This is a genomic window from Mesorhizobium sp. B2-7-1 (assembly GCF_006440735.1).
In the GTDB taxonomy this organism is placed as follows: Bacteria; Pseudomonadota; Alphaproteobacteria; order Rhizobiales; family Rhizobiaceae; genus Mesorhizobium.
In genome coordinates, this window is record NZ_VFUA01000055.1 from 1 (window position 1) to 43582 (window position 43582).

Annotated in this window: 52 protein-coding genes; 26 read left to right on the forward strand and 26 right to left on the reverse strand. The window is 64.0% G+C overall.

Annotated features, from left to right (window positions below):
* From FJ471_RS20060 to murI, 3 genes are all read left to right on the forward strand, one after another.
* Positions 1-730 (forward strand): RNA methyltransferase (locus FJ471_RS20060; RefSeq protein ID WP_140806124.1); only part of this gene is annotated, 730 nt, incomplete at its 5' end.
* A 153-nt stretch (positions 731-883) separates the two neighbouring features.
* A complete protein-coding gene (locus FJ471_RS20065) occupies positions 884-1408 on the forward strand; it encodes a hypothetical protein (RefSeq protein WP_181179598.1) in 525 nt (174 codons plus the stop codon).
* A 233-nt stretch (positions 1409-1641) separates the two neighbouring features.
* Entirely contained in the window at positions 1642-2442 is an 801-nt protein-coding gene (gene murI, locus FJ471_RS20070; protein WP_140806128.1) for a glutamate racemase, read from the forward strand.
* On the opposite strand, the gene FJ471_RS20075 is transcribed toward murI, so the two are convergent.
* Positions 2439-3824, reverse strand: a complete 1386-nt coding sequence (locus tag FJ471_RS20075) for an RNB domain-containing ribonuclease (RefSeq protein ID WP_140806130.1) — start codon at positions 3822-3824, stop codon at positions 2439-2441. The two genes, murI and FJ471_RS20075, sit on opposite strands and share 4 nt — an antisense overlap.
* 216 nt (positions 3825-4040) lie before the next feature.
* On the opposite strand from FJ471_RS20075, the gene FJ471_RS20080 reads away from it, so the two are divergent.
* The gene (locus FJ471_RS20080) at positions 4041-4223 is read left to right on the forward strand and encodes a DUF3008 family protein (RefSeq protein ID WP_140806132.1); all 183 of its coding nucleotides are present in this window, start codon (positions 4041-4043) and stop codon (positions 4221-4223) included.
* 66 nt (positions 4224-4289) lie between these two features.
* Here the strand turns inward: FJ471_RS20080 and FJ471_RS20085 are convergent, their stop codons facing one another.
* The gene (locus FJ471_RS20085; RefSeq protein ID WP_140806134.1) at positions 4290-4493 is read right to left on the reverse strand and encodes a hypothetical protein; all 204 of its coding nucleotides are present in this window, start codon (positions 4491-4493) and stop codon (positions 4290-4292) included.
* A gap of 346 nt (positions 4494-4839) precedes the next feature.
* Here FJ471_RS20085 and rpsD point away from each other — a divergent pair, with 346 nt between their 5' ends.
* The 4 genes from rpsD to FJ471_RS20105 all read left to right on the forward strand — a co-directional run bounded on the left by rpsD (position 4840) and on the right by FJ471_RS20105 (position 7739).
* Entirely contained in the window at positions 4840-5457 is a 618-nt protein-coding gene (gene rpsD / locus FJ471_RS20090; protein WP_140806136.1) for a 30S ribosomal protein S4, read from the forward strand.
* Between the two features lie 159 nt (positions 5458-5616).
* Positions 5617-6471: a tRNA 2-thiocytidine(32) synthetase TtcA gene (ttcA, locus tag FJ471_RS20095; RefSeq protein WP_181179601.1), complete on the forward strand. Its 855-nt coding sequence runs from the start codon at positions 5617-5619 to the stop codon at positions 6469-6471.
* Positions 6461-7288, forward strand: coding sequence for an inositol monophosphatase family protein (locus FJ471_RS20100; RefSeq protein WP_140806140.1), 828 nt, complete (start codon positions 6461-6463; stop codon positions 7286-7288). The genes ttcA and FJ471_RS20100 overlap by 11 nt, the downstream gene beginning before the upstream one ends.
* Positions 7289-7343: 55 nt before the next feature.
* Entirely contained in the window at positions 7344-7739 is a 396-nt protein-coding gene (locus tag FJ471_RS20105; RefSeq protein WP_140806142.1) for a hypothetical protein, read from the forward strand.
* Between the two features lie 7 nt (positions 7740-7746).
* On the opposite strand, the gene FJ471_RS20110 is transcribed toward FJ471_RS20105, so the two are convergent.
* From FJ471_RS20110 to FJ471_RS20135, 6 genes are all read right to left on the reverse strand, one after another.
* Positions 7747-8991 (reverse strand): multidrug effflux MFS transporter, encoded by a 1245-nt coding sequence (locus FJ471_RS20110; protein ID WP_140806144.1) that lies wholly within the window; start codon positions 8989-8991, stop codon positions 7747-7749.
* A 162-nt stretch (positions 8992-9153) separates the two neighbouring features.
* The gene (grxD, locus tag FJ471_RS20115) at positions 9154-9489 is read right to left on the reverse strand and encodes a Grx4 family monothiol glutaredoxin (protein WP_040981263.1); all 336 of its coding nucleotides are present in this window, start codon (positions 9487-9489) and stop codon (positions 9154-9156) included.
* A gap of 252 nt (positions 9490-9741) precedes the next feature.
* Positions 9742-9975: a BolA family transcriptional regulator gene (locus FJ471_RS20120; protein ID WP_140806145.1), complete on the reverse strand. Its 234-nt coding sequence runs from the start codon at positions 9973-9975 to the stop codon at positions 9742-9744.
* A gap of 96 nt (positions 9976-10071) precedes the next feature.
* Complete coding sequence (locus tag FJ471_RS20125; protein WP_140806146.1) at positions 10072-10620, reverse strand: hypothetical protein; 549 nt, start codon at positions 10618-10620, stop codon at positions 10072-10074.
* Between the two features lie 77 nt (positions 10621-10697).
* Positions 10698-12929, reverse strand: a complete 2232-nt coding sequence (purL, locus tag FJ471_RS20130; RefSeq protein WP_140806148.1) for a phosphoribosylformylglycinamidine synthase subunit PurL — start codon at positions 12927-12929, stop codon at positions 10698-10700.
* 149 nt (positions 12930-13078) lie between these two features.
* The gene (locus FJ471_RS20135) at positions 13079-14488 is read right to left on the reverse strand and encodes a PLP-dependent aminotransferase family protein (protein ID WP_140806150.1); all 1410 of its coding nucleotides are present in this window, start codon (positions 14486-14488) and stop codon (positions 13079-13081) included.
* Between the two features lie 91 nt (positions 14489-14579).
* Between FJ471_RS20135 and FJ471_RS20140 the strand changes: the two genes are divergently transcribed.
* On the forward strand, positions 14580-14828 hold the full coding sequence (locus tag FJ471_RS20140) for a DUF1127 domain-containing protein (protein ID WP_140806309.1): 249 nt from the start codon (positions 14580-14582) through the stop codon (positions 14826-14828).
* Positions 14829-14832: 4 nt separating this feature from the next.
* Here the strand turns inward: FJ471_RS20140 and FJ471_RS20145 are convergent, their stop codons facing one another.
* From FJ471_RS20145 to purC, 6 genes are all read right to left on the reverse strand, one after another.
* Positions 14833-15480 carry a Pr6Pr family membrane protein gene (locus FJ471_RS20145; protein WP_140806152.1) on the reverse strand — a complete coding sequence of 216 codons (648 nt, stop codon included), beginning with the start codon at positions 15478-15480 and terminating at the stop codon, positions 14833-14835.
* A gap of 5 nt (positions 15481-15485) precedes the next feature.
* Positions 15486-15896, reverse strand: a complete 411-nt coding sequence (locus FJ471_RS20150) for a hypothetical protein (RefSeq protein ID WP_140806154.1) — start codon at positions 15894-15896, stop codon at positions 15486-15488.
* 39 nt (positions 15897-15935) lie between these two features.
* Positions 15936-16604, reverse strand: coding sequence for a phosphoribosylformylglycinamidine synthase subunit PurQ (gene purQ / locus FJ471_RS20155; RefSeq protein ID WP_140806155.1), 669 nt, complete (start codon positions 16602-16604; stop codon positions 15936-15938).
* A complete protein-coding gene (locus tag FJ471_RS20160; RefSeq protein ID WP_140806157.1) occupies positions 16601-16855 on the reverse strand; it encodes a hypothetical protein in 255 nt (84 codons plus the stop codon). The genes purQ and FJ471_RS20160 overlap by 4 nt, the downstream gene beginning before the upstream one ends.
* Before the next feature lie 18 nt (positions 16856-16873).
* Positions 16874-17113: a phosphoribosylformylglycinamidine synthase subunit PurS gene (purS, locus tag FJ471_RS20165; RefSeq protein ID WP_140806158.1), complete on the reverse strand. Its 240-nt coding sequence runs from the start codon at positions 17111-17113 to the stop codon at positions 16874-16876.
* A gap of 66 nt (positions 17114-17179) precedes the next feature.
* Positions 17180-17974 carry a phosphoribosylaminoimidazolesuccinocarboxamide synthase gene (purC, locus tag FJ471_RS20170; protein ID WP_140806160.1) on the reverse strand — a complete coding sequence of 265 codons (795 nt, stop codon included), beginning with the start codon at positions 17972-17974 and terminating at the stop codon, positions 17180-17182.
* A gap of 274 nt (positions 17975-18248) precedes the next feature.
* Here purC and FJ471_RS20175 point away from each other — a divergent pair, with 274 nt between their 5' ends.
* The gene (locus FJ471_RS20175) at positions 18249-18569 is read left to right on the forward strand and encodes a DUF1476 domain-containing protein (RefSeq protein ID WP_140806161.1); all 321 of its coding nucleotides are present in this window, start codon (positions 18249-18251) and stop codon (positions 18567-18569) included.
* Positions 18570-18811: 242 nt separating this feature from the next.
* Positions 18812-19585, forward strand: a complete 774-nt coding sequence (locus FJ471_RS20180; RefSeq protein ID WP_140806163.1) for an HpcH/HpaI aldolase/citrate lyase family protein — start codon at positions 18812-18814, stop codon at positions 19583-19585.
* 149 nt (positions 19586-19734) lie between these two features.
* On the opposite strand, the gene FJ471_RS20185 is transcribed toward FJ471_RS20180, so the two are convergent.
* Positions 19735-20292 (reverse strand): alpha/beta hydrolase, encoded by a 558-nt coding sequence (locus tag FJ471_RS20185; protein ID WP_140806164.1) that lies wholly within the window; start codon positions 20290-20292, stop codon positions 19735-19737.
* 186 nt (positions 20293-20478) lie between these two features.
* Here FJ471_RS20185 and FJ471_RS20190 point away from each other — a divergent pair, with 186 nt between their 5' ends.
* Positions 20479-21291 (forward strand): VOC family protein, encoded by an 813-nt coding sequence (locus FJ471_RS20190; RefSeq protein WP_140806166.1) that lies wholly within the window; start codon positions 20479-20481, stop codon positions 21289-21291.
* A gap of 253 nt (positions 21292-21544) precedes the next feature.
* Here the strand turns inward: FJ471_RS20190 and purB are convergent, their stop codons facing one another.
* Positions 21545-22852 (reverse strand): adenylosuccinate lyase, encoded by a 1308-nt coding sequence (gene purB, locus FJ471_RS20195; RefSeq protein ID WP_140806170.1) that lies wholly within the window; start codon positions 22850-22852, stop codon positions 21545-21547.
* A gap of 62 nt (positions 22853-22914) precedes the next feature.
* Positions 22915-23328 carry a hypothetical protein gene (locus FJ471_RS20200; RefSeq protein WP_140806174.1) on the reverse strand — a complete coding sequence of 138 codons (414 nt, stop codon included), beginning with the start codon at positions 23326-23328 and terminating at the stop codon, positions 22915-22917.
* A 308-nt stretch (positions 23329-23636) separates the two neighbouring features.
* Here FJ471_RS20200 and FJ471_RS20205 point away from each other — a divergent pair, with 308 nt between their 5' ends.
* Positions 23637-23894 carry a DUF2171 domain-containing protein gene (locus FJ471_RS20205; RefSeq protein WP_140647493.1) on the forward strand — a complete coding sequence of 86 codons (258 nt, stop codon included), beginning with the start codon at positions 23637-23639 and terminating at the stop codon, positions 23892-23894.
* Between the two features lie 15 nt (positions 23895-23909).
* Here the strand turns inward: FJ471_RS20205 and FJ471_RS20210 are convergent, their stop codons facing one another.
* Positions 23910-24926, reverse strand: coding sequence for a P1 family peptidase (locus tag FJ471_RS20210; protein ID WP_140806178.1), 1017 nt, complete (start codon positions 24924-24926; stop codon positions 23910-23912).
* Entirely contained in the window at positions 24926-25996 is a 1071-nt protein-coding gene (locus FJ471_RS20215; RefSeq protein WP_140806182.1) for a branched-chain amino acid ABC transporter substrate-binding protein, read from the reverse strand. Before FJ471_RS20215 ends, FJ471_RS20210 begins: the two co-directional genes overlap by 1 nt.
* A 192-nt stretch (positions 25997-26188) precedes the next feature.
* Here FJ471_RS20215 and FJ471_RS20220 point away from each other — a divergent pair, with 192 nt between their 5' ends.
* From FJ471_RS20220 to FJ471_RS20250, 7 genes are read left to right on the forward strand one after another with little or no spacing between them, the layout of a single operon-like run.
* Positions 26189-26683, forward strand: coding sequence for a flavin reductase (locus FJ471_RS20220; RefSeq protein WP_140806185.1), 495 nt, complete (start codon positions 26189-26191; stop codon positions 26681-26683).
* A 47-nt stretch (positions 26684-26730) separates the two neighbouring features.
* A complete protein-coding gene (locus FJ471_RS20225) occupies positions 26731-27651 on the forward strand; it encodes a MoxR family ATPase (protein WP_140806189.1) in 921 nt (306 codons plus the stop codon).
* A gap of 5 nt (positions 27652-27656) precedes the next feature.
* On the forward strand, positions 27657-28907 hold the full coding sequence (locus tag FJ471_RS20230) for a VWA domain-containing protein (protein ID WP_140806193.1): 1251 nt from the start codon (positions 27657-27659) through the stop codon (positions 28905-28907).
* Positions 28908-28963: 56 nt separating this feature from the next.
* Positions 28964-29302 (forward strand): XdhC family protein, encoded by a 339-nt coding sequence (locus FJ471_RS20235; RefSeq protein WP_140806197.1) that lies wholly within the window; start codon positions 28964-28966, stop codon positions 29300-29302.
* A gap of 5 nt (positions 29303-29307) precedes the next feature.
* A complete protein-coding gene (locus tag FJ471_RS20240; protein WP_140806202.1) occupies positions 29308-30012 on the forward strand; it encodes an XdhC family protein in 705 nt (234 codons plus the stop codon).
* Complete coding sequence (locus FJ471_RS20245) at positions 30009-31625, forward strand: molybdopterin-binding/glycosyltransferase family 2 protein (RefSeq protein ID WP_140806207.1); 1617 nt, start codon at positions 30009-30011, stop codon at positions 31623-31625. Before FJ471_RS20240 ends, FJ471_RS20245 begins: the two co-directional genes overlap by 4 nt.
* Positions 31626-31658: 33 nt before the next feature.
* The gene (locus FJ471_RS20250; RefSeq protein WP_140806212.1) at positions 31659-32546 is read left to right on the forward strand and encodes an alpha/beta hydrolase; all 888 of its coding nucleotides are present in this window, start codon (positions 31659-31661) and stop codon (positions 32544-32546) included.
* A 15-nt stretch (positions 32547-32561) separates the two neighbouring features.
* Here FJ471_RS20250 and FJ471_RS20255 read toward each other — a convergent pair whose 3' ends face one another.
* Positions 32562-33611, reverse strand: a complete 1050-nt coding sequence (locus FJ471_RS20255; RefSeq protein ID WP_140806218.1) for a DUF1176 domain-containing protein — start codon at positions 33609-33611, stop codon at positions 32562-32564.
* Positions 33612-33753: 142 nt separating this feature from the next.
* Here FJ471_RS20255 and FJ471_RS20260 point away from each other — a divergent pair, with 142 nt between their 5' ends.
* The gene (locus FJ471_RS20260; RefSeq protein ID WP_140806225.1) at positions 33754-34260 is read left to right on the forward strand and encodes a DUF1993 family protein; all 507 of its coding nucleotides are present in this window, start codon (positions 33754-33756) and stop codon (positions 34258-34260) included.
* 60 nt (positions 34261-34320) lie between these two features.
* Here the strand turns inward: FJ471_RS20260 and FJ471_RS20265 are convergent, their stop codons facing one another.
* Complete coding sequence (locus FJ471_RS20265; RefSeq protein WP_140806231.1) at positions 34321-34485, reverse strand: DUF1127 domain-containing protein; 165 nt, start codon at positions 34483-34485, stop codon at positions 34321-34323.
* Entirely contained in the window at positions 34469-34783 is a 315-nt protein-coding gene (locus tag FJ471_RS20270) for a hypothetical protein (RefSeq protein ID WP_140806237.1), read from the reverse strand. Before FJ471_RS20270 ends, FJ471_RS20265 begins: the two co-directional genes overlap by 17 nt.
* Positions 34784-34880: 97 nt before the next feature.
* Between FJ471_RS20270 and FJ471_RS20275 the strand changes: the two genes are divergently transcribed.
* From FJ471_RS20275 to FJ471_RS20285, 3 genes are all read left to right on the forward strand, one after another.
* Positions 34881-35339 (forward strand): hypothetical protein, encoded by a 459-nt coding sequence (locus FJ471_RS20275; protein WP_140806245.1) that lies wholly within the window; start codon positions 34881-34883, stop codon positions 35337-35339.
* Positions 35340-35663: 324 nt separating this feature from the next.
* Positions 35664-36731: an aldo/keto reductase gene (locus FJ471_RS20280; RefSeq protein WP_140806252.1), complete on the forward strand. Its 1068-nt coding sequence runs from the start codon at positions 35664-35666 to the stop codon at positions 36729-36731.
* Positions 36732-36766: 35 nt separating this feature from the next.
* On the forward strand, positions 36767-38035 hold the full coding sequence (locus FJ471_RS20285; protein WP_140806259.1) for a cysteine desulfurase-like protein: 1269 nt from the start codon (positions 36767-36769) through the stop codon (positions 38033-38035).
* Position 38036: 1 nt separating this feature from the next.
* Here FJ471_RS20285 and FJ471_RS20290 read toward each other — a convergent pair whose 3' ends face one another.
* From FJ471_RS20290 to FJ471_RS20305, 4 genes are read right to left on the reverse strand one after another with little or no spacing between them, the layout of a single operon-like run.
* A complete protein-coding gene (locus FJ471_RS20290; protein ID WP_140806266.1) occupies positions 38037-39065 on the reverse strand; it encodes a histone deacetylase family protein in 1029 nt (342 codons plus the stop codon).
* A gap of 2 nt (positions 39066-39067) precedes the next feature.
* Positions 39068-39562: a GNAT family N-acetyltransferase gene (locus FJ471_RS20295; RefSeq protein WP_140806273.1), complete on the reverse strand. Its 495-nt coding sequence runs from the start codon at positions 39560-39562 to the stop codon at positions 39068-39070.
* A gap of 13 nt (positions 39563-39575) precedes the next feature.
* A complete protein-coding gene (locus tag FJ471_RS20300) occupies positions 39576-40958 on the reverse strand; it encodes an aspartate aminotransferase family protein (protein WP_140806280.1) in 1383 nt (460 codons plus the stop codon).
* A 1-nt stretch (position 40959) separates the two neighbouring features.
* Positions 40960-42600 (reverse strand): N,N-dimethylformamidase beta subunit family domain-containing protein, encoded by a 1641-nt coding sequence (locus FJ471_RS20305; protein WP_140806287.1) that lies wholly within the window; start codon positions 42598-42600, stop codon positions 40960-40962.
* Positions 42601-42749: 149 nt separating this feature from the next.
* On the opposite strand from FJ471_RS20305, the gene FJ471_RS20310 reads away from it, so the two are divergent.
* Both FJ471_RS20310 and FJ471_RS20315 read left to right on the forward strand, forming a co-directional pair.
* Entirely contained in the window at positions 42750-42998 is a 249-nt protein-coding gene (locus tag FJ471_RS20310; protein WP_140806295.1) for a ParB N-terminal domain-containing protein, read from the forward strand.
* Between the two features lie 117 nt (positions 42999-43115).
* Positions 43116-43511, forward strand: coding sequence for a GFA family protein (locus tag FJ471_RS20315; RefSeq protein ID WP_140806301.1), 396 nt, complete (start codon positions 43116-43118; stop codon positions 43509-43511).
* The last annotated feature ends 71 nt before the right edge of the window (positions 43512-43582 follow it).

Sequence of the window (43582 nt, forward strand, 5' to 3'; positions counted from 1 at the left end):
ATCCGAGCTCAGGCTCGTCAATCCGCGCGACGGCTGGCCGAGCGAGAAGGCGCGTGCGGCCGCCAGCCGTGCCGACCACGTCATCGACGTCACCAGGGTTTTCGACGATCTGGCCTCCGCGGTTGCCGACCTGAACTTCGTCTTTGCCACGACGGCGCGCGAGCGCGACGGCTTCAAGCCGGTGCGCGGTCCCGTGGAAGCGGGCAGGGCGCTCAGGGCGCATGTCGAGGCGGGCGAGCGCACCGGCATCCTGTTCGGCCGTGAGCGCTTCGGCCTCTATAATGACGAGGTCGGGCTCGCCGACGAGATCGTCACCTTTCCGGTCGATCCCGGCTTTTCCTCGCTCAATATCGCCCAGGCGGTGCTTTTGATGTCCTATGAATGGATGAAGTCCGGCCTCGCCGACGAGACCCAAACCAATTTCTCCGGGCCGGAGCTGGTGCCGGCGACCAAGGAGCAGTTGCACAGCCTGTTCGCCTATCTGGAGAATGCGCTGGAAGCGCGCGGTTATTTCCGCCCTGAGGAAAAGAAGCCGAAGATGGTCGACAATCTGCGCGCCGTGCTGACGCGCGCGGGCTTCGCCGAGCCCGAGCTCAAGGTCCTGCGCGGCATCATCTCCTCGCTCGACCGGTTCTCGCCGGCCATGCCGCGCGGCGACGGCTCGCCCGGGGATGATCCAAGACGATTGCCGGCCGGTGCGCGCAGTCGTGTCAAAGACGAAGAAAGTTAAGATCGATAAGCTGTGAGCATTTGAAGTAACCGATTTTTATTCGGTTGTGCCTCATCCTTGCTGCAATAGTGGGGGTGGCACATGTTTACGTCCAATATTGGTCGACTGCGCTTTTTCCTTTACTCTCTCGGTCTTGCCGTTGCCGAAACCGTGGTGATCGTTACCTCCATTGTCAGCACGATTGGTTTCGAAGGGCTGATCAATTCGGGGCCTGGTCCGGCGCGGCAGGGCATGGCGGGCGCCGTCCTCATCGCCTCGCTCATCTTTGTCGCGCTGCGCGGTAATATCGCCTCGCGCCGCACCCGCGATGCCAATGGGCGCCGCTGGATTCTGTGGGCCTACATCGCCCTTTCCGCCGTTTACGCCCTTCTGCAGGCAGGCGTGCTCCTGGTCGTCAAATTCGGCGATCCCGATAGCATTCCCGGCGGGCTGAACCTGCTTGCGCTTTCGATATTCGGCCTCTGGTGCACGATCCTGTGGGCGAAACCCGTCGCGGGCAGCAATATCGATGAATTGACCGATGTTTTCGAGTTCGACGGTCCGCTTCCGTCACCGACACGCACCGCCGCGCCGGCCGCTCCGCGCGCCGCGGCTGCCGCTTCGGCCGCCCGCGTTCCGCCCGCGCCGCAGCCCTTCGGCAGGCCGCGCCCCGCCGGCTTCGGCAAGCGCGGGATATAATTGTGTCTTAGATGGAGCATGATGCCGTCCGAAAACCGCTTCACACTTTTCGGCATCATGCTCGGACGGCTGCGCAAAAGCTGCTCGCATTCGCCTCTTCAAGACCACGATCATTCGCGATAGAAGCGCGGTCGATCCAATCTCGGATCGGATGCTATCTCTTTGTTTGACGCAATTCCGGACGGAAAACCGTTTCACACTTTTCCTGGAATTGCTCTGGCCGCCGGATGACAATGAGCGATCGATCAAGCCAACGCCCGATCCTGATGTTCGATTCCGGTGTCGGTGGGCTGACCGTGCTGCGCGAGGCGCGCGTGCTGATGCCCGACCGCCGCTTCGTCTATGTCGCCGACGACGCGGCTTTTCCTTACGGCGCCTGGGAAGAACCGGCGCTCAAGGATCACATCCTTACGCTGTTCACCAAGCTGCTCGACCGGCTGCGGCCGGCGATCTCCGTCATTGCCTGCAACACCGCATCGACCCTGGTGATCGACGCGCTGCGCGAGAAATTCCCCGGCCATCCGTTCGTGGGCACCGTGCCGGCGATCAAGCCGGCCGCCGAACGCACCCGCTCCGGTCTGGTATCGGTGCTGGCGACGCCCGGCACGGTGAAGCGCCAGTACACGCGCGACCTTATCAGCAAATGGGCGCAAAAATGCCATGTGCGCCTGGTCGGCAGCGACCGGCTGGCCGGACTTGCCGAGATCTATATGCGCCAGGGTTTCGTCGACGAGGAAGCCGTGCGCGCCGAAATCGCGCCCTGCTTCATCGAACGAGACGGCAACCGCACCGACATCGTCGTCCTCGCCTGCACGCATTATCCGTTTCTCGCCAACCGCATGCGCAAGACCGCCCCCTGGCCGGTCGACTGGATCGATCCGGCCGAGGCGATCGCGCGGCGCGCCATGTCGCTGCTCGAACCTGTCGGTGAGACATCGGGCGAGAGCGAGCCCGATCTTGCCGTCTTCACCTCGGGCAAGGTGGATTTCGCTACGCGACGGCTGATCCAGGGCTTTGGATTGACCGCACGCTAGACGGCCGGTTCGAAGACTATGCTGCGCTGATCCGGATCGGCCGAGACCAGCTTCAGCTCGAGATCGTCGCCCTGCCTGAGCCCGGAAGCCTTGACGTTGGCGACGACAGGCATGTCGGCAAGCTGCACGCGCACGCCATGGTCGACGATATCGGTGACGGCGGCCTTGAATGTCTCTCCTTCATGTCCCTTTAGCATGACGGCCTCGGCAAGGTCGATGGCGGCGTGGTTGATCTGCGAAGCGCGGGCGTCCGCGCGCCCCATCACCTTCGGCAATCTGGCGAAGGCATCGGTGACGGCCTGCGGCACGGGTTGGCCATTGGCGATTGCCAGCGCGCAGCGCACGACATAGCGGTCGGCCAGCCGCCGGAGTGGCGCGGTGGCATGCGCGTAGGTCGCGGCCATCGCCTCATGCCAGGGCACGACGCCCTCCTGATAGGGCTGGTAGGACGCGCCATTGCCTGCGCGGCGGATTTCCAGCATCAGCGCCGCCTGTTTCGGATCGGCGGGATCGAGCGTGCGCTGATAGTCGCGCAAGCTGGTGGAGGCAGGCCAGGCAACGCCGAGCGCCTGCGCGGCGCTGCGCAGTCTTTGCACCTTGGAAGCGTCGGGTCCCGACATCACCCGGAACAGCCCGGTCTTGTGCGCCAGCATGGCATCGGCGATCGCTATATTGGCCGCCAGCGAAAGTGCTGCATTGTCCTGCTCGGATTGCAGCAGCGGCCGGAACGAAAGGTGGAACGTGCCGTCGGCGAGCTTTTCCACCTCCTGCTCGGGCGGATCGACACGCGAAGCGCCGCGCCGCTCTTCGTTTGCCGCCATGCGCCGCGACAGTTCCGCGAAGCCGGCCGGAACATCGGCGGCCGTGACGCTGTCATAGGCGAGCTTCGCGCGGCTCTGGATGATTGCCCGCTCCGCGCCATCCAGCTTCACCGCGCCGTCCCCGGCGACCCGGACCGTGAAGACGACTGCAGGGCGCGGTCCGTCGGGCAACAGGCTCGCCGCAGCCTCGGCAAGCACCGGCGGGTAAAGCCCGGCCTTGCCGTCCGGCAGATAAAGCGTCTCACCCCGCGACCAGGCTTCGATATCAATCGCGTCGCCGTCCTCGACGAACCAGGCAACGTCGGCAATGGCATAATGCAGGAGGAGATCGCCGCCGCTGGCCTCGATCGAGAAGGCCTGGTCGAGATCTGTGGAGCTCGCCGGATCGAGCGTGACGAAGGGCATCGCCGTGCGGTCGGCATGCTGCGCGGGCACACGCTTTGCCGCCGCCTGCGCCGCGGCCGTCACCTCCGGCGGAAATCCACCCGGCACGTGGAACTCGGTGCGGATTTTCGCGAGGCCGGTGGAGAGCGCCTGTGCGGGATCGGTCAGCGATTTCATGTCGACGTCCTACACTGGCGTTCCGGAAGCGGGAAGATCGTCAACGAAAATCGCCTGGGAGGGCTGACCGGCTTGCCGATGCCAGCGGTTGGAGCTGCAAGCGTTGGAACTGCCGCGAAGGCGCGGCGTTCTCCTTCTATCTAATTGACGCAATTCCGAACGGAAAGCCGTTTCACACTTTTCCTGGAATTGCTCTCCAGCAAAGGAGAAACCGCCATGCCCGCTACATCGCAAGCCCAGCAAAAGGCCGCCGGCGCAGCCCTTTCCGCCAAGCGCGGCGAGACCAAGAAGAGCGAGCTCAAGGGTGCTTCGCGCGAAATGTATGACTCGATGAGCGAGAAGCAGCTCGAGGAGTTCGCAGAGACCAAGCGCAAGACCTTGCCGGCAAAGAAGTCATAAATCACGATCGGATGAAAAAGCCCGCGGTATTGGCCGCGGGCTTTCTGGATTGGCTCAGGCGCCGGTTTAGCGGCGCCACCAGCAGTGCTTGGTCTTGTAGCGGACGACGTGGCGGTGGCCGTGGCGCCATACGACCTTCTTCTTCCACACGACGCGGCAAACCTGCTTGTGGCCGCTCCAATGCCTGGCCATGGCCGGTTCCGGCGTGATGACCGCCATCGAGCCGGCCAGCAACGCCGCGCCCGTCAGGGTAAGGAAGAACTTCTTCATGGGATTTCGGACTCCTCTGCTCCAGTCATCATGTGAGGGCGTTTGCATCCAAAGACGCTGCACTCCGCCCCCGATGCCGTCGGCGTGCCGCCAGCAACGCATAAAACGCTATAGGGTTGCGGACCGCGCGGCCAGCCACAAGCTTGACAGCGGTTAAATCTGTGTTTAACAGGCCCAGCAACACCGGGTGGCGACGCCCGGTGGTTTCTTTTGACGTGTCCCGTGGGTCTTCCGTCGCTTTGCGTGGAAAACCCTGTCAGGTCTCGAAAACGGAGGCCAGAGGAGGGCGCGTTTCCTTCGCCCGGAGCCATGGGGTTCCGGGTATATTGTTTTGAAAGGGAATGCGATGAGCAAGCGCGAATCCGCGAAATACAAGATCGACCGCCGTCTCGGCGAAAACATCTGGGGCCGCCCGAAGTCCCCGGTCAACAAGCGTGAATACGGCCCCGGCCAGCACGGCCAGCGTCGCAAGGGCAAGCTTTCCGACTTCGGCCTGCAGCTGCGCGCCAAGCAGAAGCTGAAGGGTCACTATGGTGACGTTTCGGAAAAGCAGTTCCGCAAGGTCTATGAAGAGGCCGACCGCCGCAAGGGCGACACCTCCGAGAACCTGATCGGCCTGCTCGAGTCGCGCCTCGACGCGATCGTCTATCGCGCCAAGTTCGTGCCGACCATCTTCGCCGCCCGTCAGTTCGTCAACCACGGCCACGTCAACGTCAACGGCAAGCGCACCAACATCGGTTCGTATCGCTGCAAGCCGGGCGACCTCATTGAGGTGCGCGAGAAGTCGAAGCAGCTCGTGATCGTGCTGGAATCGGTCGCTCTCGCCGAGCGCGACGTGCCGGACTACATCGAAGCCGACCACAACAAGATGACTGCGACCTTCGCTCGCGTTCCGGGCCTGTCGGACGTGCCGTTCGCCGTCCAGATGGAACCGAACCTGGTCGTCGAATTCTACTCGCGCTGATCGAACTCAATCAGCCGCAATATCAAAGGCCGCCCATCGAGGCGGCCTTTTCTTTATCGGCCGCGTCCGTTAAGCCGGGCGGCAACCGGACCGATGGGCATCAGCGCCATGAATATGCTGCCAGATACCAAATCGCTTGACGTGAAATCCCTGGAACCGATGAGCGACGATACCGAAGGCGGCTTCCATCCGCTGTTTGCCGACGTGCCGTCCTCGGTCGAGTTCAACAAGCTGCGCAAGCGGCTGCTCAGGCTGACGCGCCAGGCGATCGAGGATTTCGCCATGGTGAAGCCCGGCGAACGCTGGCTGGTGGCGCTTTCTGGTGGCAAGGATTCCTACGGCCTGCTGGCGCTTTTGCTCGACCTCAAATGGCGTGGGCTTCTGCCGGTCGAACTGCTCGCCTGCAATCTCGACCAGGGCCAGCCGAATTTTCCAAAACACGTCCTGCCAGACTATCTCAACGCCAACGGCATCGCTCACCGCATCGAATACCAGGACACCTATTCGGTGGTGACGGACAAGCTGCCCGAGGGCAGCACCTATTGCTCGCTCTGCTCGCGGCTCAGGCGCGGCCATCTCTACCGGATCGCGCGCGAGGAGGGGTGTTCGGCGCTGGTGCTCGGCCACCACCGCGAGGACATCCTCGAGACCTTCTTCATGAACCTGTTCCACGGCGGGCGTCTCGCCGCCATGCCGCCGAAGCTTCTCAATGACGAGGGCGACGTCATGGTGCTGCGGCCGCTCGCCTACAGCGCGGAGGCGGATCTCGAAAAATTCGCCAACGCGATGAAATTCCCGATCATCCCGTGCGACCTCTGCGGCAGCCAGGAAGGGCTTCAGCGCAACGCCATGAAGGCGATGCTCGATGATATCGAGAAGCGCATGCCGGGCCGCAAGGACACGATGATCCGCGCCATGACCAATGTTCGGCCCTCGCATCTGTTGGACAGGAAGCTGTTCGACTTCGCGGGGCTCGGCACGAACCCAGGACAAGACATTTCCGATGCGATTTGACGATAAAGCGATCGACTGGCTGGCCGAGCTTCTCGCCGACGCGGCAAAGGCCGAAATCATGCCGCGCTTCCGCCGGCTGGGCGAGGGCGACGTCCGCCAGAAGACGTCCGCCGCCGACCTCGTCACCGAGGCGGACGTCAACGCCGAGAGGCTGATCACCGCCCGGCTGCGCGAGCGCTATCCCGACGCCATGGTGGTCGGCGAGGAAGCCTGCTCCGATAATCCGGCGCTGCTATCTGGCCTTGGCGATGCCGCGCTTGCCTTTGTCATCGATCCGGTCGATGGTACTTTCAATTTCGCTTCCGGCGTGCCGCTGTTCGGTGTCATGGCCGGCGTCGTCGTCAATGGCGAGACCGTCGCCGGCATCATCCACGACCCGGTCGGCAAGGACTGGCTGATCGGCACCAAGGGCGCCGGCAGCCATATCCGCCACGCGCATGGCGCGCTGGAGAAGGTACGCGTCGCGGCGCCGGTGCCGATGTCGCAGATGACCGGCGCCGTTTCCTGGCAGTTTCTCACGGAGCCTGAACGCTCGCGGCTTGCCCGCAACCAGACCAAGACGCTGTCGCAGTTCGCCTATCGCTGCGCGGCGCATGAATACCGGCTTTTAGCCAGCGGCCACGCCCATTTCGTGCTCTACAACAAGCTGATGCCCTGGGATCATCTGGCGGGCGCGCTGATCCACCAGGAAGCCGGCGGCCATGTCGCGCGCGTCGACGGCAGCGCCTACCTGCCGTCGCATGTCGATGGTGGTCTGCTGGTCGCGCCGGACAAGCAAAGCTGGGACGAGTTGCGTCGCGAGCTCTGGGCGGAATAGGATCGGTTGCGCCGGCCCCGCTTGGCCGCCCTTCCTTGAGTAGCCGAAGATGACAATGAGCTTCCGGTTCGCTGTGGCTGCTTTTGCCTTGGCTGCCACCGTGAACGCAAGTTGCGCGCAGGATCGCGCCTGCGGCAGTCGCGATCCTGTCAACTCCATAGTGGAAATGTCGGCCGCCATTTATGCCTGCTGGCAACCGCCGCGCGGTACAACCGGCATGTCGCTGACCTTACGGTTCTCGCTTCGCCGGGACGGGACGCTTTTCGGCAAGCCGCACGCCACCTTCTCCGATTTGGGGCCGGACGACAGGCTGAACAGGGCTTTCGTCGCTTCGGTGCTCGAGGCCCTTGGCAAGGCCCTGCCATTGCCATTTACCGAAAGCATGGGCGGCGCGATCGCAGGTCGCATCCTTTCGCCGCGCTTCACGGCGACGCAGGAACGCAAGTCCTGAGCGCTTCTCAGACCGGGGGGTTGTGCGGCTGGAACAGCCGCCCGCCTTCGGCGACAAGGATCATCAGCAAGGCCGCGACCGAGACGCTGCAGAAGCCCGCGGCCAGCGGTGTCACCGTGCCGTTATAGGCCTGGCCGATCAGCGTGCCGAGGATGCCGCCGAGAAAGGTCTGCATGAAGCCGAGGATGGACGACGCGGTGCCGGCGAGCTCGCCGAGCGGCTCCATGGCAAGCGCGTTGAAATTCGCGCCAAGACAGCCGAACGGCAACATAGCGCCGGCAAAGAAGGTGATGAACAGCCAGAGCGGCATTTGCATCTCCAGCGAGACGACGAGCCATATCAGGCTGATCGCGAGGAACAGCAGCAGCGCGCTTTGCGACAGGCGACGCATGCCGACCCGCCCGACAAGCCGTGCGTTGAGGAAATTCGAGAAGGCGAGCACGCCGGCGACGCCGGCGAAGATCAGCGGGAACAGCTCGCCGACATGGAAGACATCGAGATAGATCTGCTGGGCCGAATTGATGAAGCCAAACATGGCGCCGAAGATGAAGGTGCTGGCAAAGGCATAGGAGACCGCGACACGGTTGGTGAGCACGATGCGGAAGCCCCCGACGACCGCATTGACGGTCAGCGGCCGGCGGTATTCCGGATGCAGCGTCTCCGGCAGGCGCAGCAGCGACCATGCCGAAACGATCAGCGCGCCGATGGCCATGGTGACGAAGATCCAGTGCCAGGTGGCGAACAGCATGATGAACTGGCCGATGCCGGGCGCGACGACCGGGATCGCCATGAACACCATGAAGATCAGCGACATCACCTCGGCCATGCGGCGACCTTCGAAGGTATCGCGCACGATGGAGACGGCGATGACGCGGGTCGCGGCGGCCCCGATACCTTGCACGACACGGCAGGTGAGCAGGATGGCGAAGGTGGGCGCCACAGCGGCGGCGGCAACCGCGGCGACATAGATGATCAGGCCGGCGACCAGCGGCGCGCGGCGGCCGAACCGATCCGAGATCGGCCCGAAGAAGAGCTGCCCGGTCCCGAAGCCAAGAATATAAGCAGTGATGACATATTGCCGGTGGTTTTCGTTTTCGACGCCGAGCGAGGCGCCGATCTGCTGCAGCGCCGGCAGCATGATGTCGATGGCCAAGGAGTTGAGCGCCATCAGCGCCGCGCATAGCGCAATGAATTCCCAGCGCGGAATAGGCAAGCTGCTTGCCCGTTGCGACGCTTCTACCTGCTTGTCCACGGCAAAGTCCGATCTTTCAAACGAACAAGCGCCGGCTGACCGGCGCGCTGGTTCGTCTCATCCCCGAGATGCGGGTTTAAAAAATTGCCGAGGTGGGGGCGACCCCGGGCGATGCTTGCCGGCAGGAGGGTTAGCCTCCGCGCCGGCGAGCGAAAAATTGAATCAGGCCGCGCCTTTGACGCTGACGCCCTTTTCGACCAGGAAGTCCTGCAACTCGCCGGCCTGGAACATTTCGCGCACGATGTCGCAACCGCCGACGAATTCGCCCTTCACATAGAGCTGCGGGATGGTCGGCCAGTTGGAATAGTCCTTGATGCCCTGGCGCAATTCGGCCGAGTCGAGCACGTTCACGCCCTTGTAGTCGGCCCCGATATAATCGAGGATCTGCACCACCTGGCCGGAGAAGCCGCATTGCGGAAAGCCGGGCGTGCCCTTCATGAAGAGCACGACGTCGTTGCTCTTCACTTCATTGTCGATGTAGTCGCTGATGCCGGTCATGGACAATCCTTTCACGCCTGTGGGAGTCAGGCTCGAAGCATGTCCTTCAAATAAACCCATAGGGTGGCTGAAACAAGACGTTAGCCGCGACGCCACTCCAATGGCGCAAGGGATAACGCGATTTTGGGCCAAGGCTAGAACGGCTCACCGTACCAAGGAAACGCCGAACCGCTCTATCTCTTTGTTTTACGCAATTCCGGACGGAAAACCGTTACACACTTTTCCTGGAATTGCTCTGAGTGGCGATAGCGCTCAGTCGGGGACGGCGGTCTGCAGCGCCAGCGCATGCAGCACGCCGCCCATATTGCCCTTCAGCGCGTCATAGACCATCTGGTGCTGCTGGACACGGCTCTTGCCCCGAAAACTCTCGGCCACCACTTCGGCCGCATAATGGTCGCCGTCGCCGGCCAGGTCGCGGATCGTCACCCTGGCGTCCGGAATGCCTTCCTTGATCAGTTTTTCGATGTCGTGGGCATCCATTGCCATGGCAAAATCCTGTTTCAAGCGGGCAGGTGTGTGTGACTCGGGGGAGCCTAAAGCCTTTCCAGCCCGGATTGAAGCCGTTCCGTCGGGTGATGAGGCCTAGGGATTATCCTGGCTCGGATGAACCACGCCATCTTCGGTGATGTCATCGCGCGTCGAATAGGCGCGGCCGAGGCTGAAGACCCGCACGTAGAGCGGGATGTTGATCAACAGGATGACGATCGGAAGATAGCTCGTCATCTGCCATGCGGTTGAGAAGAAGGGCCGGCCGTAACCGTCGCAGGTCAAGGACGAGCCATATTCCCAAACCGCTCCGATAAGTGCGGCGACGGCGAAGAGCTTGATGCAGGTCGCGATATGCCTTGCTCGCGCCGGCTCAGGAGAAAGCCTGCTCCAGAGCACGAGGCAGGCGATCGGAACCGCGTAGATCAGGTTCTGTATGACGAGCATCGGCAGCGTGCCGTTTGCTGCGGCAAGGAATTGCGCGCGGGTTTCCAGCAGCGGACAGACCTCGCTCGAGGTCGTCGACAGCAGGAACAGGACGAACGGTCCGAGAAACCAGAAGAAGAACAGGGACGGCCAGAAGACGACTGCGATCAGCGCCTTCGAGGTTAAATCATGTCGCGTAAAAAAGGATTTATGCGACATGAATTAAGTCTTTTGTCGTAAGCATGTCTTTTTCCCGAAACCGCTGCACACTTTCGGGAGACATGCTTCAAGCCTGGTCAACTGGCCTGATCCATGAAGCGTGGGAACCAGCCCTCATGGGCGGCGGTCAAGTCGCTCACCGCAATCGCGCGCGCTTCGCCGAGCTTCAGTGTCTTGCCGCCCGTCGTGCCGATCCAGGGCGCGAAGATGCCGAGCATGCCCTGTTCCTCGCGGATCCTGTCCCATTCGCCGCTTTGTGGGTCGATCGACAGCGTCAGCAGATAACGACCCTGATCCTCGCCGAACCAGACCGGGATCTGGTCGGTTCCGCTGAGCCCGGGAATGGTGGCGCCGATGCCGGAGGCCATCGCCATTTCGGCGAGTGCCACGGCAAGGCCGCCGTCGGAGACGTCATGCGCGGCCGTCACGATGCCGGACGCGATGAGCGCGCGCACATGGTCGCCGACGCGCTTCTCATGGTCGAGGTCGACCGGCGGCGGCGGACCGTCGGCGCGGCCATGGATGTCGCGCATATAGACGGACTGGCCGAGATGGCTGCCCCAGCTCGGCGGCGCGCCGACCAGCACGATCATCTGGCCTTCGGCGGCAAAGCCGATGCGCGCCATCTTCGACCAGTCGGCGATGAGGCCGACGCCGCCGATGGTCGGCGTCGGCAGGATACCGCGCCCATTGGTCTCGTTGTAGAGCGACACATTGCCGGAGACGATCGGGAAGCCGAGCGCGCGGCAGGCATCGCCGATGCCCTTAACGGCGCCGACGAACTGGCCCATGATCTCGGGCCGCTCCGGATTGCCGAAATTGAGGTTGTCGGTAGCGGCGAGCGGCAAGGCGCCGGTGGCGGTGAGGTTGCGCCAGCATTCGGCCACGGCCTGCTTGCCGCCCTCGTAAGGGTCGGCCTCGCAGTAGCGCGGCGTGACGTCGGAGGAGAAGGCGAGCGCCTTGGTCGGATGGCCTTCGACGCGCACCACGCCGGCATCGCCGCCCGGAAGCTGCAGCGAATTGCCCTGGATCAGCGTGTCGTACTGCTCCCACACCCAGCGGCGCGAGGAGAGGTCCGGACCGCCGAGCATCTTGAGCAACGCGTCGGCGACATCGGCCTTCGGCGCATCGTTCGCGGCAAGCGGCGCCGGCTTCTTCGCCTCGACCCAGGGGCGGTCATATTCCGGCGCCTGGTCGCCCAACTCCTTGATCGGCAAGTTGGCGACCTCGTCACCCTGGTGGATGACGCGGAAACGAAGATCGTCGGTGGTCTTGCCGACGATGGCGAAGTCGAGCCCCCATTTGCGGAAGATCGCCTCGGCTTCCTCTTCCTTCTCGGGGCGCAGCACCATCAGCATGCGCTCCTGGCTTTCCGACAGCATCATCTCATAGGCGCTCATGCGCTCCTCGCGCACCGGCACCTTGTCGAGGTCGAGCTCGATGCCGAGGTCGCCCTTGGCGCCCATCTCGACGGCCGAGCAGGTGAGGCCGGCGGCGCCCATGTCCTGGATGGCGATGACCGCGCCCGACGCCATCAGCTCGAGGCAGGCTTCCAGCAGGCATTTTTCGGTGAAGGGGTCGCCGACCTGCACGGTCGGGCGCTTCTCCTCGATCTTGTCGTCGAATTCGGCCGAGGCCATGGTGGCGCCGCCGACGCCGTCTCGCCCGGTCTTGGCGCCGAGATAGACGACCGGCAGGCCGACGCCCTTGGCTTCCGACAGGAAGATGGCATCGGTCTTGGCAAGGCCCGCCGCAAAGGCGTTGACCAGGATGTTGCCGTTGTAGCGGGCGTCGAAATTGACTTCGCCGCCCACCGTCGGCACGCCGAAAGCGTTGCCATAGCCGCCGACGCCGGAAACCACGCCGGCCACGAGATGCCGGGTCTTGGGATGGTCCGGCGCGCCGAAGCGCAGCGCGTTCATCGCCGCAACCGGCCTGGCGCCCATGGTGAAGACGTCGCGCAGGATGCCGCCGACCCCGGTCGCCGCGCCCTGATAGGGCTCGATGTAGGAGGGGTGGTTGTGGCTCTCCATCTTGAAGACGACGCAGTCGCCGTCGCCGATGTCGACCACGCCGGCATTCTCGCCTGGACCCTGGATGACCTGCGGGCCGCTGGTCGGCAGCGTGCGCAGCCATTTCTTGGAGGACTTGTAGGAGCAGTGCTCATTCCACATCGCCGAGAAGATGCCGAGCTCGGTGAAGCTGGGCTCGCGGCCGACCAGACCGAGGATGCGCTGGTATTCGTCGGGCTTCAGCCCATGCGCGGCAACAAGCTCGGGGGTGATCGGCACGGAATTGGAAATGGTCATGAGCGGCGATTTTTGTCCGTGGGAGAGGGGAGTTTCTTTGAGTCTCCTCTTATCGCAAGCTTTGGCGCGATACACCCCCACCGGATGACGAAAACGCCGGAAAACGGCCTCTGTCAGTGATGCTTGAGGTCTGGGGCTTGCCGGCTTGATCAGGAAAAACTGTCGTAGCCGGCACGGCCTTCGTCGAGCAGGCGGCGGATGACGGCGACGCCGCCGGCGACATCCTTGCTTTGCCGCGGCTGCGACACGCCAAAGCGCACGCCGTGAAAGACCTGCTCGGAACGGCCGGCCTTGAACTCGTCCTCATCGTCGATGAGCACGCCTTGCGCCAGACAGGCGTTCTTGAAGGTGCCGGACAGCCACGGGTCCGGCAAGCTCAGCCAGAGGAAGGGCACGTTGTCCCTTGCCTTGATGTCGAATCCCGCCAGCACGTCGCGCACTATGGCGAGGCGCGCCTGGATTTCGGCAATGCAGCGTTTACGGATCTCGTCCGCCTGGCCCGACATCACCAGCCTCGTGCCGACTTCGGCGAGAAGGAAAGGCAGGCCACCGGTCATCATCTTATGCGCGACACGGATGCGATGGCGATAGGCCGGCGGGCAGGAGAGCCAGCCGCCACGCACGCCGGCGGCGACCGATTTGGACAGGCCGCCGGCGACGATCGTGCGCTCCGGCGCATATTCGGCCAGCAGCGGCGTCGGATCGTCGGTGAGTTCGCCATAGAGATCGTCCTCGATCAGCGCGACATTGTACTCGCGCGCGATCCGCGCGATCGCCTGCCGCCGCTCCGCCGACAACGTCACCAGCGTCGGGTTCTTCGCGGTCGGCATCAGGAACATCACCTTTGGATGTTTCTGCGCGCAGACGCGCTCGAAATCATCCGGGTCGATGCCATCGTCGTCGGTCGAGACCAGCGCCGTGCGGCGGCCGATCAGCCCGGCGCTGCGCGCGATCTGCGAATAGGTGAGATGCTCGAAGACCACGTAGTCGCCGGGCATGGTCAGCGCCGCGATCGCGGCCATGACAGCGGCGTGGGTGCCCAGCGTCGGAACGATCGAATCGGGTGAGGGGCGGAAGGAGTTGCGCGCCAGCCAGCGGCTGCCGGCCTCGTACCAGCGTTCGGGGAAATCACGCGTGTAGCTCGAAATGTCGTGCGGGTGTTCCTGCGCCGTGCGCGACAGCATGTCGGCAATCACCGCGCCCTGGCCGACATCGGGCGCGGCGGTGCTGTCGAAACGCAACTTGCCGCTCGGCGCGTCGATGAAGCGCGTGCCTTGCAAGCCTGGCTCGACTTCGGGTTTCGGGGTTTCGGCATGCTGGCCGAGCACATAGGTGCCGCGACCGACCTCGCCGTTCACCAGACCGCGTTCGCGCAGCAACTGATAGGCCCTGCCGATGGTGCCGACGGTCGTGCCGATGTCATAGGCGAGGTCGCGCTGCGGCGGCAGCTTTGCACCGGCATCGATGACGCCCTTGTCGATATCTGACTCAATGCTGTCAGCAAGACGCTGATAGAGCGGACCGGAGCCGGAAGAGAGGTCAGGGAGCCAATTTGTCATGGTGACAATTTTCTATATTGCACCGCGTAATGAGTCAATCCATACCGAGCCCGCGATTGATAAGGTACAATCGAGACAAGGCAGAACGACAATGGATACAATCGACACAATCCGCTGCGCCGGCCCGGCGTTCCGCACGCAAACCGATCTCCAGAGCCGCCCCGGCTTCGTCGGTCGCCTGGTATTTGTGCTTCGTTCCGTCGCCAAGCAAATCGATCATATGCTGGAGCGCCGGCGCGGCCGCCTTGCGCTGCTGGAGATGACGGACGATCAGTTGAAGGATATCGGCCTCTCGCGCTGCGATGCCCATCGCGAAGGCATCCGGGCGTTCTGGGAGTGATGGTCTATCTTCGGGTTGCGGGTTTTCCCCGTAGCCGGCCGATGCCGTGATCGAGAAGCACCGCGAGCACGCTCAATCCGATGAACAGCGCGGTGATGGCCAAGGCCGAAACGGCGACGCTGGCCGCGCCGTTCTTGGCGACGTCAAGGAACGGGTAGGGCACTTCGCCGGCGAATGGCGCGCGTATCAGCGCGTAGGCGAGATAGGCGAGTGGATAGATCATCCACCAGGGGATATCGCTCCAAGTTCGCCGGCCGTCGGCCCCCGCCACAAGCCACCACAGCACGAACAGCACTGGCGTCACATAATGCAGGAGAATGTCGCAGAGCAGGAAAAGGCCCTGCGGCTGCCAGAGCCGCGCCAGCACCGTGGCATAGACGATGAACCCCAGCGAAATCGCGACGCCCACGCCGGTCCGCGCGCGGGGTCCGGCAAAAGCCGGAAACCATGCATAGCCGGCGGGCGACAGCAGGGAAACGTGGACGAGCACGGCGCCGATATTGGTCAATATGGTGAAGAAGCTGAAATAGAAGACGATTGAGCCGAGCAGGCTGCGGCCGGCTTCCATCGACGCCGGAATGGTTATGCAAAACTGCAGGACAACCCCGGCCAGGCCAGCGATGACACCTGCGATCTGCACCAGGCGGCCCATCGTTTTTACGCCGCCGCGGCGCAGGACGGATTGCCGGCCTGCCAGCGGGCGATGTCGGAGCCGATGCGCGCGCCGAGCGGCTCGTTCATCAGCGGCCCGAAGACGTCGACGCGGCTGGAATTGCCTTGCGCCTGCACGACCAGCAGCGGCTTGCCGCCATAATGCTTGGCGGGCACCAGCAGGAAGCGCGGCGTGCCGCTGTAGGAATTGAGCTCATTGGCCATCTGGTAGGCCTTGAAGGCTGGATCCTTGCTGGCGATCCAGCATTTATGGGCCGCGATGGCGACCTGTTCCATGGCCAGCAGCGAGGCGCTTTTGCCTGAGGGGACCGGCGTCGTCTTGGGGCTGGACTGGCAGGAAGCCAAGGCGAGCCCGGCGGCGGCCAGGAGAGCAAGGCGAGCAATCGTCAGTCTCATGGTCAGTCCGCCCCCGCGTTCTGGGAAGTTTTTAAAGGATCAAGCGGCGATGCCGAGCGCGCTCTCGAACAGCGCCCGTCCGTCATTGCCGCCATGTGCCGCCTCGATCAGGTTCTCGGGATGCGGCATCAGGCCGAGCACGTTGCCCTTGTCGTTGACGATGCCGGCGATGTCGTTGATCGAGCCGTTGGGATTGGTGCCATCCGCATAGCGGAAAACCACCTGGCCTTCGCCTTCGAGGCGGGCAAGCGTGTCGGCATCGGCGAAATAATTGCCGTCATGATGCGCGACCGGCGAGCGGATGACCTGCCCGGGCTGGTAGCCGCGCGTGAACATGGTGTTGGCGTTGGCGATCTGGAGCTTCACCTGCCGGCAGACGAACTTCAGCGAGGCATTGCGCATCAAGACGCCGGGCAGCAGCCCAGCCTCGACCAGGATCTGGAAGCCGTTGCAGACGCCGATGACGGTGACGCCCTTGGCGGCCTTTTCGGCGACCGCCCGCATCACCGGCATGCGCGCCGCGATCGCGCCGCAGCGCAGATAGTCGCCGAAGGAGAAGCCGCCGGGGATGGCGATCAGGTCGACATCGGGGATTTCCGTGTCGGTCTGCCAGACGGTCGCCGGCGCCTGGCCGGAAATCTTGGTCAGCGCCGCGATCATGTCGCGGTCGCGGTTGAGGCCAGGCAGGAGGACGACGGCTGATTTCATTTTGGTTCGAAAGGCCTCTGATTTTCGGCAAGTTCCCGCAAGTCGAGGCGGCGCTCTATGCGTTCGAGTCGCTCATCCTGACGGCCAAGAATACCATAGATGTTATGGATATCACTCTGCGTGGCCACCATGTGACCTCGCATAACGTTCAACTCACGCTTGGCTTCGGACACATCCTGGCGAAGTTCGCCGATTTCGTGATGGACCCGCTTCAGCAGCTCGAACATCAATTCGTTCGTGGCTTCCGGCATTGTGCCTCCGCTACAACCTCAGGTTATAGCAACACTATAATTCTCAATCACCGTGTTCGCCAGAAGCTTGTCGCACATGGCCTTTAGATCGGTTTCGGCCTTGGCCTTGTCGGTTCCGGCGAGCTCGATGTCGAACACCTTGCCCTGGCGCACCTGGCCGACGCCGTCGAAGCCCAGCCCGGAGAGCGCATGCTCGATCGCCTTGCCCTGCGGGTCGAGAACGCCGTTCTTGAGGGTCACGGTGATACGGGCTTTCATCGATACTCCTGGGCAGGCGGTCGTTTGGGAAAAGGGCCTGCCATTGTCCGGCAGGCCCGTCAGTAACTAGTGCTTCAGGCCCTTGGGCGCTTCGGAAGAAGCGACGAGCACGGGACCCGTCGGGCGCGGCGGCTCGTTCTCGTTGATGATGCCGAGACGGCGGGCAACTTCCTGATAGGCCTCGACCAGGCCGCCCATGTCGCGGCGGAAGCGGTCCTTGTCGAGCTTGTCCTGGGTGGCGACATCCCACAGCCGGCAGGAATCCGGCGAGATCTCGTCGGCGACGACGATGCGCATCATGTCGCCCTCGAACAGGCGGCCGCACTCGATCTTGAAGTCGACGAGCTGGATGCCGACGCCGAGGAACAGGCCGGAGAGGAAGTCGTTGATGCGGATGGCCAAAGCCATGATGTCGTCGATTTCCTGCGGGCTCGCCCAGCCGAAGGCGGTGATGTGCTCTTCCGACACCATCGGATCGTCGAGCGCGTCGGCCTTGTAATAGAACTCGATGATCGAGCGCGGCAGCACCGTGCCTTCCTCGATGCCGAGTCGCTTGGACAGCGAGCCGGCGGCGACGTTGCGCACGACGACCTCGAGCGGGATGATCTCGACTTCCTTGATCAGCTGCTCGCGCATGTTGAGCCGGCGGATGAAGTGGGTCGGGATGCCCATGCGGTTCAAATGGTTGAAGATATGCTCGGAAATGCGATTGTTGAGCACGCCCTTGCCATCGACCACTTCGTGTTTCTTCTTGTTGAAGGCGGTGGCGTCGTCCTTGAAGAACTGGATCAGCGTTCCCGGCTCAGGTCCTTCATAGAGGATCTTGGCCTTGCCTTCGTAGATGCGGCGGCGATTTTTCATATGGATTTTTCTCTGGATCTGCGGGCAGGCGGCAAGTGACCAGTTCCTGTCCGTCTGCCTAAATTAGTATGGCGACGGCGGCGTTCAATGCCGGTGTTATCGCAATCGCCTTGTTTGCTCAATCGCCAAATCCCGCGAATCAACCGCTTTCGGAACCGAAATGCCGCAGCGCAGCATGCGACGAAGCATATTGACCGGCCCGCGGCCTTTTGGTTTGTGCTTGCCCATCACACATATTCGCCGCCAAGCGAATCGAATTGATCGGAGGGACGCCATGAGCAGCATGAAAGACCGCGAAGAGGGTTTTGAGCGCAAATTCGCCTTCGACGAGGAACTTCGCTTCAAGGCCTCGGCGCGCCGCAACAAGGCGCTTGGGCTGTGGGCCGCCGAGAAGCTCGGCAAGTCCGGCGCCGATGCCGAAGCCTATGCCAAGGAAGTGGTGATCTCCGATATCGAGGAAGCGGGCGACCATGATGTCTTCCGCAAGATCCGCAAGGATTTCGATGCCGCCAGCGTCAACCAGTCCGACCATCAGATCCGCCGCACCATGGACGAGCTGATGGCGCAGGCGATCGAGCAGATCAAGAACACCTGAGGCTGTGCGGGTATGATGTCACCCGAAACCGCTTCACCCTTTTTCGGCATCGGGCCCTATCTCTTTGCCTTTACGCAATTCCGGACGGAAGGTTACGGCGAAGTCGCCGAACCTAAACGTTTCACACTTTTCCTGGAATTGCCCTGACTGGACCAATCGACCGCCCGGTAAAACCGGGCGGTTTTTCTTTGCCTTAGCGCCGTTTTCGACCGAAACTGCGGATTGTTAACAAGGAAGTTCCGATGTCGCTCAAGTCCCGCCTGGCCGCCGACGAAACGCTGTTCACCGCCTGGTCGGGCGTGCCGGACGCGCTGACGGTCGAGATCATCGCCAAGCAGGGTTTCGACGCGGTCACCCTCGACATGCAGCATGGCGGCCACCACGAGGACAGCGTGCTGCGCGGCCTGGTGCCGGTGCTGGCCGCCAACAAGCCGGCGCTGGTGCGCATTCCGGTCGGACGCTTCGACATGGCGAGCCGCGCGCTCGATTTCGGCGCCGAGGCGGTGATCGCGCCGATGGTGAACTCCGTGGCCGATGCAAGGCAATTCGCGGCCGCGATGAAATATCCGCCGCTGGGCGAGCGCTCCTGGGGTCCGACCTATGCCTTTCCACGCCACGGCAAGGGCGACCATGCCGAATGGCTGCGCGATACGAACCAGCGCACCATGGCTTTCGCCATGGTCGAGACGCGTGCGGCCCTCGACGCGCTGGACGGCATTTTGGATACGCCCGGCATCGACGGCATCTTCGTCGGCCCGTCGGATTTCTCGATCGCCTGGTCGAACGGCGCCACCGTCAGCTCGACGCTGGAAAGCATGATGGAGACGGTCGCGTCGATCGCCGAGCGGACGCGCAAGGCCGGCAAGCATGCCGCGATCTATGTCATCGAACCGGCGATAGCCGGGCGCGTCGTGTCGATGGGCTTCCGGCTGCTCGCCATGGGCTCCGACCACACGCTGATCTCGCTCGGGGCGAAGACGCTGCTGAAGAGCATGCGCGATTCGATCGGTTCTTAAGGCGTTTTGATATTCAGGTGAGGCCGGCCTGCAAATGCCGGCTTCCCGCGCTTCCGGTGCTCACGTACTTGAAGTACGCTCCGCTCCGGTTCTCTGAAGCCACCATTTTCGGCTCGGCCTGACCTGAATCTCAACACACCTTGGTCGTCTTAGGGTTCTTTCAACTCCGTCAGGAATTTGGCGAAAGTCATCGAACCCTCAGGCCACGGGCCGAAACCGGCGTCGTGGTTGAGGTGGCCTGCCTCGCCTGCGTCGATGAACAGCGATCCCCAGGCGGCGGCAATGTCCTCGGCGACCTCGAAGGCGCAGAACGGATCGTTGCGGCTGGCAATGACGATCGACGGGAAAGGCAGCGGATCGCGCGAATAAGGGCCAAAGGTCATCAGATGACGCGGCCTCAGCTCAGGATTGGCGACATCCGGTGGCGCCACGAAAAAGGCGCCGGCGACCGGCTTCTTGAATTGCGGGATGGCCTGAACCGCCGCCGCGACGCCAAGCGAGTGCGCGACGAGCACCACCGGCCGCTCGGCCTCGTTGACGGCGTTCGCCACGCTCGCCGTCCAGTCATCGCGCACGGGCTTGGTCCATTCCGCCTGCTCGACCCGGCGCGCCGTCGACAGCTTCGACTGCCAGCGGGTCTGCCAGTGCTCGGGGCCGGAATTGGTGTAGCCTGGCACGATCAGAATATCTGCGTCTTTGACTTTCATGGCGTCGATGTAGCGAGCGGCCTTCTCGCCTGCAACCCTGCTCGCAAATCGATCGATATCGCAATTGTGAACAACTTGTTCGATTCTTGCTGTCTTGTGTGAACGATCGCAATCGACAATCTGAGGAGGACAACAGCCGGCGGCTGGAATATCCCATGCCGGGAAGCTGCCGAGACGGAGAGATTGATGAGCGAACTGCCTTTTGCCGCGACCACCCCGGTCAGCGTTTCGCGCCTCGGGCTGAAGGCGCGCGACGCCGAGAGCCTGGCGGCCTATTACCGCGCCGTTGTCGGCCTGCAGGAACTGAGCCGCGCCGATGGCGCGATCACGCTTGGCGCCGCCAATCGCCCGCTGCTGGTGCTCGAGCCGGATTCTTCGGCCAAGCCGGACGATCCACGCAGCGCCGGACTTTTCCACACCGCTTTCCTCCTGCCGTCGCGCGCCGACCTCGGCCGCTGGATCAGCCACGCCGCCGCCAACCGCATCGGCATCGAGGGCGCCTCCGACCACCTGGTCAGCGAGGCGCTTTACCTGACCGACCCGGAAGGCAATGGCATCGAGATCTATGCCGACCGCCGTCCCCAGGACTGGAAATGGAACGGCGACAAGATCGCCATGGCGACCGAGCGCCTGAACCTGCCGGCGGTGGTGGGCACCGTGCCCGCGGGCGATGCCGGCTGGCAGGGCGCGCCGGAAAACACCGTCGTCGGCCATGTGCATCTGCGCGTCGGCCGGCCGGAAGATGCGGAGGCCTGGTGGCATGACCAGTTCGGCTTCGACACCGTCGCCAAATATGGCAGCCAGGCGGTGTTCCTGTCATCGGGCCATTACCACCATCATATCGGCGCCAATGCCTGGCAGAGCGCCGGCGCCGGCCACCGCGATCCGTCCCGCTCAGGCCTCGCCTGGGTCGAGATGCGCTCGGACAATGTGAAGGCGGAGACGAGCCGCGAGGATCCCTGGGGTACGGTGATCAGGACCGTACCTGGGAAGGCGTGAACGACGGCTGCGTCAAGCTGGAGCACCCCCCTCATCCGTCTCGGCGCTGCGCGCCGATCCACCTTCTCCCACAAGAAGGGGAGAAGGGAAGATCGCGCCGGCGCCGCTGCCAATCGCAAACGCTGGTGATTGACTGAGGCGTGAGCGCCAGATTTCCTCTTCTCCCCTTGTGGGATAAGGTGGCTTGTCGTGAAACGACAAGACGGATGAGGGGTGTTCCCAGCTTGCGCTAGCGCGCAACTCTTATCCGACGTCAAGCCTCTCCGAACACCCGCTTGAAGATCGTGTCGACATGCTTGGTGTGGTAACCGAGGTCGAATTTCTCGCGGATATCAGCTTCCGATAGCGCGGCCGTCACCTCCTTGTCGGCGAGCAGTTCCTCTAGGAAATCGGCGCCGTGCTCCCAGACCTTCATGGCGTTGCGCTGCACCAGGCGGTAGGAGTCCTCGCGTGACAGGCCGGCCTGGGTCAGCGCCAGGAGCACGCGCTGCGAATGCACCAGCCCGCGGAACTTGTTGAGGTTCTTCTCCATGTTCTCGGGGTAGACGAGCAGCTTGTCGACGACGCCGGTGAGGCGCGCCAGCGCGAAGTCGAGCGTCACCGTAGCGTCGGGTCCGATCATGCGTTCGACCGAGGAATGCGAGATATCGCGCTCATGCCAGAGCGCCACGTCCTCCATCGCGGGCAGCGCCATCGAGCGCACCATGCGGGCAAGGCCGGTGAGATTCTCGGTCAGCACCGGATTGCGCTTGTGCGGCATCGCCGACGAGCCCTTCTGGCCCGGCGAGAAATACTCTTCCGCTTCCAGCACCTCGGTGCGCTGCAGATGGCGGATTTCGACGGCGAGGCGCTCGACCGACGAAGCGATCACGCCAAGCGTCGCAAAGAACATGGCGTGGCGGTCGCGCGGGATCACCTGGGTCGACACCGGCTCCGGCTTCAGCCCAAGTTTTGTCGCAACATGCTCTTCGACGTAGGGCTCGATGTTGGCGAAGGTGCCGACGGCGCCTGAAATGGCGCAGGTGGCGATGTCTTCGCGCGCGTGCACCAGCCGCTCGCGGCAGCGCGAGAATTCGGCATAGGCCTGCGCCAGCTTGACGCCGAAGGTGGTCGGCTCGGCATGGATGCCGTGGCTGCGGCCGATGGTGACGGTGTCCTTGTGCTCGAAGGCGCGGCGCTTGAGTGCGGCAAGCAGGGCGTCGATGTCGGCAAGCAGGATGTCGCTGGCGCGCGTCAGCTGCACGGCAAGGCAGGTGTCGAGCACGTCCGACGAGGTCATGCCCTGGTGGATGAAGCGGGCATCGGGTCCGACGAATTCGGCGAGATGGGTGAGGAAAGCGATGACGTCATGCTTGGTAACGCGCTCGATCTCGTCGATCTTGGCGACGTCGAATTTGGCCGCGCCGCCTTTTTCCCAGATCGTCCTTGCCGCTTCCTTGGGGATGACGCCCAGTTCCGCCAGCGCATCGCAGGCATGCGCCTCGATCTCGAACCAGATGCGGAAGCGGGTTTCGGGCGACCAGATGGCGACCATTTCCGGCCGGGAATAGCGAGGGATCATCCGTTTTTAAGTCCTGCTTGGGAGAGGCATCGGCCGCGTCCTAACAGAGGCGGGCCCAATGCTCAACGCCGCTGCCGTGCAAACCAGATGCTGGCCCCGACAAGTGCCGCAAAACCCAGCGGAAAATAGAGCCGCACGCCGAGCACGACGAACTGGTAGAGCGCGGTCATCATGGTGAACGCGAATTCGAACGCCCAGGTCAGCGTGAGCGCCGGCGCATGCCACTCGGCGTAATAGGAGCGATATTGCAGCGCGAAGAGGCCGCCGGTGAAGGCGAGTGTCGTCGTCAGAAGCGACACGAATGCCGCGGCCAAGGCTGTTTCCCAATTGCGGTCCCGAGAAACCAGCCTGGCCAGCGTCAGCCCGACCGGGAAGGCGAGTAGGCCGCCAAGGCCGTAAAGCAGCGCAACGAAACGGATCCTGTCGGGCGTCTCCCAGGCGGCCAGCAGAAGATTTGCCAGCGCGCTGCCACTCATGGCGCCGCCCCAGAGCAAAGTTCCGACAACGACCTCGTTTGCCGTCGGAACGGCGGCACGCAACAGGTCCGTGATACCGCGGCGCAAGGGAACTTGCTGCAGCGGCATCATGGGCGGCGAGCGGTATCGCGCGCCGGGTGACCGGGCAGGCCGGGCGTCATCGGCATGACATCTGTCTCATGGACGTCATGCCTATCACGCCATGGTGAACGAGACGTGCCGTGCGATGCATCCAATCCGGCGTTCATTTGTTATTGTCGGCCGTCTCGCATCCGAAAGGGCAAATCGCCATCCAGCGGAGGACCAGCATGAGCACCGACATCAGCAAGATACGCGGACATATGGAAGTGATCGGCGCCGACGGCGTCCATATCGGCACCGTCGACAAGGTCGAAGGTGACCGGATCAAGCTGACCAGGGCCGATAGCGGCATGGGCTCGCATAAGGGCCATCACCACTATATTTCGCTCGCCCTGGTCGCGGAGATCGACGGGCAGAAGGTATGGCTCTCCGCGAATTCCGATGTCGCGGTCACCTTCGAGGAAGAAAAGTCCGATCCGACCTGATCGGCGCCGAGCCGATCAGCGCGACGACCAGACGGGGAACAGATCGCCGTCCGCGGGTATCGCGGCATGGACGCCGCGGCTGATGGCACGCGCCATGGTCGCGCCGGCCGCCGCGAACAAGTCGATAGCCGCATCGGCGCCGAGTTCTATTCCGCTCCTGCCCGTCGCCAGCGCGAACACCAGATCGCCGTCGGCCGGGGTATGCGTCGGCCAGATGGAGCGGGCGAAGCCGTCATGCGCCGAAATCGCCAGCCGCTTGGCCGCGGCCTTGGTCAGGACGGCGTCCGTGGCGATGACGGCGATGGTGGTACTGCCGGCCTCCGCATGTCCGCCGACGCGCCTGTCTCGGTATTTCAGCAATATCTTCCTGGCGTCGTCAGGCATGGGGTCTGGATAACCCAGGCCGCCGAATTCGTCGCCGATCTCGAAGGGCGCCGCCCAGAAATGGCGGCTACGGCCTACAGTCACCGAGCCTGTCGGGTTGACGGCGGCGAGCGCGCCAACGGTGACGCCGCTGTCGAGCACCGTCGAAGCCGAACCCAGGCCGCCTTTCAACCCGGAGGTCAGCGCGCCGGTGCCGGCGCCAGCCGTACCGATGGCGAAATCGACGGTTGCCGCCTGCGCGGCCGCATAGCCAAGCTCGCGGTAGGGCGGATAACGGCCCCAATCCTTGTCGCCGCCATTGCGCAAGTCGAACAGGATCGCGGCCGGCACGATCGGCACGCGGAAGCCGCCGACCTCGACACCGATGTCCTTCTCGCGCAGCGCCGCCTGCGCGCCGGAGGCAGCGTCGAGACCGAAGGCGGAGCCGCCGGACAGGACGACGGCATGGATCGTCGCGATCGAATTCTGCGGTTCGAGCAGGTCGGTCTCGCGCGTGCCCGGCGCGCCGCCCAGCACCTGGAAGCCGGCCACGGCAGGCTCATCGCACAGCACCACCGTGACGCCGGATTTCAGCCTGGCGTCGGCGGCATTGCCGACGCTGAGGCCGGCAACGTCGGTGATCAGATTGCGCGGCCCCGTGCGGAACATCACTTGTCCTCCAGCGGTACGAAATGCGTGCCGTCGAAGCGGAAGACGCGGAACGGGTTCTGGCTCAGATCTCCCTTGTCGTCGAAGCGGATGGTGCCGATCGCGGTGGTGAAATCATGGCCGGTCAGCGCCTGGCCAAGCGGCTGACCGGAGCTTTCGGCGCCGGCCAGCGCGGCTTTGGCGATTTCGACGGCGGCATAGGCCGGAAGCGTATAGCCGTCCGGCGCGATGTTCTTCGCGGCGAAAGCCTGCATCACCTTGGGATCGGCGACCTCCGACCATTCCGGTGGGGCGATCATCAGCGTGCCGCCGGCGTAGGGCACATCGCCCGGCGGTGTGCGCAAGTTTTCGCCGCCGGCAAAGGTGATGCCGGCGTCGAGCTGGGCGGCGTCGCGGCCCATGATGGCGATGTCGTCGCCGTCGCCGCCGGCGAACACTTTTGTCGCACCGGCCTTCTTCAGCCGGCCGATCAACCCGATCTGGTTGTCGAGCTGCGGCCGGAACGTGTCGACGAAGACGGGTTTCAGCGCCGCCTGCTCGGCCGCGGCGCGCAAGGTCTCGGCCATCTCGCGGCCATAGATGGTGCCGTCGTCGACGATGGCGAACAGGTCGTCGCGCCAGAGCTGCGTGAGCTTGGCGGCGACCGCATTGCGCTCATCGTCGCCGCGCGGGCCGAGCCGGTAGACCGGCCAGCCGGTCTTGGCGCGCCGGTCGGTCAGGCTTTCGGTGCGCACGCCGACCGTGATCACCGGAATGTTGGCGTCCTTCAGGATCGGCAGCGCGGCCTCGATCGCCTCGGTGCAGAGAAAGCCCACCACGACATTGACCTTGGCGTCGACGAATTCCTTTGCCGCGGCTGCGCCGCCATCGGCGGTGCAGGCATCGTCAACGGCTTTCACCGTGACGCCGTTTGCCTCCGCTGCCAGACTTGCGCCGGTCTCAATCTGGTTGCCGAGAACAGCCGACGGACCGGAAAGCGGCGCGGCAACGCCGACCAGCACCTCGGCGTCGGCGCCCGCGGCCAGCGACAGCCAGAGCAGCACGGCTGATGTCGTCGTGAGAAGACGCATTCGGGCTAAGAGATCCTCCATGCCGGGAATACAGTCCCGACACTATTCCAAGAAATGCCTAAAGGCTGGCTAAGCGCCGCGCAACACGCGAATTTGCGGATTGCAGTCAAGCACTTCGCCCGTGCTATGCAACTTGTGGCGTGCAATATGCCGCCATATATAACGAACTGGTTCCGACAGGTGGATTATCGGGTGCTGAAGATCAATGATATCGGGCCGCAGCACTATCGCGATGCGATGGCGCATTTTGCCGGCCATGTGCATGTGGTGACGACGGATGGGCCCGGCGGCAAACGCGGCGCGACGGTGATTGCCGCCTGTTCGGTCTCGGACACGCCGCCGACGGTGCTGGTCTGCCTCAATCGTGAGAACGCCAAGAACGAGGCCTTCATCAAGAACGGCAAGTTCGCCTTGAACACGCTGGCTTCGGACCAGGAAGCCGTCTCCGTCGGTTTTTCCGGCGTCACCGGCCTGCCGGCGGAGGAGCGCTTCGCGCTGGCCGAATGGGACGTGATCTCGACCGGCGCGCCGACGCTGAAGGGCGCGCTCGCCGTGTTCGACTGCGAGATCATCGACGCCAAGGACCTCGCCACCCACCGTGTGCTTTTTGGCAAGGTGACAGGCCTGCGCATCGGCGATAATTTGCGGCCGCTGATCTACCACAACCGCGGCTATCATTTTCTTTGAAACGGGCATTTTCTTTGAAAAGGGCGGGCGGGATCCTCGGAGACAAGATGATCGCGCCGCGTCCCGCGCCGAACTCGATCGACGAAACGCTCGATCTTCTCACCGGCGCGGACTATGTCGCGGACCGTTCGCTGGCGACCGTGCTGTTCCTTTCGCTGCGCATGAAGCGGCCCTTGTTCCTCGAGGGCGAAGCCGGTGTCGGCAAGACCGAGATCGCCAAGGTGCTGGCCGACGCGCTCGGCCGCCGGCTGATCCGCCTGCAATGCTATGAGGGGCTCGACGTCTCCTCGGCGGTCTACGAGTGGAATTACGCCGCGCAGATGATCGAGATTCGCATGGAGGAGGCGGCCGGCAAGGTCGTGCGCTCCGACATGGAGCGCAACGTGTTCTCCGAAAAATACCTGATCCGCCGTCCGGTGCTCGATGCGCTGACCGGCAAGGCAGGTGCGGCGCCGGTGTTCCTGATCGACGAGCTCGACCGCGCCGATGAGGCTTTCGAGGCCTTCCTGCTCGAGATTCTCTCCGACTTCCAGGTTACGGTTCCCGAGCTTGGCACGATCAAGGCGGAAGAGCCGCCGATCGTCATCATCACCACCAACCGCACGCGCGAGATTCACGACGCGCTGAAGCGTCGCTGCCTCTATCACTGGGTCGACTACCCGAATGCCGAGCGCGAACTGGAGATCGTGCGCCGCAAGGTGCCGCAGGCGAACCGCCGGCTGTCGGCGGAGGTCGTGTCCTTCATCCAGAAGCTGCGCCAGGTCGAGCTGTTCAAGGCGCCCGGCGTCGCCGAAACCATCGATTGGGCCGGCGCGCTGACAGAACTCGACAAGGTGGCGCTCGATCCGGAGACCGTGTCGGACACGATCGGCGTGCTTTTGAAATACCAGGACGATATCGCCCGTATCGGCGAAGGCGAGGGCCGGCGCATCCTCAATGAGGTGAAGGCCGAGCTTTCGGCGGAGTAGGCGCGGTGCCATCGCCGCGTCCGGAACCCAAAGAAGCGCTCGCCGATGGGCGCATCGCCGACAACATCGTCTATTTCGCGCGGGCGCTGCGCAAGGCCGGCATGCGCGTCGGCCCGGCCTCGGTGAAGGACGCCATCGAGGCGGTGCTTGCCGCCGGTATCGGCTCGCGCGACGATTTCTACTGGATGCTGCATGCGGTGCTGGTGTCGCGGCACGAGGACCAGCCGGTCTTCGACGAGGCCTTCCGCCTGTTCTGGAAATCGCGCGAGCTGATCGAGAAGCTGCTGGCGATGTTTTCGCCAGTCGCGCCGGACAACGCTGAGAAGCAGAAGCCGCGCGCGGCCGAGAACCGCGTCAGCCAGGCGATGTTCGAAGGCCACCAGAAAAACCAGCCGGTGCGCGAAGTGCCGGAGATCGAGGTCGACGCGCGCCTCACCTTTTCCGGGAACGAGGTGCTGCGGGGCAAGGATTTCGCCCAGATGGATGCGGCGGAGATGGCCGAAGCCAAAAAGGCGATTGCGGCCTTGCGCCTGCCGTTCGATCTCATCCGCACGCGGAGCTTCAAGGCGGACGCGCAGGGGCGCCGAATCGATCCGCGCGCCATGATGCGCTCGGCCGCGCGCACCGGCGGCGAGCTTATCCTGCCGAAGTTCCGTTCGCCGCGCGAAGTACATCCGCCGCTGGTGGTGCTGGCCGATATTTCCGGCTCGATGAGCCAATACACGCGCATCTTCCTGCATTTCCTGCATGCGTTGACGGAAAAGCGCCGGCGCGTGCATGCCTTCGTCTTCGGCACGCGGCTGACCAACCTGACCCGCCAGATGCGCCATCGCGATCCAGACGAGGCGCTGGCCGAATGCTCGGCGGCGGTGAAGGACTGGTCGGGCGGCACCCGTATCGGTGACACGCTCGCCGAGTTCAACCGGTTGTGGTCGCGGCGGGTGCTGGGGCAGGGCGCGGTGGTGCTGCTCATCACCGACGGGCTGGAACGCGACGACGTCACCGGCCTATCGGAGGAGATCGAGCGGCTGCACAAATCCTGCCGGCGGCTGATCTGGCTCAATCCGCTCTTGCGTTTCGACGGCTTCGAGGCGCGTGCCCGTGGCGTCAAGGCGATGCTGCCCTATGTCGACGAGTTCCGGGCGGTGCATAATCTCGATGCGCTGGCCGATCTTTGCGCCTCGCTCGACCAGCGGCCGGCGGCTTCCGTCGATCCGCGCCGCTGGCTGCGAACTGGCGACAGGCGGGCGGCGTAGCCATATGTTCCTTGGGAATCTTTTCTCGGGAAAAACAGACTTTGTGAGAAGCGACGATGGATGAGAGCATTTATCTTGATGAGGCCCGCGATCCCCTGATCATCGCGGAAGGCTGGATGAAGGACGGCAAGGATGTCGCCATCGCGACCGTGGTCGAGACCTGGGGTTCGGCGCCGCGTCCGGTCGGCAGCCATCTGGTCATCGACGGCGAGGGGAATTTCCATGGCTCGGTCTCCGGCGGCTGTGTCGAGGGCGCCGTGGTGACCGAGGCGATCGACGTCATCGACAACGGCAAGGCGAAGATGCTGGAGTTCGGCGTCGCCGACGAGACCGCCTGGCAGGTGGGGCTGTCCTGCGGCGGCCGCATCAAGGTCTATGTCGAGCGGCTGGGCTGACCGCCGTGGATCCGTATGTCCTGAAGACACTCAACGAAGAACGCCGCGCCCGCCGCGCCGCGGTGCTGGTCACCGATCTCGGCGACGGTCGCGACCGCATCGTGCGTGAGGGCGACCATGTCGCCGGCGATCTCGGAGCGGCCATCGCCAATGCGTTCCGCACCGGCAATTCGAGGTCGGTGGATGCTGAAGGGCGGAGCTTCTTTCTCAACGCGCATCTGCCGCGCCCGCGCCTGGTGGTGATCGGCGCGGTGCATATCAGCCAGGCGCTGGCGCCGATGGCCAGGATCGCCGGCTATCCCGTCGAGATCATCGATCCGCGCACCGCCTTCGCCACCCCGGAGCGCTTTCCCGACGTCGCGCTGCATGCCGAATGGCCGGAGGATGTGCTGAAGCGCGCGCCGCTCGACAGCTATACCGCGCTTGCGGCCGTCACCCACGATCCGAAGATCGACGATTTCGCGCTGAAGGCTGCGCTTGATGCCCGATGCTTCTATGTCGGGGCGCTCGGCAGCCGCAAGACCCACGCCAAGCGCGTCGAACGCCTGCTGGCGCTGGGCGCCGGCGCCGACCAGATTGCCCGTATCCACGCGCCGATCGGCCTCGACATCGGTGCGGCAAGTCCGGCCGAGATCGCTGTTGCCGTGCTTGCGCAGGCGATCCACGCCTTCCGCTCGCGCGGTCTCGAAGCAAAAGGCGCCGTGGCGTGAAATTCGGACCGGTTCCGATCGACGAGGCGGAAGGCGCGGTGCTGGCGCATGCGACCACCGCCGGTGAAAAACGGCTCCGCAAGGCGCACCGGCTGAGCGGCGAGGATGTCGCGGCACTCAAGGCGGCGGGCGTCCGTGAAGTTGTCGCGGCGGTGCTTGCCGAGGGCGATCTCGGCGAGGATGCCGCCGCCGCGAAGATCGCCGCCGCCATGAGCCACCGCAACATCGAGGTCAAGCCGGCCGCGACCGGGCGGGTGAATTTGCATGCGGAATCCTCGGGCGTCTTTACCGTCGACGCCGGTATGATCGACGCCATAAACGCCGTCGATCCGGCCATCACCATCGCGACGCTGGCGCAGCACGCCCCGGTCGAGAAAGGCCAGATGGTGGCGACGGTGAAGATCATCCCCTTTGCCGTTGCCGCAAACCTGGTGGACAGCGTGGTGAGGGTCTGCGCCGGCCGCGAGATCTTTGCCGTCAACGCCTATCGCCCCATCACTGTCGGCGTCATCCAGACGGTGCTTCCGGGCGTCAAGCCGAGCGTGCTCGACAAGACGCTGCGGGTCACCGAGGCGCGGCTGGCGCGTTCCGGCGGCCGGCTGACGGCCGAACGGCGCACGCCGCACGAGATTGCGCCCGTCGCGGCGGCCGCGACCCAGCTGGCGCGCGACAACGACATGGTGGTGATTTTTGGGGCATCGGCGATGAGCGACTTTGCCGACGTCGTGCCGGCCGCGATCGAGCGCGCGGGCGGTACCGTCGTTCGCGCGGGCATGCCGGTCGATCCCGGCAATCTGCTGGTGCTCGGAACGCTCGACGGCAAGCGCGTCGTCGGCGCCCCGGGATGCGCGCGCAGCCCGAAGGAGAATGGCTTCGACTGGGTGCTCGATCGCCTGATTGCCGGGCTCGAGGTGACGGCGGGCGATATTGCCGGCATGGGTGTCGGCGGGCTTCTGATGGAAATCCCGACCAGGCCGCAGCCGCGCGAGCCGGCGTCGCAGCCGGCAAGGTCGGCGCTGAAGGTCGATATCGTGCTTCTGGCCGCCGGCCGTTCGAGCCGCATGGGCGGGCCGAACAAGCTTCTGGCGCTGTTCGACGGCGAGCCGCTTGTGCGCCGCACCGCCGGGCGGGCGTTGGGCTCGAAGGCAGCCAGCACCATCGTCGTCACCGGCCATCAGCGCGAGCGCGTGCGTTCCGCGCTTGGCGGCCTTGAGGTGGAACTCGCCGACAATCCCGACTTCGCCGATGGCCTGGCTTCGTCCTTGAAGGCGGGCATTGCGAAGGTCGCGCCCGACGCGGCCGGCGCCATGATCGTGCTCGGCGACATGCCCGGCGTTTCGTCGAAGGACCTCGACAGCCTGATCGATGCGTTCCGCCGCGCCGGCGGCCAAGCCGTGGTGCGCGCCTCGCACCAGGGCAAGCGCGGCAATCCGGTGCTGTTGCCGCGACCGCTTTTCGCGGCGGTTGCGCAACTCGAAGGCGATACAGGCGCGCGGCATCTGGTCGAAGCCGAGGGTCTCGACGTCATCGATGTCGAGATCGGGCAGGGCGCCTCGATCGATGTCGACACGCGCGAGGCGCTGGAAGGGGCGGGCGGCGTTCTGCAGGATTGACAAAGCAGAGCCGAATTTCGCATGGCTCTCGGTATGTCTTTCCGTTTCCAACGTCTCTTTGCCTTGATCGCCGTGACGGCGCTTTCTCTTTCGGTCGCCGAGGGGCAGACGCTTTCGCTGAAGTCGTTCAAGGACGACCTCTTCGCTTACCCGGCGACACTGTCGACCGGCGACAATGGCGCCTACACCGTGCTGGACTATCGCGAGATGCGCGACATCAACCAGCGCGACGAGGTGCCGGAAAAGCGCGTGCGTGCGCAATATACCGATCCCGGCGTGCGCAAGGTGCAGCAGGACCTGATGCTGAAGACGGACGCCGGCGATGTCAGGCATGTCGCGGTCGGCAGGATTGAAGGCGCTTCCATCATCGTGCTCTACCTGCACGGGCAGGGCGGCAGCCGAAAGCAAGGTGTCGACGACTTCACCTTCGGCGGCAATTTCAACCGCATCAAGAACCTGATGACCGCCAATAACGGGCTCTATCTTTCGCCGGATTTCCCCGATTTCGGCGACAAGGGCGCGGCGCAGGTCGCGGCGCTCATCGGTCACTATGCCGAGACATCGCCGAACGCGAAGATCTTCGTCGCCTGCGGCTCGATGGGCGGCATGATTTGCTGGAAGCTCGCAGCGCGCAAGGATACGGGCGGCCGCATCAATGGGCTGCTGCTGCTCGGTTCGCTGTGGGACGACAGCTTTCTGACCAGCCCCGCCTTCAAACGCCGCGTGCCGGTGTTCTTCGGCCAGGGAAGCCATGACGTGGTCTTCCCGGTGGAAAAGCAGGAAGCCTTCTTCCGCTCGATCCTCGCCAGGAAGTCTTATCCGACACGCTTCGTGCGCTTCGAGACCGGCACGCATGGCACGCCGATCCGCATGGTCGATTGGCGCGGCACACTGAACTGGATGCTGACGAAGGCGCCCTGACTCCTGCGCCGAGGCTCAAGGCGCCGTGTTGTAGTCGATCACGGTCTGCGGATTCATCTCGCCGTCATAAGAGGCATCGACGTCATACTGGACCAGCGAGAAATCGCCGTTGCGGAAGAGATATGTTCCCGATGACGAGGCATCTCCCACACCACGCCATTTGTCGGATGTGGTGATGGTTTTGGTGTTGTCGTCGTAGTCCGAGTTGGTCGCCCAGCCGCTGGTCTTGAACCCGATGATGTGGATCGACTCGACCTTGCCTTCGCTGTTGTTGTTCTCATAGCGGATGTCGAGATCCGGCTCGGTGAACTGCAGCTGGGTGACGCCGTTGACGTCATCGCCGATGTAGTAGACCGCCGTCTCGTTATAAGCGGCCATCGAACAGAAGAAGCGGAACAGCCGCGTCTCCCGCTCCGGGTCGCTGGGCTGGGCGTCCTTGTCCTTGTAATGGATGGAATGCGCCTCGGGCTCGCCGATCGGCTTGCCGTCCGGATCGTGCTTGTCGCACTGGTCACCATAGGTGGCGAGGAAAGCCTTCTTGGCCTGCTCCAGCGCCTCGTCCTTCTTCGGCGGCGGCGGGCCGTCGCCGCAGCTTGCCGGAACGGCGCTGTCGAAATCCTCGGTCGAGGGCTTCAAGGCGCCCTTGTCGATGAAGATCGGCTGAAAGGGCGGTTCCTGGATCTGCGCATTGACCTGGCGGACCGTGTAGCAGCCGGCGAAAACCTTGGCCTCGCCCTTCTTGTCGGTGGCCTGGATGGCGACTGGGACACTGTAATAGATGCTGCCGGCCGCGCCCTCGTCCGAAACGGCGCCGGTCTTGACGTCGACGGTGTCGGTGCCGTCATAACCCTTGACGAAAGCGTTGAAGTCCTTAGCCGGCTTCGTATCGCCGAAATAACCCCAGGCGCGGGCGAACTCGTGGCGGTTGATGGCGCTGTAGAGCGAACGGATGACCGCATCGGCGCTGGACCTGTCATCGATATAGGGCGCATCGGCTGCGAGCGCCGAGTGGCCGATACTGGAAAGGGAGAACAACGCAGCCGCTGCGAGAAAGACGTGTCTCATCGGGAATCTCCGCTCGATAACGAAAATACTACCACGGCGATTGCGGCGGCGCGGTGACGTGGGGACACGAGCGCTTGAAGAATCGTGGCCGGAGGCGCTAGGTCACGGCCCGCGGCGCTGGGGCCGCCTTGGGAGATTACCCGTGACCATTTCCATGTACGACATTTCGGTGGGCGTCTTTTCTGCCCGGCTCAAGGCGCTTGCCAGCGTCCTGACGGCGGCGGAGCAGAATGCCGGCGAGCGCAAGATCGATCCGCAGGTGTTCCTCAACGCGCGGCTGTCGCCTGACATGTTCGCTCTGACCAGGCAGGTCCAGATCGCCACCGACCATGCCAAGGGCGCGCCGTCGCGGCTGGCCGGCCGCGAGGTGCCGAAATACGAGGACAATGAAGCGAGCTTTGCCGATCTGCAGGCTCGGATCGCCAAGACGCTCGATCATCTGGCGACGTTCACGGCGGCCGATCTGGAGGGGTCGGAAGACAGGACGGTCGAGTTAAAGCTCGGCGGACGCGAAGCCACGCTGCCCGGCCTGCAGTACCTGCTGCATGTGGCGATGCCGAATTTCTACTTCCACGTCACGACCGCCTACGACATCCTGCGCCACAATGGCGTGCCGCTCGGCAAGCAGACGTTCCTCGGAAATCGCTGACTTTTGAATGGTTTGGAGGTTTCCCAGGCGTCCTGGGAAACCTCTTTGGTCCAGCTCAGCTCAGCGGATCGACATTTCGCGCGCGACGCGCGGAAAATCCGCTGGCTTGATGCCGATATCGGCGCGGTCGGCATTGCTCATCGCATTGAGAAGCGCGAGCGCCGCGCGGTAACGCTGGTGTTCCTGCGGCCGCGGCCGAGCGAACATTTCAGTGAAGAACCCCATGACTCAATAGCCCCTGTTGGTCCTCCCGACTCCACGGTATAGGTGATTTGTTAAAAATTGTGCAGTGCAGCAATTGCATGGCTGCCATGCCGGATGAAATTTTTTCTGTCACAATCGGCTTTTCGTGAAACTTTCGGGCGGGCTCGACCGTAGGCACCGGTGCCGGCTCATGGCTGGCTTTTTCCTCGCCACTCCTGGCGAAACTGCCGGGCTGCACGAAAGTGCGGTCCGGCTTTTTGTTGTCGATGGCCGCCAGCCGGGCATAAAGCCGGCAATTGTTAACGTCGCCAGCATTCATTTTTAACGAGAGCGCCCTATGTTCGCGGCATCAACGCATGCCGTCATCATAGGGGGAGGCTGAGATCGGCACCGGGAACAAGCTCGATTTCGCTTCGTTGCTCGACGACCTGATCGTCGCCTCGGAGAAAGGCGAGGAAGAGGGCGCCCGGCCATCGATCCCGTTCGACTATCTGTCGGTGGCCGATGAATTGCATTCCGGCCGCATCAAGGTCGCCGGCGAGAGCGTTGCCGCCGAATATCGCGAGTCTGGCGCCGATCTTGCCGCCGAGTTCGCGGCACTTCTCGACCAGGCGAAACTGGCGCTGGCCGGTGAAGAGCACCGGCCGGAGGAGAAGCTGCCGCCGATCGATCCCGAAGCGATCGCTGGCGAACTCGGTCTCGACCGTCCAGCCAAGAACGCCGATTTCGGCCGCATCCGCCGCAACTTCGCCTTTGCCAACCATCCGGACCGGGTCGCGCCGCATCTGCGCCAGCGCGCCATGATCCGCATGCAGGTGGCCAACATGCTGATCGACGAAGCCAAGCGGCGGGCGTTGGCCGGGGCCAGGCGGTAGTCCCCCGGCTGGAGCTTCTCCAATATTCGTCATCCTTTGGGCGTAGCGACGCGAAGCGGAGCGCAGACCCAAGGATCCATGCCGTGACCTTCAACGCAAAATGCAACGGTGTAGAATTCTGTAATCGCTGCAACGTCTTAGCGTAACGGAATGGATTCTAGGGTCTGCGCGCGTCGCTTCGCTCCTTGCTCCGCCCTGGAATGACGAACTGACTGACGCTTCGGCCAGTCTCGAAACTGGGCGACTTTGCAAAACGCAAGCGTTTTGCTCTATGTTCAACTTCCTCCCCGCGCTGTCCGCGCAACCTCCCGCCGGAGAAACCCCATGCATAAACGCCGCCTCGGTCGGACCGATCTCCTTGTTTCGCAAATCTGCCTCGGCTCGATGACCTGGGGTCAGCAGAACAGCGAGGCCGAGGGCCATGCCCAGATGGACCTGGCGTTCTCGCGTGGCGTGAATTTCATCGACACGGCCGAGCTTTACCCGATCCCGCCCAAGGCGGAGACGCAAGGGCGCACCGAGAAGACCATCGGCAGCTGGATGAAGGCCAATCGCAACCGGGACAAGGTCATCCTTGCCTCGAAGGTGGTCGGCCGCACGGCCAACGCGTGGTTCCGCGGCGATCGTCCGTCGAAGCTGGTGCGCGCCGACATCTTCGACGCGGTCGAGAAATCGCTGGCCAAGCTCGGCACCGACTATATCGACCTTTACCAGATCCACTGGCCGGACCGGGACATTCCGTGGGGCTCGAATCCGACGCGCGTCGGAGCGGTGGCGCGGCGGGCGGATGCGGCAGGCGCTCCGGGAGACGAGACGCCGATCGCCGAAACGCTCGCGGTCTTCGAGGAACTGGTGAAGGCCGGAAAGATCCGCCATCTCGGCCTCTCGAACGAAAGCTCCTGGGGCGTCATGCGCTTCGTCTTCGAAGCAGAAAAAGGCAAGGGTCCGCGCGTCGCCTCGCTGCAGAACGCCTACAGTCTCGTCAACCGTACTTTCGAGGTGAACCTTGCCGAGGTCTGCGAGCGTGAGGAGATCGCGTTTCTTCCCTATTCGCCGCTGGCGCAGGGCTATCTCACCGGCAAATACAATCATGGCGCGCGGCCGCAGGGCTCGCGCTCGCAGCTCTTCAACCGCAGCCAGCGCTACGAGACGCCGAATACCGCGGAAGTGCTGCTGGAATACACCGAGCTGGCGCGCTCCTTTGGCCTGGAGCCGGCGCTTTTCGCCAACGCCTATGTGGCGAGCCGGCCCTTCGTGACCGCGAACATCGTCGGCGCGACCACCATCGCGCAGCTCGAGATGGCGCTGTCCTCGGCCGGCGTCACCTGGACCGAAGAGATGCAGAAAGCGGTCGACGCCATCCATCAGCGTGTCGGCAATCCGTGTCCTTGAGCGGGAATCGTTAAAAAAACAAAGGGGTGGAGACGATGGCAGAGTTTCCGATCGAGACCGTGCGCGGCAGATTTCCGGCGCTTTCGCTGGTCGATGACGGGCGCCGGCGCATCTATCTCGACAATCCCGCCGGCACGCAGGTGCCGCTGACGGTGGCGGACGCGGTGTCGCGCTGCCTGCTGTCGACCAACGCCAATCTCGGCGGTTTCTTCGAAACGGCGGTCGCGGCGCAGCAAGTGGTCGACAGGGCGCATGCCGCGATGGCCGATTTCCTCAATGCCGCGAGTGTCGAGGAGATCATCATCGGCGCCAACATGACGACGCTGACCTATCACATGTCGCGCACGCTCGGCCGGACGATGAAGCCGGGCGACGAGATCATCGTCACGCGCATGGACCACGAGGGCAATGTCTCGCCCTGGCTGCAACTTGCCGAGGATCTCGACCTGGTCGTGCGCTTCCTGCCGTTCAACGAGCGGAGCTGGCAGGTGGAGGAGGCGGCGCTCGAGGCGCTGCTTTCGGAAAAGACCCGGCTTGTCGCGCTGAACTATGCATCCAACCTCACCGGCTCGATCAATCGGGTGAAAGCGCTCACCGAGATCGCCAAGCGGGCTGGCGCGCTGGTCTATGTCGATGCCGTGCAGTTCGCGCCGCATGGGCTGATCGACGTGCAGGAGCTCGGCTGCGATTTCCTGATCTGCTCGGCCTATAAATTCTTCGGGCCGCATATGGGCATATTGTGGGGCCGCCGCGACGTCCTCGACGGCCTTGAGCCTTACAAATGCCGCTGCTCGTCGAACGTCCTGCCCGAGCGGTTCGAGCTCGGCACGCCGCAGATCGAGCTGATGGCCGGGCTGACGGCGGCAATCGACTATTTCGCCGATCTCGGCGCTTCCGCCGGCGAGGGTGGCTCGCGGCGGCAACGGATCGCCAAGGCGTTCGAAGTCTCGATCGCTTACGAGAACGCGCTGGCCCGGCAATTGATCGAAGGCCTGTCCGATATAGAGGGCCTGGTCATCCACGGCATCACCGATCCGGAACGCCTTGCCGAACGGGTGCCGACCATTTCCTTCACCGTCGTGGGCATCGCGCCGGAAACGATCGTGCGGCAGATGAATGCGGAAAATATCTTCCTGTGGTCAGGCCACAATTATGCGTGGGAGGTCGTCCACCAGCTCGGCATTCCGGCCGAACAGGGCGTCGTGCGCATCGGCATTGCGCATTACAACACGGCGGCCGAGATCGAGGAGACGCTGGAAAGCGTGCATCGCGTTATCGCGATGCTGAGGCAGGAACGGTCCTGAGTTAGCTCTGCTTGCCGCCGAAGCCGGTGAGGAAGGCGGTGAGGTTGTCGCCGAGCGCATCGCAGAGATAGCCGCCTTCCTGGACGATGACCGTCGGCAGGCCGAGCCCGGCAATCGCTTCGCCGATGCGCGAGAAGCCCGGCGTCGTCACCGACAGGCCGCCGAACGGATCGCCTTCGAAAGCGTCGAGGCCGAGCGCTACGACCAGCGCTTCCGGCGCGAAGGCGCGGATGCGCTGGAAGGCTGCCGATAGCGCTTCGAGAAAGGCCGCGTCGCCGGATTTGCGCGGCAGCGGCAGGTTGAGATTGTAGCCGAGGCCGGGACCGTCGCCGCGTTCGTCGGCATGACCCCAGAAGAACGGATAGAAGCGCACCGGATCGGCATGCAGCGAGACGGTCAGCACGTCGGGCCGGGCGTAGAAGATGCCTTGCGTGCCATTGCCGTGGTGCAGGTCGACATCGAGGATGGCGACGCGGGCAGCTTGCTTGCGCAGCACCTGCGCCGCGACCGCCGAATTGTTGATGAAGCAGAAGCCGCCGGCGACATCGGCGAAGGCATGATGGCCCGGCGGGCGGCAAAGCGCATAGGCCGAAGGCGCGCCGGCCATCACCGTCTCAGCGGTCTCCACCGCGCTCCAGGCGCTCCACAGGGCGCTGTTCCAGGTCTCGGCCGAGATCGGGCAGGCGGTGTCGGCCATGTGGTAGCCGGCCTGGCCGACCGCCGAGGCCGGATAGGAGCCGTTGCGGGCGATCGGGTGAATGTTCGGGATGACCTCCGCCGAAGCGCCTTCGATGCGCTGCCAGCGCGTGAAAATGTGCTCGAGGAAGTCGAGATATTCAGGCGTATGCACCGCCGCGACCGGGCCAAGCCCATGATTCCCTGGACGTTCGACCGTCAAGCCGGCCGATATTGCACCGGCTAACAATCTTTCGATCCGCTCCGGCTTTTCCGGGTTGGGCTGCGGCGCGCCGCTGGAGAGGAAGGCCTTGGGATCATGGCGTTTCTGCTCCTCGGCATAGAAGGCTTTCATCGTCATTCCTCCGGCATATCGGCAAAGGCGAAGAAGGCATCGCCGACGATCTTCTGCACCTGTTCGTAGCTCGACCAGCCGATGCCTAGCTTTTCATAGAAGGCCTTGGCGGTTTCGTTGTCGGTGTCGACGGACAGCCTCAGATAGACGCCGCCCGCCGCGCGGCACTCACTGGCCACGCGCCGCAGCAGTTTCTCGCCGATCCGGCGGCCGCGAAAACGATCCTCGACGTAAAGATCCTGCACATAGACGCCGGGACGGCCCATCCAGGTCGAGAAGATCGGGAAATGCAGGCAAAGCCCGGCGAATTCGCCGTCGATCTCGGCGATCACGGTCGAGAAGGCGGGCTTTTCGCCGAAGCCATAGCGGCGAAGGTCGTCGGGCGTCGAGGTGATTTCCTGATGCGCGCCGATATAGGTGCCGAGGCGCAGCAGGGCGGCGTGGATGGTTTCGACGTCGTCGATGCGGCCGGGGCGGAGGGTGATTGGTGCCGGCATCAAAACACCTTTCTCACCCCTCCACCGGCAGGTCGAGTTCCTCCGCCAGCGCTTCCAGGGAGTCGCCGATGATGGCGATCATCTCGCCGATCTGCTCTCTGGTGATGATCATCGGCGGCGCCACCATGAAATTGTCGCCGTCGACGCCACCCTTGACCTTGCGGCCATAGATGATCAGGCCGCGCGCATAAGCATGGTCGAGCAGGCGCTGCGTTGCCTTGCGGGCCGGGTCGATCGGCTTCAAGGTCTCGGGATCGGCGACCATTTCGGCGCCGGTGAGCAGGCCCTTGCCGCGCACGTCGGCGATGAAGGGGAAGCGCTTTTGCAGGCCCTTCAACTCCGCCATCAGCACATCGCCCATGGCGGCGGCGTTGGCGATGAGATCGAGCCGGTCCATCTCACCAAGCACGGCGAGGCCGGCCGCGCAGGCCAGCGGATTGCCGGCATAGGTGTGGCCGTGCTGGAAGCCGCCCGAGGCAAGCAACGGTTCGACCAGACGCATCGGCGCGGCCAGCGCGCCAAGCGGCGCGTAGCCCGAGCCCAGCCCCTTCGAGAGCGCCACGATGTCGGGCCTGCAGTTCCAGTGGTCGCCGCCGAGGAACTTGCCTGTCCTGCCGGCGCCGCTCATCACCTCGTCATGGATCAGCAGGATGCCGTAGCGATCGCAGATTTCGCGGATGCGCGCATAATAGCTGTCGGGCGCGACAAGGGCTGCGGTCGCAGCACCGCCGATCGGCTCCATGATGAAGGCCAAAACGCTTTCCGCGCCTTCGGACTGGATCTTTTCCTCCAGCATGTCGGCGTAGCGGACGCCGCGCTGTTCCATCGAGAGATTGTCGCGGTCCCGCCAGGCGGTGGGCGCCGGCACCGTCGGCATCACCTTCATCATCGGCGTGAAGCTCTCGGCCAGCGCATCGTCGCCGGTGACCGAAAGCGAGCCCAGCGTGCCGCCGTGATAGGACGGAAAGCGGGTGATCACCTTCCAGCGCTTGGGCTGGCCGGTGACGACCGCCCATTGGCGGGCAAGCTTGATGCAGGATTCGGTCGCTTCCGAGCCGCCGGAAACGAAGAAGATGCGGTCCATGCCTTCAGGGAGCTTTCCGGCCAGTTCCCGCGCCAATTCCTCGGCTGGTTCGTTCTCGAAATGCAGCCGGTAGGCGAAAGTGGTCTTGTCCATCTGCCGCTTCATGGCGTCGAGCACGTTGCGATTGGAATGGCCGATATTGGCGACCATCGGCCCGCTCGAGCCGTCGATGAAGCGGCGGCCGTCCTTGGTCCAGAAATAGATGCCCTCGGCGCGGTCGACGAGCGGCCGCCGCAGGCTCGACAGATAGAACAGATGCGATGGCGGCCGTGCTTCGATTTCGGGCGAGGGCTTGGCTTGGGACTTCGACATGTCAGGACTTTCCGAGATAGCGGTCGAGAACATTTTTCGTCACGCGTTCGACCATCGCGTCCTGCCTTAGCAGGCCGGCGACCCATTCGCAGCTTCCGGCGTGGAAGACCTCGCCCTTGCCGCGTGGGAAATTGACGATCATGCCGTTGCCGCGCTTGACCTTGTCGAGATTGGCGTCGCTGGCCTCGCCGAACAAGGTCTCGGCGGTGAAGCGACCGTCCTCGTCGGTGAGGAACTGGTCCTCGCTCGGGATGTCGGCGCTTTCCTCGACCTGGCTCGCCATGCCGACGGCCAGCACCTGGAGCCCGTCCGGGGCGCCGCTATCAGCCGTCGGGTAGGGCAGGCCGCCGCGAATCTCGAAATCGAGCCCGTCGACCTCATAGCCGTAGACATGGCTGTCGGCGCCGAGCAGGTCGCCATAGTAGATGCCGGTGCCGGCGAAGGCCCAGTGCTCCGGACGATAGACCGGAAAGCCGCGCACGCCGCGCGGCGCGCAGCCGCCCCAGCCGGCATAGACGCCCCGCGTCGCGTTGAGGCCGAAGGTGGCGCTGCCCGGACGGCCGATCTCGGGCGCCTCCCAGGAATTGGTGGCGCGGGTGACGTCGCCGCCGCGATAGGCGGGGTCCTCGGCGCGCGCCTTGTATTTGTAGCAGACCTGGCGGCGGCCCTTGTCCTCCAGCCTGGTCTGCCACATGAAATTGCCGGCGAAGCGCGCCGCATGGCCGCCGCGCTCGATATAGTCGTCAACGGCGTCGCGCATCTCCCAGGTCCAGTATTCGTCATGGCCGACGAAGACGACGCAGTCGTAGCCATCGAGGATATCGGGCGAAAAATGGAGGTCGTGCTGGCTGGCGAGATCGACCTGGTAGCCGGCGCGTTCGGCGAAGCGGAAGAAGTGGCTGTCATAGCTCGCCCAGCCGGAGGAGGCATATTTCTTCGAATGTCCAGTGGCGAAAGCCCATTCCATATGCGGATAGCGCGGCACGGTCTTCGGCGGCACCGCGACTTCCAGCGGCACGCGCGGCGCATCCTTGGGCAGGACGACGAAGCCGCGGCACCAGGGGCGCTCAGTCGACACCGTCGTCGCGTACTGGTCGCGGTTCGGGCCGGTGATGCCCTGATAGTGGTTGGAGCCGCCCCAGGTGTTGTAGGCAAGCCAGGTGCCGGTCGCGGCGACCTGCAGCAGGCGGCCAGCTTTTCGGCCAGGCAGGGGCGCGACGATGAAGAGATGATGGCTATGGATCGGCTTGCCGTCCCGGCCGTCGGCCGAAAGTGTGACGCGATAGGCACCGGATGGCCAGTCGTCGCCGACGCCGAATTCGAACGACGCTTCCCAGCCGCAGCCATCGACCGAGCATTGGTCGGGCGTGTCCTGCCAGCGCGCCGACAGACCACGTTTCTCGAAGACCTTGGTTTCAGCCGCTCCGTCGCGGACGATGACGATGCTGAATTGCGGCATTGTTGAGCTCACATGGAGCGTCATCGTATCGCCTGGACGATAGGAAAAACGGTCGCTGTAGCACCAGATCTCGCCGCTCGAGCCATCCATCCCCGGCCATTCGTAATAATGGCCGCGCACCGCTTCGCGACGCTGCTCGGGCGTCAGCCCGAAATCGGGGAATTCGGTGGGCAGTTGCGTCAAGGAACACCTGAGATCACGAGGCCGTCATTGAGACCATTGGCCGGCCGAGCGTCAAATGGAAAGCATCGGGCCAGCGCGCCTTGCGCTTGGCGATATCCGGCAAACGAGTTACTTCATGCTGACGCGATGTTCCAACGCCGGGAGCCGACATGCTGCGGGTGCAAAAGGTCAAGGTCGACGACATCTACGTGCCGACGGCGCGGCGCAAGACGCTGCATCCCGACACCGTGCGCCATCTCGCCGAGGATATTCTCGAGAACGGCATGAAGACACCGATCCAGGTGCGGCACGACGGCAAGCGCCACATACTGGTCGAGGGGCTGCATCGGCTCGAAGCCGCGAAATGGCTGGGCGAGACCGAGATCGACACCTATCTCGTGCAGGCCAAGCGGCATTGATTTCTCGTCGGGGACGGGCCTATCACCGTTAGCGATCGCGTCCCATCAAAGCTTTCTGATTGACGCCGCCGTGCCGGCGGCTAGAGCGTTCCGACACTCACGAACAGGATGCTTACCATGGCGAAATATGAGGGCGGATGCCTGTGCGGCGCGGTGCGCTATCGTGCGGAGGCGGAGCCGATGAACGAGCGCGTCTGCCATTGCCGGATCTGCCAAAGGGCAATCGGCGCCGCTTTCAACGCGCGGCTCCTGTTCAGCATCGACGACGTGGCCATCGAGGGGCCGGTGGCGACGATCAATTCCACGCCTGACCTCCAGCGCGGCTTCTGTCCGGTGTGCGGCACGACGATGTTTTCACGCCGCGACTCCAGGGGCATTCTCGGCGTCACCTCCGGCTCGCTCGACGACCCGTCTCTGTTCAAGCCCGACATGCATTTCTGGACCGCTTCGAAGCAGCCCTGGGTGATGCTCGACGACGGCCTGCCGCAATATGAAGGCGCGCCGCCGGTGTAGCTTCTTGCCTTCTCCCCTTGTGGGAGAAGGTGGCCGCGAAGCGGCCGGATGAGGGGTGTTCCAGGGAACAC

Bases quoted from the DNA above. Each gene is read 5' to 3' on its own strand.
- FJ471_RS20100 (WP_140806140.1), top strand. From the start codon at position 6,461: ATGCGATTTGACGATAAAGCGATCGACTGGCTGGCCGAGCTTCTCGCC.
- FJ471_RS20265 (WP_140806231.1), bottom strand. From the start codon at position 34,485: ATGGGGTTCTTCACTGAAATGTTCGCTCGGCCGCGGCCGCAGGAACAC.
- FJ471_RS20235 (WP_140806197.1), top strand. From the start codon at position 28,964: ATGGATGAGAGCATTTATCTTGATGAGGCCCGCGATCCCCTGATCATC.
- purQ (WP_140806155.1), bottom strand. From the start codon at position 16,604: ATGAAATCAGCCGTCGTCCTCCTGCCTGGCCTCAACCGCGACCGCGAC.
- FJ471_RS20315 (WP_140806301.1), top strand. From the start codon at position 43,116: ATGGCGAAATATGAGGGCGGATGCCTGTGCGGCGCGGTGCGCTATCGT.
- rpsD (WP_140806136.1), top strand. From the start codon at position 4,840: ATGAGCAAGCGCGAATCCGCGAAATACAAGATCGACCGCCGTCTCGGC.
- FJ471_RS20295 (WP_140806273.1), bottom strand. From the start codon at position 39,562: ATGCCGGCACCAATCACCCTCCGCCCCGGCCGCATCGACGACGTCGAA.
- FJ471_RS20145 (WP_140806152.1), bottom strand. From the start codon at position 15,480: ATGGGCCGCCTGGTGCAGATCGCAGGTGTCATCGCTGGCCTGGCCGGG.
- purC (WP_140806160.1), bottom strand. From the start codon at position 17,974: ATGAAAAATCGCCGCCGCATCTACGAAGGCAAGGCCAAGATCCTCTAT.
- murI (WP_140806128.1), top strand. From the start codon at position 1,642: ATGAGCGATCGATCAAGCCAACGCCCGATCCTGATGTTCGATTCCGGT.
- FJ471_RS20310 (WP_140806295.1), top strand. From the start codon at position 42,750: ATGCTGCGGGTGCAAAAGGTCAAGGTCGACGACATCTACGTGCCGACG.
- FJ471_RS20300 (WP_140806280.1), bottom strand. From the start codon at position 40,958: ATGTCGAAGTCCCAAGCCAAGCCCTCGCCCGAAATCGAAGCACGGCCG.
- FJ471_RS20105 (WP_140806142.1), top strand. From the start codon at position 7,344: ATGAGCTTCCGGTTCGCTGTGGCTGCTTTTGCCTTGGCTGCCACCGTG.
- FJ471_RS20225 (WP_140806189.1), top strand. From the start codon at position 26,731: ATGATCGCGCCGCGTCCCGCGCCGAACTCGATCGACGAAACGCTCGAT.
- FJ471_RS20120 (WP_140806145.1), bottom strand. From the start codon at position 9,975: ATGGCAATGGATGCCCACGACATCGAAAAACTGATCAAGGAAGGCATT.
- FJ471_RS20085 (WP_140806134.1), bottom strand. From the start codon at position 4,493: ATGAAGAAGTTCTTCCTTACCCTGACGGGCGCGGCGTTGCTGGCCGGC.
- FJ471_RS20080 (WP_140806132.1), top strand. From the start codon at position 4,041: ATGCCCGCTACATCGCAAGCCCAGCAAAAGGCCGCCGGCGCAGCCCTT.
- FJ471_RS20210 (WP_140806178.1), bottom strand. From the start codon at position 24,926: ATGTTCCGCACGGGGCCGCGCAATCTGATCACCGACGTTGCCGGCCTC.
- FJ471_RS20215 (WP_140806182.1), bottom strand. From the start codon at position 25,996: ATGCGTCTTCTCACGACGACATCAGCCGTGCTGCTCTGGCTGTCGCTG.
- FJ471_RS20255 (WP_140806218.1), bottom strand. From the start codon at position 33,611: ATGAGACACGTCTTTCTCGCAGCGGCTGCGTTGTTCTCCCTTTCCAGT.
- grxD (WP_040981263.1), bottom strand. From the start codon at position 9,489: ATGACCGGCATCAGCGACTACATCGACAATGAAGTGAAGAGCAACGAC.
- FJ471_RS20200 (WP_140806174.1), bottom strand. From the start codon at position 23,328: ATGAGTGGCAGCGCGCTGGCAAATCTTCTGCTGGCCGCCTGGGAGACG.
- FJ471_RS20205 (WP_140647493.1), top strand. From the start codon at position 23,637: ATGAGCACCGACATCAGCAAGATACGCGGACATATGGAAGTGATCGGC.
- purL (WP_140806148.1), bottom strand. From the start codon at position 12,929: ATGACCATTTCCAATTCCGTGCCGATCACCCCCGAGCTTGTTGCCGCG.
- FJ471_RS20140 (WP_140806309.1), top strand. From the start codon at position 14,580: ATGGATACAATCGACACAATCCGCTGCGCCGGCCCGGCGTTCCGCACG.
- purS (WP_140806158.1), bottom strand. From the start codon at position 17,113: ATGAAAGCCCGTATCACCGTGACCCTCAAGAACGGCGTTCTCGACCCG.
- FJ471_RS20075 (WP_140806130.1), bottom strand. From the start codon at position 3,824: ATGAAATCGCTGACCGATCCCGCACAGGCGCTCTCCACCGGCCTCGCG.
- FJ471_RS20150 (WP_140806154.1), bottom strand. From the start codon at position 15,896: ATGAGACTGACGATTGCTCGCCTTGCTCTCCTGGCCGCCGCCGGGCTC.
- FJ471_RS20180 (WP_140806163.1), top strand. From the start codon at position 18,812: ATGTCGCTCAAGTCCCGCCTGGCCGCCGACGAAACGCTGTTCACCGCC.
- FJ471_RS20270 (WP_140806237.1), bottom strand. From the start codon at position 34,783: ATGAATGCTGGCGACGTTAACAATTGCCGGCTTTATGCCCGGCTGGCG.
- FJ471_RS20185 (WP_140806164.1), bottom strand. From the start codon at position 20,292: ATGAAAGTCAAAGACGCAGATATTCTGATCGTGCCAGGCTACACCAAT.
- FJ471_RS20125 (WP_140806146.1), bottom strand. From the start codon at position 10,620: ATGTCGCATAAATCCTTTTTTACGCGACATGATTTAACCTCGAAGGCG.
- FJ471_RS20135 (WP_140806150.1), bottom strand. From the start codon at position 14,488: ATGACAAATTGGCTCCCTGACCTCTCTTCCGGCTCCGGTCCGCTCTAT.
- FJ471_RS20160 (WP_140806157.1), bottom strand. From the start codon at position 16,855: ATGCCGGAAGCCACGAACGAATTGATGTTCGAGCTGCTGAAGCGGGTC.
- ttcA (WP_181179601.1), top strand. From the start codon at position 5,617: ATGAGCGACGATACCGAAGGCGGCTTCCATCCGCTGTTTGCCGACGTG.
- purB (WP_140806170.1), bottom strand. From the start codon at position 22,852: ATGATCCCTCGCTATTCCCGGCCGGAAATGGTCGCCATCTGGTCGCCC.
- FJ471_RS20250 (WP_140806212.1), top strand. From the start codon at position 31,659: ATGTCTTTCCGTTTCCAACGTCTCTTTGCCTTGATCGCCGTGACGGCG.
- FJ471_RS20175 (WP_140806161.1), top strand. From the start codon at position 18,249: ATGAGCAGCATGAAAGACCGCGAAGAGGGTTTTGAGCGCAAATTCGCC.
- FJ471_RS20280 (WP_140806252.1), top strand. From the start codon at position 35,664: ATGCATAAACGCCGCCTCGGTCGGACCGATCTCCTTGTTTCGCAAATC.
- FJ471_RS20190 (WP_140806166.1), top strand. From the start codon at position 20,479: ATGAGCGAACTGCCTTTTGCCGCGACCACCCCGGTCAGCGTTTCGCGC.
- FJ471_RS20290 (WP_140806266.1), bottom strand. From the start codon at position 39,065: ATGAAAGCCTTCTATGCCGAGGAGCAGAAACGCCATGATCCCAAGGCC.
- FJ471_RS20285 (WP_140806259.1), top strand. From the start codon at position 36,767: ATGGCAGAGTTTCCGATCGAGACCGTGCGCGGCAGATTTCCGGCGCTT.